35 protein-coding genes and 1 pseudogene (2 of these 36 only partly in view) are annotated in these 57,671 nt (G+C 51.6%); 25 read left to right on the top strand and 11 right to left on the bottom strand.

Going from position 1 to position 57,671, the window contains the following annotated elements; translation table 11 throughout:
• Positions 1 to 1,067: the 5' portion of a sigma 54-interacting transcriptional regulator gene (locus ACO0K9_RS03345; RefSeq protein WP_422981736.1), read on the bottom strand. Its footprint begins 742 nt before the window's first position; 1,067 of the gene's 1,809 nt are visible here — the first part of the coding sequence; its start codon is at positions 1,065 to 1,067; its stop codon lies beyond the left edge, outside the window.
• 289 nt (positions 1,068 to 1,356) lie between these two features.
• On the opposite strand from ACO0K9_RS03345, the gene ACO0K9_RS03340 reads away from it, so the two are divergent.
• The 12 genes from ACO0K9_RS03340 to ACO0K9_RS03285 all read left to right on the top strand — a co-directional run bounded on the left by ACO0K9_RS03340 (position 1,357) and on the right by ACO0K9_RS03285 (position 18,442).
• The gene (locus ACO0K9_RS03340; RefSeq protein WP_422981734.1) at positions 1,357 to 2,826 is read left to right on the top strand and encodes a benzaldehyde dehydrogenase; all 1,470 of its coding nucleotides are present in this window, start codon (positions 1,357 to 1,359) and stop codon (positions 2,824 to 2,826) included.
• Between the two features lie 59 nt (positions 2,827 to 2,885).
• Positions 2,886 to 3,653 (top strand): coniferyl-alcohol dehydrogenase, encoded by a 768-nt coding sequence (locus tag ACO0K9_RS03335; protein WP_422981732.1) that lies wholly within the window; start codon positions 2,886 to 2,888, stop codon positions 3,651 to 3,653.
• Between the two features lie 60 nt (positions 3,654 to 3,713).
• Positions 3,714 to 5,423, top strand: coding sequence for a DUF1302 domain-containing protein (locus ACO0K9_RS03330; protein WP_422981730.1), 1,710 nt, complete (start codon positions 3,714 to 3,716; stop codon positions 5,421 to 5,423).
• A gap of 13 nt (positions 5,424 to 5,436) precedes the next feature.
• A complete protein-coding gene (locus ACO0K9_RS03325; protein ID WP_422981728.1) occupies positions 5,437 to 6,795 on the top strand; it encodes a DUF1329 domain-containing protein in 1,359 nt (452 codons plus the stop codon).
• Positions 6,796 to 6,810: 15 nt separating this feature from the next.
• The gene (locus ACO0K9_RS03320) at positions 6,811 to 7,923 is read left to right on the top strand and encodes a WD40/YVTN/BNR-like repeat-containing protein (protein ID WP_422981726.1); all 1,113 of its coding nucleotides are present in this window, start codon (positions 6,811 to 6,813) and stop codon (positions 7,921 to 7,923) included.
• Between the two features lie 38 nt (positions 7,924 to 7,961).
• On the top strand, positions 7,962 to 10,403 hold the full coding sequence (locus tag ACO0K9_RS03315) for an efflux RND transporter permease subunit (RefSeq protein ID WP_422981724.1): 2,442 nt from the start codon (positions 7,962 to 7,964) through the stop codon (positions 10,401 to 10,403).
• Between the two features lie 44 nt (positions 10,404 to 10,447).
• Positions 10,448 to 11,545, top strand: a complete 1,098-nt coding sequence (locus ACO0K9_RS03310) for an ABC transporter substrate-binding protein (RefSeq protein WP_422981722.1) — start codon at positions 10,448 to 10,450, stop codon at positions 11,543 to 11,545.
• Positions 11,546 to 11,609: 64 nt separating this feature from the next.
• Positions 11,610 to 13,499, top strand: a complete 1,890-nt coding sequence (locus ACO0K9_RS03305; RefSeq protein ID WP_422981720.1) for a carboxylesterase/lipase family protein — start codon at positions 11,610 to 11,612, stop codon at positions 13,497 to 13,499.
• 180 nt (positions 13,500 to 13,679) lie between these two features.
• Complete coding sequence (locus ACO0K9_RS03300; RefSeq protein ID WP_422981718.1) at positions 13,680 to 14,513, top strand: p-hydroxycinnamoyl CoA hydratase/lyase; 834 nt, start codon at positions 13,680 to 13,682, stop codon at positions 14,511 to 14,513.
• Between the two features lie 37 nt (positions 14,514 to 14,550).
• A complete protein-coding gene (locus ACO0K9_RS03295) occupies positions 14,551 to 16,029 on the top strand; it encodes an aldehyde dehydrogenase (RefSeq protein WP_422981716.1) in 1,479 nt (492 codons plus the stop codon).
• A gap of 13 nt (positions 16,030 to 16,042) precedes the next feature.
• Positions 16,043 to 17,929, top strand: a complete 1,887-nt coding sequence (locus ACO0K9_RS03290; RefSeq protein WP_422981714.1) for a feruloyl-CoA synthase — start codon at positions 16,043 to 16,045, stop codon at positions 17,927 to 17,929.
• 39 nt (positions 17,930 to 17,968) lie between these two features.
• The gene (locus ACO0K9_RS03285; RefSeq protein ID WP_422981712.1) at positions 17,969 to 18,442 is read left to right on the top strand and encodes a hypothetical protein; all 474 of its coding nucleotides are present in this window, start codon (positions 17,969 to 17,971) and stop codon (positions 18,440 to 18,442) included.
• 3 nt (positions 18,443 to 18,445) lie between these two features.
• On the opposite strand, the gene ACO0K9_RS03280 is transcribed toward ACO0K9_RS03285, so the two are convergent.
• Positions 18,446 to 18,922, bottom strand: coding sequence for a MarR family winged helix-turn-helix transcriptional regulator (locus ACO0K9_RS03280; RefSeq protein WP_422981710.1), 477 nt, complete (start codon positions 18,920 to 18,922; stop codon positions 18,446 to 18,448).
• Between the two features lie 331 nt (positions 18,923 to 19,253).
• On the opposite strand from ACO0K9_RS03280, the gene mhpT reads away from it, so the two are divergent.
• Positions 19,254 to 20,486 carry a 3-(3-hydroxy-phenyl)propionate transporter MhpT gene (mhpT, locus tag ACO0K9_RS03275; protein WP_422981708.1) on the top strand — a complete coding sequence of 411 codons (1,233 nt, stop codon included), beginning with the start codon at positions 19,254 to 19,256 and terminating at the stop codon, positions 20,484 to 20,486.
• A 155-nt stretch (positions 20,487 to 20,641) separates the two neighbouring features.
• Here the strand turns inward: mhpT and ACO0K9_RS03270 are convergent, their stop codons facing one another.
• The 7 genes from ACO0K9_RS03270 to ACO0K9_RS03240 form a co-directional block, all read right to left on the bottom strand.
• Positions 20,642 to 24,424 carry an EAL domain-containing protein gene (locus ACO0K9_RS03270; protein WP_422981706.1) on the bottom strand — a complete coding sequence of 1,261 codons (3,783 nt, stop codon included), beginning with the start codon at positions 24,422 to 24,424 and terminating at the stop codon, positions 20,642 to 20,644.
• Between the two features lie 133 nt (positions 24,425 to 24,557).
• The gene (locus ACO0K9_RS03265; protein WP_422981704.1) at positions 24,558 to 27,080 is read right to left on the bottom strand and encodes an ATP-binding protein; all 2,523 of its coding nucleotides are present in this window, start codon (positions 27,078 to 27,080) and stop codon (positions 24,558 to 24,560) included.
• Positions 27,081 to 27,088: 8 nt separating this feature from the next.
• Entirely contained in the window at positions 27,089 to 28,132 is a 1,044-nt protein-coding gene (locus ACO0K9_RS03260; protein WP_422981702.1) for an ABC transporter substrate-binding protein, read from the bottom strand.
• A 180-nt stretch (positions 28,133 to 28,312) separates the two neighbouring features.
• Positions 28,313 to 29,128 carry an arginase family protein gene (locus ACO0K9_RS03255; RefSeq protein ID WP_422981700.1) on the bottom strand — a complete coding sequence of 272 codons (816 nt, stop codon included), beginning with the start codon at positions 29,126 to 29,128 and terminating at the stop codon, positions 28,313 to 28,315.
• Entirely contained in the window at positions 29,125 to 30,363 is a 1,239-nt protein-coding gene (locus tag ACO0K9_RS03250; RefSeq protein WP_422981698.1) for a hypothetical protein, read from the bottom strand. Before ACO0K9_RS03250 ends, ACO0K9_RS03255 begins: the two co-directional genes overlap by 4 nt.
• A complete protein-coding gene (locus tag ACO0K9_RS03245; protein ID WP_422981696.1) occupies positions 30,360 to 31,070 on the bottom strand; it encodes a 50S ribosomal protein L11 methyltransferase in 711 nt (236 codons plus the stop codon). Before ACO0K9_RS03245 ends, ACO0K9_RS03250 begins: the two co-directional genes overlap by 4 nt.
• A gap of 113 nt (positions 31,071 to 31,183) precedes the next feature.
• A complete protein-coding gene (locus ACO0K9_RS03240; protein WP_422981694.1) occupies positions 31,184 to 32,806 on the bottom strand; it encodes a response regulator in 1,623 nt (540 codons plus the stop codon).
• Positions 32,807 to 33,212: 406 nt separating this feature from the next.
• On the opposite strand from ACO0K9_RS03240, the gene ACO0K9_RS03235 reads away from it, so the two are divergent.
• From ACO0K9_RS03235 to ACO0K9_RS03180, 12 genes and pseudogenes are all read left to right on the top strand, one after another.
• On the top strand, positions 33,213 to 34,169 hold the full coding sequence (locus tag ACO0K9_RS03235) for a cytochrome-c peroxidase (RefSeq protein WP_422981692.1): 957 nt from the start codon (positions 33,213 to 33,215) through the stop codon (positions 34,167 to 34,169).
• Entirely contained in the window at positions 34,166 to 35,974 is a 1,809-nt protein-coding gene (locus ACO0K9_RS03230; protein ID WP_422981690.1) for a DAHL domain-containing protein, read from the top strand. Before ACO0K9_RS03235 ends, ACO0K9_RS03230 begins: the two co-directional genes overlap by 4 nt.
• Positions 35,971 to 38,706: an EAL domain-containing protein gene (locus ACO0K9_RS03225; protein ID WP_422981688.1), complete on the top strand. Its 2,736-nt coding sequence runs from the start codon at positions 35,971 to 35,973 to the stop codon at positions 38,704 to 38,706. Before ACO0K9_RS03230 ends, ACO0K9_RS03225 begins: the two co-directional genes overlap by 4 nt.
• Before the next feature lie 44 nt (positions 38,707 to 38,750).
• Positions 38,751 to 40,163 carry an ATP-binding protein gene (locus ACO0K9_RS03220; RefSeq protein ID WP_422981686.1) on the top strand — a complete coding sequence of 471 codons (1,413 nt, stop codon included), beginning with the start codon at positions 38,751 to 38,753 and terminating at the stop codon, positions 40,161 to 40,163.
• Positions 40,164 to 40,387: 224 nt separating this feature from the next.
• Complete coding sequence (locus ACO0K9_RS03215; protein WP_422981684.1) at positions 40,388 to 41,995, top strand: rhamnogalacturonidase; 1,608 nt, start codon at positions 40,388 to 40,390, stop codon at positions 41,993 to 41,995.
• A gap of 87 nt (positions 41,996 to 42,082) precedes the next feature.
• Positions 42,083 to 42,940: pseudogene (locus ACO0K9_RS03210) on the top strand (IS6 family transposase).
• Positions 42,941 to 43,249: 309 nt separating this feature from the next.
• On the top strand, positions 43,250 to 49,045 hold the full coding sequence (locus tag ACO0K9_RS03205) for a hypothetical protein (protein ID WP_422981682.1): 5,796 nt from the start codon (positions 43,250 to 43,252) through the stop codon (positions 49,043 to 49,045).
• A 2-nt stretch (positions 49,046 to 49,047) separates the two neighbouring features.
• Positions 49,048 to 51,042 carry a YncE family protein gene (locus tag ACO0K9_RS03200; RefSeq protein WP_422981680.1) on the top strand — a complete coding sequence of 665 codons (1,995 nt, stop codon included), beginning with the start codon at positions 49,048 to 49,050 and terminating at the stop codon, positions 51,040 to 51,042.
• Positions 51,039 to 52,127: an SCO family protein gene (locus tag ACO0K9_RS03195; protein ID WP_422981678.1), complete on the top strand. Its 1,089-nt coding sequence runs from the start codon at positions 51,039 to 51,041 to the stop codon at positions 52,125 to 52,127. Before ACO0K9_RS03200 ends, ACO0K9_RS03195 begins: the two co-directional genes overlap by 4 nt.
• Positions 52,117 to 53,661 (top strand): ABC transporter substrate-binding protein, encoded by a 1,545-nt coding sequence (locus ACO0K9_RS03190; protein ID WP_422981676.1) that lies wholly within the window; start codon positions 52,117 to 52,119, stop codon positions 53,659 to 53,661. The genes ACO0K9_RS03195 and ACO0K9_RS03190 overlap by 11 nt, the downstream gene beginning before the upstream one ends.
• A 613-nt stretch (positions 53,662 to 54,274) precedes the next feature.
• Positions 54,275 to 55,393: an FG-GAP repeat domain-containing protein gene (locus ACO0K9_RS03185; RefSeq protein ID WP_422981674.1), complete on the top strand. Its 1,119-nt coding sequence runs from the start codon at positions 54,275 to 54,277 to the stop codon at positions 55,391 to 55,393.
• A 465-nt stretch (positions 55,394 to 55,858) separates the two neighbouring features.
• Complete coding sequence (locus ACO0K9_RS03180; protein ID WP_422981672.1) at positions 55,859 to 57,001, top strand: hypothetical protein; 1,143 nt, start codon at positions 55,859 to 55,861, stop codon at positions 56,999 to 57,001.
• 9 nt (positions 57,002 to 57,010) lie between these two features.
• On the opposite strand, the gene ACO0K9_RS03175 is transcribed toward ACO0K9_RS03180, so the two are convergent.
• Positions 57,011 to 57,445 carry a hypothetical protein gene (locus ACO0K9_RS03175; protein WP_422981670.1) on the bottom strand — a complete coding sequence of 145 codons (435 nt, stop codon included), beginning with the start codon at positions 57,443 to 57,445 and terminating at the stop codon, positions 57,011 to 57,013.
• A 16-nt stretch (positions 57,446 to 57,461) separates the two neighbouring features.
• Positions 57,462 to 57,671: the final stretch of an EboA domain-containing protein gene (locus tag ACO0K9_RS03170; protein WP_422981668.1), read on the bottom strand. Its footprint extends 702 nt past the window's final position; only the last 210 of its 912 coding nucleotides appear in the window; its start codon lies off the right edge, out of view; the stop codon is at positions 57,462 to 57,464.

The following is a 57,671-nucleotide window of genomic DNA, read 5'->3' as shown; positions in this document are numbered from 1 at the left end:
GTGCCGCCCGAGGCACGCTCGAAGCGGCCTGGTCGTGACTGGCTGGCACCCGTGTAGGCACCACGTTCCACACCAAACAATTCAGATTCGATAAGTGTCTCGGGGATCGCTGCACAATTGACCGCCACAAACGGCTGTGCCTTACGGGCGCTGATCTGGTGCAGCATGTGGGCGAACAACTCTTTGCCGACGCCGGATTCGCCGGTGAATAGCACCGTGGCAACCGTCGGCGCGACGCGTTTAAGCATATGGCAAGCCGCGTTGAAGGCCGACGATACGCCTACCATTTCCTTCTCTCCGTAAGACCGTCCGTCATCGCCCGGCAGCACTGCGGCCTGCTGATGTTGCCCGGGGCCGCCGTAAGCAGTGGTGCTGACAAAGGATTCCGCATTCAGAAAACGCAAGTCTTCTTCGACGTTTTCCCATTCATCTGCGGGCTTGCCAATCAGGCGGCAATGCTTGTGACCCATGGACGTGCACTCGACCTCGCGGTAGATGATCAACCGTCCTATCATCGCGCTGGTGTAGCCCATGGCGTAGCCAGTCTGCATCCAGCACGCTGGCTCGGTACCAATGCCAAAATCGGCAGTGTGTACCTCGTCTTCACTGGAGTGATGCCACAGGAACTCACCGTGATAGGTGCCGCGTTCGACATCGAATTCAAAATGCAGCGGCTCGACTTTGACGGCTCCTTCCAATGAGTGCATGCGCGGTCCGGCGGCAAACAGCGTGCTGGCATCGGCATCCGGCCAGCGCTCGCGCAGCAACTGGGCGTCACGCGCACCGGCAGAATAACCTACCCGCGTCAGCAAACCGCGCGTGCGTTCCGATCCTATGCTCTCCAGCAGTTCGCGTCGCAGTGCGCCAAGGGACGTGGTATGCAACAACTGCATACGCTGGCCGTTGAGCCAGATGCGCCCGTCGCCGGGCGAAAAGTGCAGACTTTGCGTGAGATCTTCCAGCGTTGGCGCTGCGCCTGCATCAAGTTGCACGCTATCGCCGTGGTTCAGCATCTTGCCTGTGGCACGCGATACGTCAGACAGCGATACGCGATGGGGTTTGCTCATGTCTCCACTTTCATCGTCTTTTATCAAATCATACATCGGCAAATCTCCAGTTTGATCATTTCATCAATCGCCAGCGCGATATCTTTTTTGCTGCGGCGCGCCACATCAGGTCCATCAGCATCGCAGTAACACAGTGCAGCAAGCACTTGGTGCGTCGCAATAATGTCGCCACACAGGGAGCTGGCACATAACTTGTAATAGCTAAGACAAAAGCGGCAAGCAGACTTTCATGCAACAAACATGCAAGCAGACTGACTTTCCCACCATCCCTTAATTAACAGGAGACAACATGACTGACGCTAACGCATTTTTGCGCCCCGCGATCTGGCAAGACCGCATCTTCAATGGTGACTGGATCACTGCCAAGGGCGGCAACCACACTTTTACCGAACCCGCTACTGGCGAGCAACTTGGCCGCATCGGTCTGGCGAATGCCGACGATGTAGCACTGGCCGCTGCACAAGCACGCGCTGCGCAAACCGCGTGGGCCAGCAGCGACTACAAGGAACGTGCAGCCATCTTCCGCAAGGCGGCGGCGCTGATTACCGAACATCACGACGAGCTGGCCGTATGGATAGTGCGTGAGACCGGCGCAATTCGTCCCAAAGCCGACCTGGAACTGCGTGAAGCAGGTGCACATCTGCAGGAGGCTGCAGCAATGCTGACCCAGCCCAAGGGGCAACTACTGGCATCGGGCAGCGGACAAATGAGTATCGCGCGCCGTGTACCGCATGGCGTGGTCGGTGTGATCTCGCCTTTCAACTTTCCTCTTATCTTGTCGATCCGCTCGATCGCACCGGCACTCGCTACCGGCAATGCGGTAGTGCACAAACCAGACCTGCAAACGCCGGTCAGTGGTGGTGTGTTGATCGCCCGTATCTTCGAAGCGGCCGGTTTGCCGAAAGGCGTACTGCATGTGCTGCCTGGTGCCGCTGAAGCTGGCCAGGCCATGTGCAGCCATCCCGACATTGCCATGATCGCCTTCACCGGTTCGACTGCAGTGGGTCGCAGCATAGGCGAAGTAGCTGGCCGCAACCTGAAAAAGATGTCACTGGAACTGGGAGGTAAAAACTCGCTGATTATCCTCGACGATGCCGACCCCGACATTGCCGCCGCCAACGTGGCCTGGGGTGCTTACTTGCATCAGGGACAGATCTGCATGGCCTCTGGCCGCATCCTGCTCCAGCGCGGCATCGCCGACGCCGTCATAGAACGGGTGGTTACCAAGGCACATCATTTGCCGGTGGGCGATCCGATGAAGGGCCAGGTTGCACTGGGACCGTTGATCAATGCACGCCAGGTGCAGCGCCTGCATGGCATTGTCGAAGACAGCGTAGCCGCCGGTGCCACCCTGCTGGCTGGCGGCAGCTACGACCGGCAGTTCTACCAACCTACAGTATTGACCGGTGTCCGGCCCGGCATGCGTTGCTTCGAAGAAGAGCTGTTCGGTCCCGTCGCATCGATCACCGTATTCGACACCGACCAGGAAGCGATAGCCCTGGCTTCGGCCACCAGTGGCTGTCTGGCACTGGGCGTGATTACGCCGACTCTGGCACGCGGCATGTACATCGTGGATCGCGTGCCAGCCGGCCACGTCCACATCAATGACCAGACTGTGCTGGCCGAAGCGCACGCGCCATTCGGCGGCGGTGGCAGCTCTGGTAACGGTGGCCGCCACGGCGGGACTGTTGACTGGGACGAATTCACCCAATGGCAGTGGCTGACTATGAAAACCGAGGCGCCACGCTATCCATTCTGACTCAATCACACAACATCAGCGATCCAACATCAACAACACAATATCAACCAGGAGACCACATGAAATTACGTAACAAGACCATCGTCGTTACCGGTGCCGCCTCCGGCATCGGTGCCGAGGTAGCACGTCTGGCGCGCTTTGAAGGTGCCACCGTGATCGGCATGGACCGCAATGAACCGGGGCTGACACTGGACGGTTTCGTCGCCGTCGACATGGGGCAGCCAGCCAGCATAGATGCGGCTATCGCCAAACTGCCGCAACGTGTGGACGCGCTGTGCAACATCGCTGGCGTGCCCGGCACTGCTGACCCGGCGTTGCTGGCGCGTGTCAATTACCTGGGCCTGCGTCACTTGACCGAAGGTGTATTGCCACGCATGCCGGCTGGCGGCTCGATTGTCAACGTCGCCTCCATCCTGGGGGCGGAATGGCCAGAGCGCACTGCCCTGCACAAGGAACTGGCAGCCACAAATAGCTTCGCCACCGGCCTGGTCTGGCTGGAAACCCACCCGGTTCCGGCTGAAACCTGCTACCAGTACTTCAAGGAAGCCTTGATCGTCTGGACCTATGCGCAATCGCAGCCCTGGTTCCTGGAGCATTCTGTGCGCATGAACTGCGTGGCACCCGGCCCGGTTTTCACACCTATCCTGGGCGACTTCATATCCATGTTGGGCGAAGAACGCGTGCAGCGTGATGCCCACCGCATGAAGCGCCCGGCCTACGCAGACGAAGTGGCCGCTGCCATCAGTTTCCTGTGCAGTGACGACGCGCGCTGGATCAGCGGTGTCAACCTGCCTGTCGACGGAGGACTGGTCTCAACTTTTATCTGATGCATCCCATCCGTCCGGCTGCACGTCAGCGGCCACACAACTATAATGAGGAGACTGTACATGCAAGCGAATAAACGCCTGAGTCCAACCCTGTTGGCACTGGCTGTGGCAGCCGTACTACCGACCACCCACGCCTATGCCTACGAGTTCGAGACCGACAATCCTGATCTCAAGATCAGCTGGAACAATACCTTTAAATACAGCACCGCGTATCGCCTGAGGGATGCCGATACGCGCCTGCTGGCCGGCGGCTATCCATCAGCCGGCCCTGGCGATTTCACCGGCTATAACCTCGACGACGGTAACCAGAACTTCCGCAACAAGGGTATCGTCTCAAACCGCATCGACTGGCTGTCCGAGTTCGATGCCGGCACCCGCAACCTGGGTATGCGTATCAGCGCTGCAGCGTGGTACGACACCGTCTACAACCGTAGCAACGACAATGCTTCCTACGGAAGTAACGCCGCAACCTTGCTCGGCAACGCAGGCAACAGCTTTACTGATGGCACCCGTACGCTGCATGGCCGCAATGCGGAATTGCTGGATGCCTTCGTCTTCGCCAAGGGCACACTGGGCGAATTGCCAGGTACCGTGCGCGTTGGCCGCCACACACTGCAATATGGCGAGAGCCTGTTCTTCGGTGCCAACGGTATCGCCAATGCACAAGGACCGGTGGATCTGGTCAAACTGCTTAGCGTACCGGGCGCGCAGTTCAAGGAAATCCTGCGTCCGGTCAACCAGATATCCGGCCAACTGCAGGTGCTGCCCAATGTGTCGATTGGTGGCTACTACCAGTTGGAATGGCGTCCAACGCAGATTCCTGGTGTCGGCAGCTATCTGAGCTCCTACGATGCGGCAGGTGCAGGTAGCAGTGCTTTCCTGGTGGCCCCGACCAACAGTGGCGCGCCCGCCTTCTATACCATTGCAGATATGAAGGCGAAAAATTCTGGCCAGGGTGGCCTGCAGGTGAAGTTCACGCCTGCCGGCTCGGACGTTGAATATGGCCTGTACGCCGCACGCTACCATGACAAGACACCCTACTTCTACCTCCGGTTCTCACCCAGCTTCCCGCCTGGCGCACCATCCGCCGTGCAAGCGGTGTACGCGGAAGGCATCCGCACTTTCGGTGCCAGCGCCAGTACAGTGCTGCTGGGCGCAAACGTGGCAGCCGAAATCTCGGTACGCCGCAACACGCCATTGGTCAGTGATCCTACACCCAACTTTTTATCCAAAGCCGGCACCGGTATTTTTGCTGACAACAGCGGCAACCCGGCCTATGCGGTCGGTAACACGGCCCACGTCAACCTGTCGGCGATTTATGTAATGCCGACCACCGCGCTGTTCCAGGGTGCGTCACTGCTAGGCGAATTGGCATGGAACCGCGCCACCAGTGTTACCTGGCAGGGCTCGCTCGATCCCAACACCACACGCGACGCCACTTCGGCGCGCATGATCTTCGAACCATCGTATTACCAGGTGATCGATGGACTCGATCTGTCGGTCCCGATCGGACTCGGCTACAACATCGATGGTCGCTCGCGTGCCATATTTAACTTCAACGGCGGCAGCTCGCACGGCGGTGATTTTAATATCGGCATCAACGCCACCTATCGCCAGGACTGGAAAATCGGCATCAACTACGTGCGCTTCCTCGGCACGGCAGGCACCTTCCTGAAGAATAATCCGGCCACCAAGACACCGATACTGAGCTACGCCCAGTCGCTGGCAGACCGCGACTACCTCTCCTTCACTATCAAACGTGCATTCTAAGGAAAAAACCAAAATGAAGACGACTATCAAATTCGCTGCCGCCGCCCTGACCCTGGCTTTCTCCCTGCCAGATGCCGGCGCAGCCGTCACCGCCGATGAAGCGGCCAAACTGCACACCACCCTGACACCGCTGGGTGCAGAGAAAGCAGGTAACAAGGAAGGCAGCATCCCGGCCTGGGAAGGTGTTTACACCAAGGTGCAACCCGGCTTCAAGCCCGGCGACTTTCGCGTTGATCCCTTTGCCAGCGAGAAACCGGCGCTTGCCATTACCGGCAAGAATGTCGACCAGTACGCCGCCAAGCTGTCAGCTGCTACTGTGGCGCTGCTCAAAAAATATCCGACCTACCGGCTCGACGTTTTTCCGACCCACCGCACCGGAGGTGCGCCATCCTGGGTGTACGACAACACGTTCAAGAACGCCACCCGCGCCAAGTCGATTGACGGCGGTTTCGGTGTGGAAGGCGCGTACGGCGGTATTCCCTTCCCGATTCCGAAAACCGGCTACGAAGCAATCATGAACCACCGTTTGGCCTGGACCGGCGAAACGATACAGTTGCCGATCCGTACCATCATCGTCACGCCGGATGGCAAACGTGCCATGGCCACCGAAGCCGAACAGACGCTGATGCGCCCTTACTACTTCAAGGAAGGCAGTTTGGAAAAGTTCGATGGCATCACTCAGTACGGACGCCTGATCACCCGCGCGCCAGCGTCCAAGGCGGGCGAAGGCATCCTGGCCTATGACGGTATCGACGAAGCCCACCCTCGCGCCATCTGGCAATACCTGGTCGGTCAGCGCCGCGTACGCCGTGCACCATCGGTGTCCTACGATACGCCAGACTCGGTGACGTCGGGTATTGGCCTGTTCGACGAAGCGTTCATGCTGTTTGGACCTGTCGATCATCACGAACTGAAACTGATCGGCAAAAAGGAGATGTACATCCCCTATAACAATAACCGGGCCGGTGCCGCCAAGATCGCCGATCTGGTCGGTCCGCAGTTCCTGAATCCAGACCTGGTGCGCTGGGAATTGCACCGTGTATGGGAAGTGGAAGCAAATCTGATCCCTGGCAAACGTCACGTCGTGGCCAAGCGCCGCTACTACCTGGATGAGGATACCTGGCAGATCGTCATGATCGACGGCTATGACGCCCAAGGCCAGATCTGGCGCGGCAACTACACCTTGACGTTGTTGGCACCGGACCTGCCAGCCGTGCTGGGTAACATCATGTGGGGTACCTACAATGTGCAGACCGGTGCGTATCTGCTGAACGAAGCTTCGAACGATATGTCGTCCCAGGTTAAAGCCATCCCTCGTCTTCCGAGCAGCTATTTCGGACCGGAAGAGCTGGCCAACCAAGGCTCGCGCTAAGTGAAGGAGCGAACGATGGCCAGATTGAATCCCGGCGCACTGTCTGCGATGTTCGGCGCTTGTGCCACCCTGGTACTGGCGGCGACCGCTGTGGCGGAGGGCGTCACTGCCGCCGCAGTACCGGTCGCGCTGAGTCAGCCTGCCCTGGTCACCCCCAAGGCCCTGGGGGCAGCCATGCTGGCTGTGGCCAGCGCCGGCAAGCGACTGGTGGCTGCTGGTGAACGCGGCACCATCTTGTACTCGGACGATGCTGGCCGGAACTGGCAGCAAGCCAGGGTGCCGGTCAGTGTCAGCCTGACGGCACTGAAGTTTGTCGACGACAAACAGGGCTGGGCAGTCGGTCATCAGGGCGTGGTGCTGCACAGTGCTGACGGCGGCGTCACCTGGAGTAAACAGTTGGATGGTATCCGTGTGGCGGCGCTGGTGGCGCATGCCGCCGCTGCGATGACGGGTCCGGAACAGCAACGCGCCCAAGCCGATGCCCAGCATCTGGTGGACGATGGTCCGGACAAGCCCTTTCTCGATCTGTACTTCGACAGCGCCAGCAGTGGCTACGTGTTGGGTGCATATAACCTGATGCTCAGGACTACAGATGGCGGCGCGACGTGGCAGCCGTGGCAAAGCCATGTCGTCAATCCCAAGGGCTTGCATCTGTATGGCATGCACGGCACTGGTGGTGCACTGTATCTGGCTGGCGAACAGGGGCTGTTACTACGGTCTACCGACCAGGGTGCCAGTTTCGCCACGCTTGCCACACCTTACAAGGGTAGCTATTTCGGCCTGCTGGCTACTCGCAGCGGTGCGCTGCTGGCCTATGGCTTGCGCGGCAATGCCTGGTGGTCCGGCGATCAGGGTGTCAGTTGGAACAAGGTCGATACCGGTACCCAGGCCTCGCTGGCTGGTGGTGCCGAATTGGCCGACGGCACGCTGGTACTGGTCAGTCAGGGCGGCGATGTGCTGCTCAGTCGTGACCAGGGTCGCAGCTTCGTTGCGCAAACCGGTGGCGGCTTGCCTCCGGCTTTGCCGCTGGCGGCAGTAGCACAAGCCAATGATGGTGCACTGGTGGTGGCTGGCCTGCGCGGCCTGCGCCGCGTAGCGATGGCGACATCAGCGGTACGGCAGCAATAGCCGCGCCCCTTTTCTCATATGAATACCGTTGGAGCATCATGAATACAGACCAAGATTTGGAACAACAGCCTGTGGTACGGCGATTGCAGGATTTCGATACCAGCTCCGGTAATCTGGGCGAGCGTGCGCTGTTCAACTACCGGCCACTGGTGATATTGCTATGCCTGCTGGCGACTATCATGCTGGGCTACCAGGCGACGCGCATCAAGCTCAATGCCAGTTTTGAAAAGATGATTCCCAGCGCGCATCCTTATGTGCTTAACTACCTGGCCAATAAGTCCGACCTGAATGGCCTGGGCAATTCGGTGCGGATTGCGGTTGAAGCGAAGGACGGAACGATCTATGACCGCGCCTATCTCGACACCCTGCAGCGCCTGAACGATGAACTGTTCCTGTTGCCGGGCGTGGACCGTCCGTTCATGAAGTCCTTGTGGACGCCCAGCACGCGCTGGGCTTCGGTCACCGAGGATGGCCTGGACGGTGGCACCGTGATCCCGGATGGTTACGATGGTACGCCCGCCAGCCTGGCGCAGTTGCGTGCCAATGTCGCACGCTCCGGCGAGATCGGGCAGTTGGTAGCGGCCGATTTCAAGTCCAGCATCGTCTTCGTACCACTGCTGGAACTGAATCCGCAGACCGGTCAGTCGCTCGATTATGGCACGTTGTCTGAACGTCTGGAGCAGATCCGCACCAAGTACGAGAAGGAAGGCGTGCGTATACATATCACTGGTTTCGCCAAGATTGTCGGCGATCTGATTGAAGGCCTGCAGCAGGTGTTGTTGTTCTTCGTGCTAGCAATTGTCATCGCCGGTGGTGTGTTGTTCTGGTACACACGCTGCTGGCGCAGTACCACGCTGGTGGTGGTATGTTCGCTGGTGGCCGTGTTGTGGCAGTGCGGTTTGCTGGCCACACTGCATTACGAACTTGACCCCTACTCCATCCTGGTGCCTTTCCTGGTATTCGCCATTGGCATGAGCCACGGTGCACAGAAGATGAACGGTATCATGCAGGACGTTGGCCGTGGCACGCACCGCGTGGTGGCTGCGCGTTACACCTTCCGCCGCCTGTTCGCTGCTGGCCTGACGGCGTTGCTGTGCGATGCAGTCGGCTTCGCCGTGCTGGTCAGTATCCGCATCAAGGTGATTCAGGACCTGGCCATTATTGCCAGTATCGGAGTGGCAGTACTGATCTTCACCAACCTGGTGCTGCTGCCAGTACTGCTATCGTATACTGGTGTGAGTGCCAAGGCAGCCGTGCGCAGCCTGCAGGCCGACAACACCGCTCAACCACGGTTGTGGACTTTCCTTGACCGTTTCACCCAGCGCCGCTGGGCTACGGTCACGGTCATTGCCAGTCTGTTGCTGGGTGGGCTGGGCTATCTCTACAGCCTGAACCTGAAGGTAGGTGATCTTGATCCCGGCGCACCCGAACTGCGTGCCGGCTCGCGCTACAATCGCGACAATGGCTTCATGGTCAGCAATTATGCGGCCAGTTCCGACATCCTGGTGGTCATGATCAAGACGCCGCCCGACCAGTGCACGCAATACGGCACGCTGGCCAGTGTGGACGCGCTGGCCTGGCAACTGGAACAACTTCCAGGTGTTGACTCAAGCAACTCGATGGCAGCACTCAGCAAGCTGGCCACCATCGGCTACAACGAAGGTAATTTCAAATGGTACGACCTGATACCGAATGCCGGTGCACTGGGTGCAGTACAGACGCGCGCACCACGTGAGCTGTTCAACCAGAGTTGCTCCTTGTTGTCACTGTATGTCTACCTGAAGGATCACAAGGCCGCCACACTAACCCGTGTAGTGGATGCAGTTGAGGCCTTTGCCGCAGCGCATAACACGGCGGAGGTGCAGTTCCAGCTGGCCGCTGGCAGCGCTGGCATCGAAGCTGCTACCAACATCGTCGTCAAGCAGGCCATGCATGACATGCTGTTCTGGGTGTATGGCGCAGTGATCCTGCTGTGCTATGCCACTTTCCGCAACTGGCGTGCGGTGGTGGTGGCGATCTTGCCGCTGGTGCTGACCTCGATCCTGTGTGAAGTATTGATGGTGATACTGGGCATGGGTGTGAAAGTCGCGACCCTGCCGGTCATTGCACTTGGGGTGGGCATAGGCGTCGATTATGCGCTGTACGTGTTGAGCGTGATGTTAAGCCGTATGCGTGCCGGTGCCAACTTGTCCGAAGCTTACATGCATGCGCTGCAATTTACCGGACGGGTAGTGATACTGACCGGCGTGACGCTGGCGGTGGCGGTTGCTACCTGGCTGTTTTCGTCAATCAAATTCCAGGCTGACATGGGCATATTGCTGGCTTTCATGTTCTTGTGGAATATGGTGGGGGCGCTGGTATTGGTGCCGGCACTGGCGCATTTTCTGATGCCGCAGGCGGCGCAGCAAAAGCAGCAAGACCGGCTGCCAGCACCTGAAGCTACGCCAGACCATGTCCACTTGCGCGAGAACGTACTGTGAACGTGCAGAAGCGGCTCTTCGCATTCGGGCTCTTGGTTTGTCTTGTGAGCCTTTTCAGCCTTGCCAGCGGTGCCCATGCTGAAACTGTTGCCAACGATGGCATCGTGAATCTCGGTATGTCGCTGCCACTGAGTGGGCCGCAAGCCAGCAATGGTCTGGCGCTCAAGGGTGGCGTGGAATCCTATCTTCAATACGTCAACCAGAACGGTGGCATCTTTGGGCGCAGGATACAGTTGGTGGCACTTGATGATGGGGATGATGTGGCGCGTACCGTAGCGAACACCAAAAAACTCCTGGATGAATCCAGGGTATTGGCCCTGCTCGGCTACCATGGTACGGCAGCGGCAGAAGCAGTACTGCCGCTGCTGGCAGTTGCTGGCGTGCCCCTGATCGGTCCCACCAGTGGCGCTGAATCCCTGCATGAACCGTTCAACCGCCATGTGTTTAACCTGTCTGCGAGTTATAAGGAAGAAACGGAAGCCATCCTCAATCAACTCGATTTCCAAACCTTGATCGAGGTCGCTGTGCTGCATCAAAATGACCGCTTTGGCCAAACCGGCTTGAAAGATGCGGAAGCGGTGATGCTGAAGCTCTCGCTCAGAAAGAATTCGGTCGGAGTGGTAGCGACTAATTCGCGCGATGTGGCACAGGCAGTCAAGACCATCGCTGAAGGAAAGCCGCAAGCAGTACTCATGATTTGCTCACCCCTATCGGCGGCGGAATTCATCAGGCAGATGCACAAGGCCGGTCTGTTCCCACAATTTATTGCGGCATCGTATATGGATGTCGGCGCACTGTTCAAGGAGTTGGGCCCGGAGGCGCGTGGAATCGCTATTTCCCAGGTTGTTCCGTTTCCGTGGGGCAGCGATCTGCCATTGCTCAGACAGTACCAGATGCTGGCGAAGCAGCACTCTGCCCAGCCAATTTCAGTGTACGGCTTGCAGGGTTTCATGGCAGCCAAACTGGCGGTAGAGGCGATGCAAAAAGCCGGTAGAAACCTTTCACGGGAAAAGTTGCTCAGTACATTGGAAGCTGATTATGACCTGGGCGGTTACCGGCTTCGTTTCAGGCGCGACAATCACAGTGGTTCGAAGTATACCGAAATGACCGTGATTACACGCGACGGCAAGCTAAGTCGCTGAACGGCCAGGAACAATACCCGGATAGTCACGCATTACGATATTTATAATAAAACAAGGAGGCAACATGTTCTACTACTGGCCCATCATCTTGACTGTCATCGCCGTTACCGCCGTCACTGCGATCCTGTTTTCAAGGCGCAGCCGCGACACGTCGCTGCCACCACAGAAAACCACAGACCCTGCGTCAATACGTCATACCGCGCTCGGCACCGTCGTCGGATCTACCGACAAACACAACACCCATGCCTGGCTTGGCCTTCCGTATGCGCAGCCGCCAACTGGTGCCTTACGCTGGAAAGCGCCACGCCCACCGCAGCCGTGGCATGGCGTGCGCGCAGCGCTGGCCAGCGGTCAGCCATCCGTTCAACTGGGTGGTGTTACGCTGGAACTACCGCCTGAGCAATGGGGCAAGCTGGCAGGCGCAGAAGACTGCCTGACACTGAATATCTACGCACCCCAGATGCCGCCAGAAGACGTGCAGGCGAGCAGTTTGCCGGTGATGTTCTGGATACACGGCGGTGCCAACACTGCAGGTACGTCCGCCACCTACACTACTTTGCGCAACCTGGCGGGGCAGGATAACGTGATCATGGTTTCGGCCAATTACCGTCTCGGCATTCTCGGCTGGTTCAGCCTGGAAGAGTTAGAGCAAGATGATGATACTGCAGCCGACCGTTCCGGCAATTTCGGCACACTCGACCTGATCGCTGCGCTACAGTGGGTGCGGCAACACATCGCCAGTTTTGGTGGTGATCCGGAGAATGTCACCGTGTTTGGTGAATCAGCGGGTGGTCTGAATACCTATACGCTGCTGGCCAGTCCGCTGGCCAAGGGGCTGTTTCATCGGGCGATCCTGCAGTCACCGCTGATGGCTAGCTACAGCATGGCGCAGGCACGCAACTACACAGACAACCCACAACCTGGCCATGCTGTCAGTTCGCGCGAACTGCTATGCCACTGGTTGCAGCGCGATGGCCGCGCAGCCGACCGTTCCGCAGCGCAGGCATTGATCGCATCCATGCACCCCGCTGACATAGCCAGCTTTGTACGCGGCCTGACCCCCGAGGCGCTGCTGGCACCTATCACGCCGGGCGCACTTAGTTTCTATGATGCGCCCTGCGTGTTACAGGATGGCCATGTGCTGCCAGCGATGCCGCTGCTACAGGTGTTTGCAGACCGCAGTCTTTACAATGCGGTACCGGTCATCATTGGCACCAACCGCGATGAATACAGGCTGTTCATGTCCAATAATCCGGCCTACGTACGCATGTTGTTTGGCAGCATTCCGCTGATGCGCGACCGTAGCCGCTACTTGCGCCACGCTGCCTACATGTCTTCATTATGGCAGGTTTCAAGTGCACTGGAGCCGGCCAGCGCGATGGTGGCTTCCGGTAATCACGACGTCTGGGTCTACCGCTTCGATTGGGATGAACAGCCGGCTGTGCCGCTGATCCAGCCACGGCTATTGCTGGGTGCCGCCCATGTACTGGATGTGGCCTTCGTGTTCCGCGATCTGGACGGTGAATTTGATCCATTTCGCTCCTTCACGGCGGCCAATTTGCCAGGGCGCAAAGAAGTCTCAGGTGCCATGGCAGGTTACTGGACCCATTTCGCCCGTCACGGTCAGCCGGGCTGCGGCCCAGCCCTGTCCTTGCCGGAATGGCAGCGCTGGAGCACTGAAGCCAGTCAAGCGCGCCTGATGGTGTTTGACACCAGCGCCGATGGTGGCATCCGCATGGTGACGCACGATGCCAGCATGGCAAAACTCAAGACAACACTGGCGCAAGACCCGGCACTGCAGCACGATCCGCGTGAACGCGCCGAACTGTATGGCCGCATGTTCCTGTGGTCAATTTTCGGCGGACAAGAAGCACCGCATGCGCTGACCGCCTTTGCCCAGACGCACGGTTACGCTGGCAGCATCGACGATTTGCGCCCCAGTTATTGGCCATGATGATGTGCAGCAACCAGGCTGTCATGCGCAGTGATAACTGTCTTTTTTTATCGTAATTCAGCAGTTCAAAAAATAGCGCAAAAAAAGCTTGCATTACAGCACAGGCTGAATATATTATAAGCTACATATCAGGTTACCTGATATTAACCTAACATCAACCGAGCATAGAGTGAGAACAAGATGAGCCAATATGACAACCGTTGGAGTACAGTAAAAGTTGAAGTTACCGGCGGCATCGCCTGGGTGACGTTGAACCGGCCAGAAAAGCGCAATGCCATGAGCCCGACGCTGAATCGTGAAATGATTGACGTGCTTGAAACCCTGGAGCTGGATGCTGAAGCGCAGGTATTGGTGCTGACTGGTGCTGGCGACAGCTGGACCGCAGGCATGGACTTGAAAGAGTACTTCCGCGAAACGGATGGCCAGCCCGAGATCATGCAGGAGCGCATGCGCCGCGATTGTTCGCAATGGCAATGGAAGCTGTTGCGCATGTACAGTAAGCCAACTATCGCCATGGTCAACGGCTGGTGCTTTGGCGGTGCGTTTTCGCCATTGGTGGCCTGTGACCTGGCTATTGCTGCTGACGAAGCGGTGTTCGGCTTGTCCGAAATCAACTGGGGTATCCCGCCCGGCAATCTGGTCAGCAAGGCCGTGGCAGACACCATGGGCCACCGCGCTGCGCTACACTACATCATGACTGGCGATACTTTCACCGGCCAGCAGGCAGCTGAAATGGGTTTGGTGAACAAGAGCGTGCCACGTGCCGAACTGCGCGCCGCCGTGCTGGAACTGGCCGACAAGCTGTTGGCCAAGGCACCAGTGGTATTGCGCATCGCCAAGAACGGCTTCAAACGTTGCCGTGAGTTGAATTGGGACCAGAACGAAGATTACCTGTACGCCAAGGTTGATCAATCCAATTACCGCGACCCGGAAAAAGGTCGTGCCCAGGGTCTCAAACAGTTCCTGGACGATAAGACCATCAAGCCCGGTCTGCAAACTTACAAACGCGCATAAGACGCGTCCCACCGCCCAATAACACAGGAGATACGTCATGTCTGAAACCCGCGTTGAAACTCACTTTGAAGCCCGTTTGTTGATTGGAGGCCTGGACCAGGCCGCGTCCACAGGTGCCACTTATCAGCGCCTCAACCCCGCCACTGGCGACACTGCTTCGGTCGCTGCCGCCGCCACGCAGGCCGATGCCGATGCGGCTGTGGCAGCGGCGCTGGCTGCCTTTCCTGCCTGGTCCGCCACGGCACCGGGTGAACGCCGCCGTCTGCTGCTGAAAGCTGCCGACTGCCTGGAAGCACGTGCACCTGAATTCATCGCCGCTGGTGTGGCCGAAGCAGGTGGCGTACCGGGATGGTATGGTTTCAACGTGATGCTGGCAGCCGGCATGCTGCGCGAAGCGGCTTCCATGACTACCCAGATCGCTGGTGAAATCATTCCATCAGACGTACCTGGCCTGATGGCAATGGGCGTGCGTCAGGCCTGTGGCGTGGTGCTGGGTATTGCACCGTGGAATGCACCGGTGATTCTTGGCACCCGCGCCATTGCCACCCCGCTGGCTTGCGGTAACACAGTAGTGCTCAAATCATCTGAAATATGCCCTGCCCTGCACCGCCTGATCGGCAAAGTGTTCGAGGATGCCGGCTTTCCGACTGGGGTAGTCAACGTCATCAGCAATGCGCCGCAGGATGCCGCCAATATCGTGGCACACCTGATCGCCAATCCGGCCGTCAAGCGCGTCAACTTCACCGGTTCAACCAAGGTGGGGCGCATCATTGCGAAGCAAGCAGCGCACTATCTGAAACCAGTGGTTCTGGAACTGGGCGGCAAGAATCCGCTACTGGTGCTGGACGATGCCGACCTGGATGAGGCGGTACAGGCGGCAGCCTTTGGTGCTTTCTTCAACCAGGGCCAGATTTGCATGTCGACAGACCGCATCATCGTCGACAGCAAAGTGGCGAACCAGTTCGTCGAAAAACTGAAGGTAAAAACTGCAGGCCTGCGCGCCGGCAAACCGGGCCAGCAAGGCGCAGTATTGGGTGGCATGGTCGACAGCTCTGCCGCCAGCCGTGTAGCCGCCATGATCGATGACGCCCGCGCCAAGGGTGCCACGCTGGTCTGTGGTGGCACCGAAACCGATGGCAATGTGCTGCAACCGGCCATCATCGACCATATCACACCTGCCATGGCGGTTTATCAGGAGGAATCCTTCGGTCCCATCGTTGCCATTATCCGCGTCGACGGTGACGAGGCAGCGCTGGCTGAAGCCAACGCCGGCGAGTATGGCTTGTCGGCAGCGGTCTTCAGTCGCGATATCTCGCGTGCACTGGCGCTGGCGCGTCGCATCGAATCTGGCATTTGCCATATCAATAGCTCCACCGTGGCGGACGAAGCACAAATGCCCTTCGGTGGTGTCAAGGCCAGTGGTTACGGACGCTTTGGTGGCAAGGCCGGCGTCGCCGAATTCACTGACCTGCGCTGGATCACCATCCAGAGTGGTCATCGCCACTACCCGGTGTGATGGAGTTGACGCTATGACGCAACTCCCCTCCACTGCCGTCGGCACGCTGGATTTGTCGCGCTACCGCCCGGTGCGTGTTGGCAGCGCGCCGGTGCAGATAGCTGCTGACGCCCAAGGGCGCTGGCACCTGGCCTCGCTAGAAACACTGGGTGCCTATCCGGACCGCATCACCGATTGCCTGGTGCGCGGTGCCGAACAGCATCCGGGTCGCACACTGGTCGCGCAGCGCGGCCCTGATGGCGCATGGCTGCACATCAGCTACCGGGAAATGCTGGAGCAGGCGCGCGCCATCGGCCAGGCATTGCTGGATCGTGGCCTGTCTGTCGAGCGGCCGCTGATGATTTTGTCCGGTAACGACCTGCAGCATTTGCAGATGGCAATGGGGGCGCTGTACGCAGGCATACCCTACTGTCCGGTGTCGCCTGCCGCTTCCATCGTTACCACTGACTATACCAAGCTGTCACACTTCGTGCGCCACCTGACGCCGGGTATGATCTACGCCACCGACGGCAGTGCCTGTGCGGCTGCACTGGCAACGGCAGTGCCAGATGAATTGGAAAATGAAGTGGAGATCGTGATCGACCGAGGTGATGCCGGGCGCGCCAGTACGCAACTGGCCGATTTACTGGCAACGGTACCGGACACCGTAGATGCGGCCAACGCGGCCAGCGGCCCTGACACGATTGCCAAATTTCTGTTCACGTCTGGCTCCACCAAACTACCCAAGGCCGTGATCACCACTCAGCGCATGCTATGTGCCAACCAGCAAATGCTGTTGCAAAGCATGCCGAGTTTCGGTGAAAAGCCGCCAGTGCTGCTGGACTGGCTACCGTGGAGTCACACTTTCGGCGGTAGTCATAATGTCGGTATCGCACTATACAACGGTGGCAGCTATTACATTGACGATGGCAAGCCCACTGTACGTGATTTCGCTATTACAGTGAGCAACCTGAAAGAGATCGCACCGACGGTATTCTTCAACGTACCCAAGGGCTGGGAGCTACTTACCGCCGCACTGCAGGACGACCCGGCATTGTGTCAGCAATTCTTTTCGCAAATGGAACTGTTCTTCTTCGCCGGCGCCGGCCTGTCGCAAGCTGCGTGGGATGCGCTTGAACAGGTCAGCGAAAGCCAGTGTGGTCAACGGATACGCATCATGGCTGGCCTGGGCATGACGGAAACAGCGCCGTCCTGCACCTTCACTACCGGCCCGGTGATGATGGCAGGCTATGTCGGTTTGCCGGCACCAGCCTGCGAGGTCAAGCTGGTACAGGTAGACGGCAAGTACGAGGCACGTTTCCGGGGTCCGCACGTTATGCCAGGTTATTGGCGTGCGCCGGAAGCCACCGCCACTGCCTTCGACGAAGAAGGTTATTACTGCAGCGGCGACGCGGTACGCTTCGTCGATCCGGCACGACCTGAACTGGGATTGATGTTCGATGGCCGTATCGCCGAGGATTTCAAGCTCAGTAGCGGCACCTTCGTCAGTGTAGGTCCATTACGGGCACGGGTGATCAGTAGCGGCGCACCTTACATCCAGGACGTGGTGGTGGCCGGTCTCAATCGTGACAGCATAGGCTTGCTGGTATTCCCTCGCCTCGATCAATGCCAGCTATTGTCCGGGCTGGGAGCAGATGCAGACGCCACCACGATTCTGTCCAGCCTGCCTGTACGCCGCCATTTCCAGCAGTTGTTGGCGCAATTGAACAGCAAGGCGACCGGATCGGCATCCCGCATCGAACGCATGCTGTTGCTGGAGGAAGCACCATCCGTGGAAGCTGGTGAGCAAACCGACAAAGGCTCAATCAATCAGCGCGTGGTGCTGACGCGGCGCGCAGAGCTGGTCGAGGCGATGTATGCTGGCGTAGCGGGAACTGACGGGCTCCTGATTCTGGAGTAAAGCAACAAAGCAGTACCCATAGCACCGCAAGAGCAATGGTTGAGCGCAAAAACATCAGGTCACGGTGTTTTTGCGCTCAATTGTTGTGCTGAGTTGTGTTGTGACGCTGATTCCTCGTGGTGCGCTCGCCTCTTTGTTGATCAGTTGAAAACTGAATGGCTGATAGCGATGGCCGGTGGCATCCAGTCTCTTGAAGATCTAGCAGTACCTGACTATGTCAAGGACTCTTCAGCGTCCGCAAGCACTGATGAAACGCGTGGAAACATGCTTTCAAATGGAATAGATTCAATGTTGCATTGGGAAAAGCTGCGCCAGGTCTGTTGTAAAGCAGGCTGCAAGGTGCGCATGGCTATTGCATTTGAAAAAATGCGGACTGACCCAACTACGCTGAAAAATTCTTCGCTTAGTTGTAGTGGAGCCAGGATAAAACTTCCTATGGCCAACTATGGTCAAATAAAAATACACGACCTGCGTCTGTTTAGGGGACAGTGTAGTCAAACCAGTCTTGCCTAGGATTTATTTTCCTTCCATGTGCACAGGGTCTACCATCATGGACCCTAGCGAACGCAATAACTTCCGCAGTTGGCCATGTAGTGCATTGCGTTCGTCAATACCGAGTTCTGCAAGCATTGCAACTTCCAGCTTTGCAACAGCGATATCACAGTTTCTTAATAAACTTTGCCCTGATTCTGTCAAGCTGATCTGAATGATACGACCATGGCTGGCATCTGGTTGGCGTTCTATCCATCCCCGGCTTTCCATCGTCTTCACCATTTCATTGGCCGATTGGGGTGACACCATTGATCGTTCCGCCAACTGCGCATTGGATAATTGACTTTGTGCATTCAATACCGACAAGGCTGTGTATTGCGGCGCCGTCAGGCCCAACACGGCGAGGCTATCGCGCAGACGCCGGTTCAGCACATGGTCAATTCTTCCTATGAGATAGGCGATACCAACGGGCCTGGGATCAGATGATGGCGTAGTTGTCATTGATTTTTTCATAGTAAAAAAAATTTCAAATATTTCTTGTTATTTGTTTTGGAATGGCTATATTATAAGCCGTATATCAGGGTTCCTGATATTAACCTTCATGGGTACTAAGGCGCAAACATGCAAATTATGACACGCGCCGGAGTACAGTAAAAGTTGATGTGACAGATGATATTGCCTAGTTTGCACTACACAGTCCAAATCAGTGCAATGCAAAGCGCCAAACGCTCTATCCCGAAATAATTGATGGCAATGAAAAGCAATTTTAAAAACTAGCTGATAAGCATTCTCAAAATACAAAGCGCAAAAAGCGCTGACCAATGGAGACAAAATGATAGCCAACCCGAATTCCTGGCATGGAAGTGTCAGAACGATCGCTTTATGCTTCGCAGTTGCATTATTGGAAGGTCTCGATTTGCAGGTAACCGGCCTTGCCGCATCTGGAATCGCTGCTGAATTCAAGTTAAGCCCGGCACAAATGGGCTGGATGTTCAGTGCGGGCTTACTTGGTCTCTTGCCGGGTGGTTTTGTTGGGGGCAGATTGGCTGACAAAATTGGCCGTAAAATGATCTTGGTCATTTCCGTCATACTTTTCGGCGTGTTTTCTCTTGCTTCTGTCTATGCCTGGGATTATTCAAGTTTCCTGGTTGCCCGCTTGATGACAGGTCTGGGTTTGGGTGCTGCACTGCCGGTACTGATCTTGCTGTCTTCTGAAGCATTCGAAGAAAAACATCGTAGTACTGCTGTCAGCATGACTTATTGTGGCGTACCCTTGGGAGGTGCTTTCGCATCCCTGTTTGGTATGTTGAATCTGGGTTATGGCTGGCGCAGCCTATTCTATATTGGCGGCTTGTTACCAATTGCAGTCGCGGTGTTATTGATCCTTTGGTTGCCGGAATCCCGTGCATTTCAAAAAGATGCCCTTCATCGTAGACATGTTGGCGGCATCGGGCAAACCTCATTTAGTGACTTGTTCCGGTCTGAAATGTGGCGTTCAACGGTCATGCTATGGCTGGGATTCTTTTTCACCATTACCACCTTATACCTGTTATTGAACTGGCTGCCGTCTTTACTGATGCGCCAGGGTGTTGATCGTTCACACGCAAGTATTGTACAAATATTCTTCAATCTGGGTGGTGCAGCGGGTGCCTTGCTGACTGGTCGCCTGCTGGACCGTATCCGTCCTGGCGTCGTGGTCGTGCTGACGTATGTCGGAATGTTACTGTCACTTGCGGCCTTGGGCCTGTCTGACAGTTTTGCTGTGATGACTGTGGCTGGCGGCCTGGCTGGATATTGTGCACTGGGTGCGCAACTGGTTCAATATTCCCTGGCACCAAAACTATACTCCACCTATATCCGTGCAACTGGAGTAGGCACTGCCCTGACCATTGGACGCATGGGCGCAGTTGGTGGACCATTGATTGCAGGTGCAATTCTTGCCGCAGGCGCAGGTGTTGGTGGTGTAATGCTCGCTGCGTCACCAGGTCTGGTGATAGCCGCTGCAACTGCATTGATTTTGTATGAAAAAAAGACCGCAGAAAGTGAAGGTGCTATTCCTCGTTAAATTATTATCAGGACTTACGAAAAACCTCCCCAACCGTGTTGCAGCTCCTAGTCGTACTTAAAGTACCGTCTTCGTCGCTACGGTGCAGTTGGGGCGGTTTTGCGTAAGTCCTAAGTAATTTATTCTATGTCGATGACATAGAATAGGCATGTAAATCACAAGGTTTTAGCTAAACGTTTGCCATCGACCAGCATGGCCAGGAATTTTTTCGCCGGCACAGGAGGACTAAAATAATAGCCCTGAAGTTCATCACAATGGTGATCTAATAAAAATTGAAGCTGTTCTATGGTTTCAACTCCTTCTGCTACAACACGAAGCCCTAAACTGTGCGCCATTGCGATGATGGCTTTGGCAATGGCTGCATCTTCCGCAGAATTACAGACATCAGTAATAAAGGCCCTGTCAATTTTAATAAAATCAAATGGAAATCGTTTTAAATACGCCAATGACGAATATCCAGTACCAAAATCATCTAGCGATAATTTGGAACCCAAATCCTTCAATTCTTGCAAATTACTAATCGCATCAATGGGTTCGTCCATCACCACGGATTCTGTTAATTCAAATTCGATATATTCTTGAGACAAATCATATTTTGCGACTATGTCGCGTACCGTCTGTAATATTTTTCCTTTTTTAAACTGAACTGCCGACAAATTGATTGCTACTGGAACTATTTCAATTTTATCTTGCTGCCACCGTGCTTGCTGAGCACATACTGAATCGATAACCCACTCACCGATAGCGACAATTTGCCCAGTATCTTCTGCAAGAGGAATAAACTCTATAGGAGAAATTTGGCCACGCACAGGGTGATGCCATCGAATTAAAGCTTCAGCACTCACGATGCGACCAGTATGTAAATCAACACGCGGCTGGTAATATATTTCAAATTGTTCATTTTCCAATGCTTCCTTCAACGCGTCTTCCAGGGCGATGCGTTCAGCAATTGCCTCATTCATCTTTCTGGAATAGTAGAGATATTGTTCAGTCGATGCCTTTGCTTTTTTCAGGGCTACTTCAGCGTGTTTATACAGTGTTTCTGCATCCTCTCCATCCGCAGGATAAAGGGCAATACCTGCTCGAATAGAAAGCCGGATTTCGTGTTGTGATAATTTGAAAGTCTGGCCAAGTGGTTCCAGTATTTGCTGGGTTAATTGTGCGATGACGTCGGCATCTCGTTTCACTGCACCAAAAGCGATAGCAAATATATCTCCTCCGACACGTGCAAGACTGTATGGTTCTTTTAGTCCCGCACTTAAATGGTTAGCAACCAATTTAAGTATGGCATCGCCTGAATGTCGTCCGTGAACTTCATTAAATTGAGCAAAATGATCCAAGTTGATCATAATCACAGCGACCAGGTCATCCGTATTGAACGAGGCGTGCAACAATTGCGTTAACCGATCATGAAACAGCATGCTATTGGGCAGCCCGGTCAACGCATCGTAATAGGCAAGATAATTGAGTCGTTCTTCCTTTTCTATAAATTGCAAGCCAAATGACAAATCGCCAGCCAATTCATCAAATAGTTTTCTCGTGTCCTTTTGGGAAAAACACGCAATAGAATCTGCTACGACAACAATGACCCCCATGACCTGGTTATCAAGGGTCAAGGGTAATGCGACCAAGGATTTAAAACCGTTTTCCAGAAATTTTTTCTTCAAGACCGACGGTGTCAATTCTGTTTGGATATCGTCGTAAATGATCGGCCTATTTTCCCTGAAAGCAGTGTTAGCAGGACCACTATTCATGGTTGACTCTATCGCTTTCAAGAACTGATTTTTTTTGGACTCGCTCATGTCAACTACGGACCATGCACTCATATTGATGCCCTTTGTATCCGCATCAATGACGCCAGCCCAGGCAACACCAAACTCACCTTGGTTGACCAACACCCTGCAAGCCTCATGCAGTAATTCGTTTCTGTTGCGAATGCGGACGATGGCGGAATTGATCCCGCTCAAAACTGCGTAAATACGATTTAAGCGTGCAATGTTTTCTTGCTGTATTTTTTGTTCAGTCACGTTCTGAATGGTATTAAACCAACGCAGCGACTTATCCAAATAGCTTTTTGCGGGTAAAGGTTCCATGACTTGCCGCACATGAATTAACTCGCCGTCGCCACGCCTGATGCGATATTCGATATCCTGACGTTGTTTATCTTTAGCGGCGGTAACACAAGTGGCACGAAAGCGTTCACGATCAACTGGTTCAATGATGCTTAGCCAATCACGGGTATTAGTTGGCAAAGCCATGCTCGTCGTCCCGACTAGCTGGGGCAAAGTAACTGACCAGCTTTCAAATGAACCATCTGACTGACTGATAACATGTGATAGTTTCGCAATTAGCTGTGCTCTTTGTAGCCCAGCCTCACGTTCCAGCAATGAGGTTTGCAAGTTTTCCTGTTCTGTAATGTCTTCCGCAACACCCGCAATTCTATATATGCTCCCGGCGTCATTGCGAATCGGAAAACCACGCACATGTATCCACCTCACGACCCCATCCGTTCGGATTATTCTGTATCGATGATCGAAATTATGATCAGAAGTTTCAGGTCCAAGCAATTTCCAATGTTTCCCCGCCAGCTGGATGGCCGGTATATCGTCGGGATAGATGGATTCCCGCCAGGACTGCGGCTTGGCGTATAAACTCAGGCAACTGCGTCCCCAGATTTTTTCATACGCCGGACTAATGTATAGAACAATAATATTTACCGGATCGACCAGAAAAAAAGCTTCATCGATGTTCTCGGCTAATTGACGAAAGCGCGTTTCACTTTCATACAGTTGGTCAGCGATCCGTTTGCGTTCGGCAAGGTCAATTTCCAGACGGTTTGCGTGCTCTTGAACTACTTCAAACAAATCTAAATTTTCATACGCAATCGCCAATTGGGTGGCAACCGTCATCACCGTTTGTTCGTCAATTTCATTGAATTCGTTGGCATCAAATTTATCAACGAGATAAATCCAGCCGTAGCAACGCTTTGAACTGGTAATCGGCACACCAAGAAATGAATGGACTGGTGGATGATTTGCCGGCAATCCCAATTTCTCAGGATTGCCACCTGGATTTTCAAAACGCACCGGGTCTCTTTGCTTCAGTAGCTTTCCAATTACTCCCGTAGCAATGGGAAGTGAAAAGAAATATTCATTGAACCTGGGTTCCAGCCCCCTGACACAAGAATGTAATATTGTTTCATAACTCGAATTGACGATACCTGCGACAGCATATTTTGCAACACTGACATGGCGCGCCACACGACAGCCCGCTTCCAACAAGCGAATCGGATCCCTTTCGGAATTCAATTCAATACCCATATCGATCAGCGCCGTCAACCTCAGGCTTACTGCCTGCAAATCAGCAAGTGATTGCGACAATCTTTTATTTGTCTCTTTTACTTCATCGCTTTGGGGGAGCTGTGAATTCGTATCTTCTGCGATTTTGGAAATAAACTGACTGCTGCTTTCCAATTCGCGTAAATATCCGGTCAACTGATTATCGATAGACTCGAATCGGTTTCCTGCCTGGCTTACATTGATCGGCATCGCTGCCGTCTTGACAGACGTCGTTGTTCCCAGTGCATCACGCACGGTCTTCAAAATCAAGTCCGGTGGCGAAGGTTTTTGCAGCACCCATTTCACGCCACAAGAACGCGCCATAACGTCCGCTTCACGCGTGCTATAAGTTGACGTATAGAAAATGACCGGTATGCCAGCGATAGACGGCTCAGTACGAATGCGCAACACAAATTCGTAGCCGTTCATATGGGGCATCAGGATATCTGAAATAATCAAATCAGGATGTTCTTGCAAAGCTACTTTCAAGCCTTCCAATCCATCTGATGCCAATAACAATTTGTGATGCTGAAAATTGAGCAATGCAGCCAAAAATTGTCGATTTAACGCATGATCATCTACGATCAAGATAGTAGCCATTCATGATCCTTTCATGAACTACTAGAAAACGTCGAAGCAATCGATGATTGCAAGCAAATTAATTTAATAATACCTCCAATATTAGTTGGGTACATCAAGACTTCCTGTCATCAACATTTACTATGTGCACCTGTTACAATATTTTTCTTAACGCTTCTCGCAACTCAGATAATTTAGGTGGCTTACTGAGCACACAATTTACATGTGTCGGTTCGTCACCGTCGTCAACCAGCCGTTGCCCCCAGCCGGTTAACATAATAATGGGTGTCATGGGCGACATTTTTTTTATCGAGCTGGCGACTTTGCGGCCATCAACATAAGGCATTCCCAAATCAGTGATGACGACAGCGAACGATTCACCTCTTTCTTGCGCCTCACGAAATGTATCAATCCCCAGTTGACCACCGCTAGCGGCCACAACCGTGTGACCATCTATTTCCAAAATATCCCTTACAGATTTAAGGACCATGGGGTCGTCATCCACCACAAGCATACGCTTGTGGGTGGGAATAGCACGTGACGTTACAGCTTGCGATACTTCTTTAATTGCGGTAGGTACCAGGAAGCTCAAGCGCATCGTTGTTCCCTTATTGAGTTCAGTGTCAATCTCAATATCAGCACTATGCCTTTCTATCATTCCATACACCATTGCCAGCCCTAAACCGGTACCGCGTTCACCTTTGGTTGTAAAGAAAGGTTCCAGGCAGCGACGCCTGGTATCTTCACCCATGCCTACCCCGCTATCGCTAACCTCAATCAAGACCCGCATTACTTTCATATCTTCGGTTGATAAATGCGAGTGTTCTACCAGTCGTGTTCTCAGCGTTAACACACCACCATTCGGCATGGCATCTACCGCATTGAATATGATATTCGTCAGCGCTTCCCTGATTTCACCATTCACTCCCATAATATCTGGCAAGTCATTGATCAATTCTGTTCGCAATTCAATCACGATTCCACGCTGCTGCGGCATATCACTCCATCTGGCACGCGTCAGATCAATGACTTGTTGCACTAATTTATTTACCTCTACCGGCATTAAATTAAGTTGAGGTGGGCGCTGCCGGTAAAATTCCCTCATCCTGGCGACCGTGGCCGCGACGTCATCGATCGCTCTGGAGATAATTTCCAGGTAACCCCGTCCTTTTTCGCTAAGATTTTTTTCCGTTTCAAGTAAAGATTCGGTATACAGTGTCACGGGTGAAATCGCATTATTGATATCATGTGCAATACCACTCGCCATTTGCCCCAGTGCACGCAATCGTTCCTGCTGCATGACGGACTGCTGTGTTTGTCGCAGATCATCGTAGGCCTGCTGTAGGGATCCATATAATTGCGCTTGATTCGCGGCCAGGGCGACGTGTTCACTCAACTGCTGTAAAAATTCGCATTCACCACTGTTAAAACTGAATGCCTGATTTTTTGCAACAACGAGTACACCGAATACCACACTTTCCGCTCGTAGCGGGGCCATCACTAATGCGCACAAGCCCCCTTTTGCCAGACGCTGAGGGAAAGGGAAGGCAACATTGCTGATGTCCGCTTCGTAGACCAGATTCCCGTGCACGCAACGAGACAGGCCATTTTCGTCTATAGATATCTCACTGTTGACGGTCATGGCCAGTTCTTGCGCCAACATTTCACTGTGCAAGCCAACGCTGGCAACCTGGAGAATATTTTTTTGTTGGTCGTAGAGACAGATGCAACTGAAGTCGACGGGTAAATGATCTTCAAGACTACGAATAACCACTTGAAAGATACTACGTAAATCCTGACGTTCACCGATAGATCGTGTAATTTGATGCAAGAGATTTAAACGACTGAGTTGCGCCTGCGCTTTTTTTTCTACCTGTTGCCGCTCAATAATTTCAGTCTGCAATGAATCATTCATGTCTGCGAGTTTATTGCGAGAAACTGTTGTCAGTTTCAATTTTTCCGTCATGCCATCGAACGCACGCGCCAGGTCACCGATTTCATCCTGAGTTTGGATATTGAGTGAAAACTCCAAATCCCCTCCCCCAACAATAGCGGTACCTTGGCGCAATTTTTCGAGTGGCTTGGTAACGCTTCTCAGCGTCAGGTAGATAGTGAAGGTGACGACAAGTATTACCATACCTCCAAACAGGATTACTCTGTTAAAGGACTTTTGTTGCGCATCCAAAGCACCTGTCCTGCTTTGTTCGGACAGGTTTAAAGCATCAGATATCATACCCTGAGCCTTATTGGAAATTTGCCCCAGCAAGCGGGATTCGAGCTCTTTCAGCATTTCGCTCTTATTGCTGTCATGCTCCAGCTCTGAACGATTGGCAACTAATGAGGCAAATAATTTTTCAAGGTTTTCGTTGGCACGTATCAATCCTTTTATAACACTCTTTCCCTCCGGCTCAGTAAACTCCTCTATCGATAACAGACGTTTATTCAATGAAGTGTTCCTCATTTTCCACTGTGCGATGGTGCGCTCTTCGTGTAGTAAGGCATATTCCAGCGTCAAATATCTGAGCGAAGTAACTGCCTGCAAAAGCTCACTTGCAACTTCATTCTTCGCTATTTCACGACGCATCTGCAGGTTTGTCGACAACAAAACGACGACAATTGCGGCAACTACCGCAAGAGAAAATAGTTCAGCTAATTTCAGTCGAGTTGAAATTTTCACATTTTTTCTCAATGAACGATGGTGACTGTTGAGGGCTTCACCGCTTCCAGGCCATCAAGATAAATGTAATCAAGATAATTGGGAGTTGCTGTTTTATTCGTTAGCTTATTTTTGATAGCCCATCTTGCTTCATCTTCCAGCGCCAGAAGTAAGCCCTGGTCAAGAGCAAGGTCAAATCGATAGGATGGCCATGCCTCTTCCAGGTTCTTCATGTCAGTTTTTATCATGTCATCCACCAGTTTTCGAGCGGCTTCTGGCATATCATTGCAGAAACGTCCCCCCAGGGCCAGGGCCCGCAATGCTTTTTTAATTGTTTCTGGATGTTTGATTACATACTCTTTTGTACCCACGATAGCGTATAGGCTCTCATACACATCTTGCCCATAAAAAGCCACGCCGTTGCTACCTAGCTGGGTAAGAATATTGCCTAGAAAGGGCTCCCAGCCCGCTACTGCATCAACCTCCCCTCTTTCCAGTGCTTTGCCCAGCTCCTCTGGTTTGTAGTTGTGCTTGGTGACGTCGTCAGGATTCAATTTTTGCCTGTTAAGAAAAGCATCCAGCGTAAAATGCCCTGAAGTGCTTTGTGTCACCCCGATTTGCTTCCCTTTAAGACTAGCCGGTGTTGTTACCCCTCTATCCTTCCTACCGACGATACCGTGATCTTTCTCTGCCTTAAAGATGGTGGCAATCACTAATATGGGCCGGTTATCAAGCCCGGCAAACATAATAGGAATGTCGGCAACCGTTCCCAAATGGGCTTGTCCTTGCAGAACAGCTTCCATTGCAGCCTTGCCACTTGAATGCGACTGTATCCTGACCTGTAAGCCCTCATTGAGAAAATAACCGTTCTCTAAAGCAGTAATAATGGAGCAGGTTCCTACATATTCTGTATTGGTCGCTATCGTTATCTGTTCAAAAACTTTGGGGCGATCATTTGCTGGTGTGCGTATTATCAACATATAAGCCGCAAGCAAAATAATTACCACCAGGATACTGGCCGCAACATAGATATAAGTTTTTGGGATTTTTTTTGTATTCGTCGCATATCTCATTGCCATTCCTCTTCCACATTATCTAGACTCATGTAACAAACAAAAGAGTGCAGCGAATACAACAAAGGGCAGATTTACAAGAAATACCAGGTTTTAATTACCACAAGGAAAAATTGAAAAAGCGTGAAAACTTAGTCCTCAATCGCTTCTAATTGCTACCAAGACAAAGAAACTTGCATTTTATTCTAGTTCCTTTAGTAAACTTAGGCAAGCAATTGCAGTTTTATCATCCTTATCCATTTCCTCGTGCCAGGCAGAGACTGAAATGGCAACCAGCTTTCTGTTGCGCAATCCCCGAAAAAGTTGTGCAATGTCTGCATATCCGGGCCCGTGTTTCACATGATATTTAAGCGCAGGCATTTCCACTTCGGCATCAATGACATCGGTATCAAAATGCAGATAAATACTTTCATCAAGCGGCAGATGCTTGAAAATGTCTTCCAGCTTGCAGATCGTGATGCCTGAATTTTGAATGGCTTCACGTTCGCCAACATCCAAATCGCGGGCATCAGATAAAATAATTCTCTTTTCCGGATAAGATCGCACGCCGATGCTGTTAGTAAAAGCCGCAACGGAATCCCGGTCTTTTTTTCGTCGGTCACGCCTGCCTACTAGGAAAGCCAGTGGCATTCCACCAAGATATTTCGTTTGTGTCGTCTCCCAGGTGTGGAAATCTCCATGCGCATCCAACCAAAGAATACGATCCGGCTCTTTTCCTGCATGCTGTAGCCCGCTCAGTACGCCCAGAGTAGAAATACAATCCCCCGCAACACAAACAGGCCGTAAGCCGTGATTAAGGATATTCTCTACGGATTCGGACAGGCGTCGATAAATCGTCCCCATTCTGCGCAGCTTTTCATTGGCATCGCCAATATCCGTTTCAGAAAAATCAGGCACATCCAATATGTCCCACACATCGCCGGCTATGTTCCGGATACGACACAGGCCGTCGCGACGTTGCCCTGTTAAAAATGGGATGATGAGGCGGTGATTCATATCCACGTTTCCGGATCCATAGAATAATCAAGGGCTGCCATCATTGCGATGACTTTTGGATCTGCTCCCATATTTGTAAGCAAACTTTTTCGTTTTTCCCATCGCTTTAATTTGGGTGTTTCCGTGGCCATCATGGTTCGGAATTCTGGTAAAGATTGCATTTCGCTGAGACCAAGATAGTCAGTGATTTTTTTTATTACTTCGCCTGGTCGCAATAGAAATTCTTCGAAAGTTACGCGCTGCGTTTTTACTCCGCTGGCAAAAACTGCCTGGTGTGCCGACAGCCATTGATTGAGGCAAACGTCTTCTAAACGGGCTCTTGTAAATTCTTTCCAGTTTGGGGGCAAGTCAAATTTCCACCATTTTTGTCCAAATTCGACAACGTTTGAATACGCTTCGATAGCAAGTTGTATACCAATTTGGCTACAGTCCAGCGAGAAAAACCCTATCGGTGACAACCAGCCATCCATCAAGCCATTCACAGACTGGGCATACCCCCTTGTCAAATGAATGTAATTTATTTCCGCATTCGGGAAAAGCTGCTCATACATGCCAACACGATAGACATCCGGAGGAGATTTGAAGAGCAAGGTTTTTTCCCGCGCATCCTGTTCGGCAAACTGTCGCCGATACAGTCCTGGCAGTACAAATGGCGGCTCTTCCAATTTGGTCTTTTCATTAAAAAAAACTGCGCCCACTGTATTCTTTCGACCATCGTAATATGCCATTCTCCATGGCATGTGTCGAAATACTTTAGTCAGTATGACCTCTTGCAGGGCCAGTTCTTCGCTGATGCCGCCAGTCTTGATTTCATTTAATGCCTCATCCAGAGCGGCCATTAAATCAAGATGCGCGACAGGTTCTGAAAATACACCTGGAAATTGCAATAACAGGCGTTTTTCCCATTTCTTTTTTAAAAAGCCAATATCTGGCATCTCCTTTGCAGCCACGGTCAAGTCGTCAAGAATATTGTCAGCCAATTTATCCAAATTTGAAAAACTGCTTATGGCATCACTATCTGAATTGCAACCAAAGCCGTTATTGGTAAGAGTCAAGAAAGGTGTAATTTCTCCGTCAAGAGTAGCAATCTCAGGGTGGGATGCGAGCACACTTTTCAACAACGTAGAACCAGACCTGGGCGACGTTAAAATAACCGCGACCTTATCGACCTGCAAATTAAGTCTTGAGTGCGCTATGTTACGCATCTCGTTGACTGCGCAAATAGTCTTTATCATGTAGATTTACTGGCAGCAATCCTTCTCATGACAAAAGCAAAAAATTTTTTCGTTTCTTCCTTATCTGCCACAACACTGCCTATTGCACGAACAGAAAAACCGGCTGCTTTTGCCAACACTTTCATTTCTTTGACAGCACCAAAATTGGATTGAGAAAAATAAATTCGCCCATTGGGTTTCAGGTAGCTACCGACCTCTTCAAAAAAACGTGCGTTCGTTTTGAAATCGGTGTCCCACTGGGATTGCGCTACGACATCATGTGCAAATTTGTTTCTGAAAGGAAGATTCGCTGTAATAACATCAAATTGAACTCCTTGTATCTTTTGGAAAAGATTTGAGCTCTTGACTTTCATTATCTTGTCAAATCCATGCAATTTCGCATTATGCTTCGCACTCTTGATAGCTGACGGATTGATGTCTACCGCCAACACCTTAGCGGCGCCTTGATAACATGCGAAAATTGCTATGACGCCTGATCCCGTGCCGATATCGAGCACACTTTCTCCGGGTTTGATCCGAAAATTCTGGACCAGCGGTTGACTATCGATAAATGGCCAAAATGTACCCGGGTAGACTAGAAATTCCTTACCAAGATATTTAAACATTTTTCCTGCTGGAGGAATTGCCTTGAATGCTTTTTGCCGCCCTTTTTGCCAACGGTCTATGCGCGCAACACTGTCAATATTTACGTCAGAAAAATGCTCCATATTTTTCCCTCTTTCATAAAAGTGACTGCAAGACCAGGTAGCAGATTTTCGTGGCACCTGAATTCAAACCTCAAATACATACTATCTGGATGGATTCGTGAAAAAGCACCACTTCACTTCAGCTTCATGGCGGCGTCTATTGCTTCAGTAAATTTAGTAATATCTATGGGTTTGGTGATATATCGAAAGAAACCTGAAGCTATCCCCTTTTCTATATCGGAAGGCATCGCATTTGCCGTAAGCGCGATAACAGGAATATGTGCCGTCCTTGAATCCTCACTGAGAATTTGCCGGGCTTCAATTCCGTCTATGCCAGGCAAATTAATATCCATCAAAATAATTTGAGGTGAATGCAAGCGAGCCATTTCTATGCCTGAAAATCCATCGGATGCAGACAGGAAACTGAAATCGGGGCGAAAGCGCATGAGCTCTTTGACCAATCTGAGGTTCGTCGGATTATCTTCTATGTAAAGTAAAGTTTTTTGTCCTTTTTCCAGGGAGTCATTCGATGATTCACGCACCGCTGCTTCGATGGCACTACTCATCAAGGCTGGCGTCATAGGATCACTCATGGGCAGTTCTATCCAAAAGGTACTGCCAACCCCTATTTCACTAGAAATACCAATTTTTCCATGCATTGCGTCAGCCAGGTGCTTTACTAATGCCAGGCCAATTCCCGTACCTTCTTCGTCAAAAACTTCACGTCCCAGGCGATTGAATGGCTGAAAAATAGTGTCGAGTTGAGCTGCGGTGAGACCAATACCGGTATCCTGAACATAAATACGCAATTGTTTTCCATCCGTCTTTTCGCAACTTACTGTAACCACGCCATCTGGCCGGTTATATTTAATTGCATTTGACAACAGATTGATCAATATCTGTTTCAAGCGTATTCGGTCAGCAAAAACATGTAGCCCATGGGAGGATTTGAATTCAACACCAATCGAACGTTTTTTCGACAAAGGCTCGATCATCGTACTGCATTCAGAAAATACATCTTCAAGCGCAACGGGTTCAAGCGATAAGCTCATTGCACCTGATTCGACTTTCGCCAAATCAAGTATTTCGTTAATCAAAGTAAGCAAGTGAATTCCTGCTTCTTCTATATGCTGTGCAAATTCTCTTTTTTCATCCAGTGTTGTCGACAGCGTCTCAGACGTCAGTATTTGTGCGAAGCCAAGGATTGCGTTAAGTGGCGTACGCAACTCATGGCTCATGTTGGACAAGAAGGTAGATTTTGCCCGGTTCGCAATATCTGCTTGCGTTTTGGCCAATTCAAGGTCTTTGTTCAAGACGGCAAGTTCATCGACGTGGGCGTGTAACAGGAGTTCAAGATTGGCGTTTTCCATTCGCAATGTCCGTGCTTCCAGTGCCCTTGAAAGCACAGGAAGAAGTGCAGAAATTTTGAATGGTTTGATGATGTAATCAAATGCGCCAACTTTCATGGCTTCCACAGCAGATGCTATCGTCCCCTCCCCGGTCATGATAATGCATGCCAGGTCGGGGTCTATAAGGCGAGCCGCTTTCACCATTTCGATGCCGTCAAACTCTGGCATCATCAAATCAGTAAGCAGGAGGTCAAATGGTGTTTCCCGCATTTTAATCAATGCTTCCGAACCAGAAACAAAGCCGGTTGTGTCGCAATCGTGATCGCGTAATAAATCACACAGCGCACTCATGTGCAGCACTTCGTCATCGACGATTAATATTCGCGGATACGTATTAGGCGTTCTCATCCAAACTCCTGACGATACCTCATCACATTTTCTTGTGAATGAAAGCATATATAAAATTATATGCTTTCAATATAGCTGGACTTTTTTTAAAAACAACAAATATCAAAACAGAAATTTTCTTTTTCTATTTTAGATATCTATACGTCAATCATACCTGCATGTCCAGAAAAATTATTGCCGTAAAATTAATAAATTCCTGATTAAATCTGGTTTTTCAAAGTCACTCCGGTATTTTTGCGGATTACAACGAGGCTGTGTGCTGATCAGTTGTTTCCTAAGGTAATAGCGAAGTGCTAAGACATTCTTATTATAATTTAATAAATTGAATCACCTTTCTTGATTCATAGTATTATTAAATTGCCACCAAATGAACACCATGCATGGAAACCTGTGCAAAGGAAGATCGATGTCTTTCAGTTCTTTGAGATTTGCCATTTTATTAATTTCAGGGTTTTCAAATTCTGCTCTGCCAGCCGCACTGGATGAGCCAATTAAACCCATCCCTTTTTCGCTGAATCAAAATCCAGCCAGAGCAGAAATTGGCCGGCAACTATTTCGTGATCCTATCCTTTCTGGAAACAATAAAATATCCTGCGCAAGTTGCCACAATCTTGAAAAAGGTGGCGCAGATGGTCTGGCGCGCTCTGTCGGCCTGAACGGACAAAAGACCGAAGTCAACACACCTACCGTTTTCAACACAGCATTCAATTTCAAGCAATTTTGGAATGGGCGCGCAGATTCTTTAGAAGCGCAGATCAGTCACGTGATTCAAAACCCTGCTGAAATGGGGGCGAAATGGGAAGAGATCGTACTTAAAGTATCTAAAGATGCAAAGTATCAACAAGCTTTCATTGCATCCTATAAAGATGGAGTTACAAAAGCCAACATACAGGATGCAATTGCCACTTTTGAACGCACCTTGATCACACCCAATTCGCGTTTCGACAAATACCTTCGTGGCGACAATTCAGCCATTTCTGAGGCTGAAAAAATTGGTTACACCAAATTTAAACAGTATGGCTGTATAGCCTGCCATCAAGGTGTCAATGTTGGCGGGAACATGTTTCAAAAATTTGGCGTCATGGGTGACTACTTTAAACAGCGAGGGAATCCAACAGAAGCAGATCTTGGCCGTTATCTTGTCACAAAAGAAGAAGCAGACAAGTACGTCTTTAAAGTACCCGGTCTACGCAATGTTGCGCTGACCGCGCCTTACTTTCACGACGCATCTGCAAAAACACTCGAGGATGCGGTTGACGTTATGTTTAAGTATCAACTTGGACGTGTGGGTTCAAAAGAGGATAAGGAATCCATCGTCAAGTTTCTCAATACATTAACTGGTGAACTCCCCAATAAGCCATGAGAACCAAGCGTAATCCATTCACCTGGCTCTCAATGACAGTTCTGGGCGTGTTGCTTTCCTCAGCACTCTTTTTCTTATATATAAAAACAAAAAATTTCGACCCCGCTCTCTATTTCGAAAACATTGCCCTACTACGTCAAATTAAACAGCTTGACGCACATTGGGAATTGGATGTGATGAAGTCCAAAGTCGGCATCAATAAAACTTACGATCCATTAGTTGATCCGCTCTCAGACCTAGATAAATTGCAGCAACAACTGGATTTGATTGCAGAAAATAACAATCACCATACCAACCTGAAGTTGGAAAATGAAATTAAAATTTTTGAGAAAACCTTACAGAAAAAATCAATTCTGATTGAACGCTTCAAATCTCACAACGCTATCCTTAGAAACTCATTAGCGTTTCTTCCAACTGCTGCTGAAGATATTCAAAGCCTGCGTGCTCAAGCAAAATATGCTGCCAATTTTGAAAAAATTACCGGGAGTGTAAAAAAAATACTACTGGCCAGTCTAGTGTATGACCAGGCAGCGTCGGAGGAGAAAGCAAGCGACATCGAATCTGAGTTAGCTCAATTAATGAGCCTGGCAAAAAATCTCCCGTTAAATTTCACCGAAAGAGTAGACATATTTTCCGCTCACGTACGAACCCTCTTGCGAGAACACGGAATCGTCAATGAACTTTTAAAAGACATCTCCAACGAACCAACTGCTGCGAGCATAGATGCGATCAATAATTCTCTTAATATCGAACAACAACTAAATACGGAATTAAATCAGAAATATCGATATTATCTGTTGCTATTTGCCGCTGCACTGACAGGCTTATTTTTATATGCCGTCATTCGATTAATTCGCAGCAATGCGCTTATACAGCGTATCAATACTGAGCTGCAATATGCAAACGACCATTTGGAACAACGAGTTCAAGAACGCACCCATGAATTAAAAGCTGTGCAAGCTGAATTGATCACCACTGCCCGCCAGGCAGGGATGGCGGAAATTGCCACAAACGTACTGCATAACGTCGGTAATGTTTTAAACAGCGTCAATGTTTCAGCCGAATTAGTCAATAATCGAATTCGTGCATCTAAAATAGCGGGGCTAGGAAAAGCTGTTCAACTTATAGATGAGCATGCCGAAGATTTGGGAGATTTTTTCACCAAAAATCCAAAGGGTAAATTATTACCTGATTATCTTGGGAAATTATCTGTCGCGATGCTCGACGAACAACAAGCAATTATCAACGAACTTGCCCAGCTGGTTAACAGTATTGATCACATCAGAGATATCGTTACTACACAGCAGTCATATGCTGGCACATCAAGCGTGCTCGAATATTGTCAACTTGACGAACTTATTGAAGACGCATTGCGTATAAGTGTAAGTTCATTAGTACGTCACAACGTGAAGATCGTCAAAGAGCTTGACGCTGTCCCGTCTATGTTGCTGGACCGGCATAAAGTGCTGCAGATATTGATTAACCTTATTAGTAACGCAAAAAATGCAATGGCCGGTAAACAAGGTGACCATCATCAGATCACTTTGCGCATGCATCAAGCGCAAGAACAAACCATACAAGTACAGGTCATCGATAACGGCGAAGGCATTCCCCCAGAAAATATCACCCGTATCTTTGCACATGGATTCACCACCCGAAAAAATGGTCACGGCTTTGGGCTGCATAGTTGTGTTTTAGCGGCGAAATCGATGGGTGGAAGTTTAGCGGCAAGCAGCGACGGCGTAGGGAAAGGTGCAGTTTTCACATTCAAGTTTCCGATAAAATCAGGAAAAGAGAGCATATGAATTCACTGAAAAATAGACGCATTTTGCTCATAGACGACATGCCCCCAATTCATGAAGATTTCCGGAAAATTCTCGTAGGAGACTCACCAGTATCAGAACTTGATGATGTAGAAGCGATGTTGTTTGGGACAAAAGCGGACACCTCTTTTGTCGGATTTGAGCTGGATTCTGCGTATCAAGGGCAAGACGGTATGGAGATGGTGCAGAAATCACTGGATGCCAACTTACCCTATGCGATGGCGTTCATAGACATGCGCATGCCGCCTGGCTGGGATGGTGTCGAAACGACAGAACGTCTGTGGCAACTGGACCCAAGGTTGCAGATTGTCATTTGTACCGCGTATTCCGATTATTCCTGGGAAGAAGTATTAACTCGCCTGGATACACGCGACCGTTTATTAATTTTAAAAAAACCTTTTGACCTGATTGAAGTCCGCCAGTTGGCCAACACCCTCACCGCCAAATGGGTCAGCGGCCAACAAGCCGCATTGAAAATGGAGTACCTGGAACAAATTGTTCAAGAACGGACTAAAGAACTTACCAATGAAATGCTGGTGCGAAAAGAAGCACAAGCAAGCCTTGAGATCGCAAATCATAATCTGCAAGAGAGTGAAGAACAATATCGCTTACTCGTTGAATTGTCTCCAGATGCCATCTTGATTGAGCGCTCAGAGAGGGTTGTTTTTGCAAATAGAACTGCTTGTGACATGTTTCGCGTACAGCAAATTGATGACTTGTTAAATCGCTCTATAGCATCACTGTTCGTGTCGCCCCCGCCCTCTGCCACGGTACATCTCAGTACTTTGGAAAAAAATATTGATACTCAGCTTTTAGCCGAAGAATTAGTGCTGTGCCTTGACGGCGACGAGATCCATGTCCTGGTAACGCGTCTTGCCTACACTTATCAAGGAAAATCAGCGACGCAGTTGGTGATACGGGACGCGACCGAACACAAACGGGTACAAAAACAATTGCAATACCAGGCTAACTACGACGCATTAACTGGTTTGCCAAATCGTCATTTGTTAATGGACCGGCTCCATCAGGCACTATCACACGCACAAAGAAACGAAGGGCGTTTAGCGATATGTTTTCTCGACCTGGATCGCTTTAAATGGATCAACGACAATTTGGGACACGCTGCCGGCGATGAATTATTGAAGATAGTTGCACTGCGTATCGGTGCCTGTTTGCGCGAAACGGATACCATTGCTCGTCTAGGTGGGGATGAGTTTGTTTTGCTGCTATATAACCAAAATGGACAGGCGTACGATGTCGAGCTTGCCATTGGTCGCGTTGTAAAAAGCGTGGCCCAACCTTTGATCCTCGCTGGCCGGGCAGTCAACATAAGTTGCAGCATTGGTTGTAGTAATTTCCCGGAAGATGGTATAGATGGAAATGAATTGCTTAAGTTCGCTGACGCCGCCATGTACCGGGCAAAAAAAATGGGGCGCAACAATCTGCAAATTTACAACGAGAATTTGCATCGCCATCTGGATGAACGAAAAAAACTAGCCACCGACCTGCAACGCGCAATTGATGAACGCCAGTTATCGCTAGCGTATCAACCTCAAATCGATTTGCGCAATGGAAAAATAATTGGTGCTGAGGCGCTACTTCGATGGCAACATCCGGAATTGGGCAACATCTCCCCTTCCCTATTTTTACCACTGGCCGAAGAAACAGGTTTAATAGAATCACTAGGTGCATGGACCATAAGGACAGTCTGCGAACAATGCAAAGAATGGCGGGAAGCGGACCTTCCTACCCTATGCATAAGCATTAATCTGTCGGCAAAACAAGTAGAATGGCCCGATCTAAAACAATGCATTGCAGATTGTTTAGCCACGAATAATATAGAACCTTGCCATATTGAATTGGAGTTAGCTGAAAGTACGATCGTTCAAAATATTGAAAAAATTATTTTAATAATGAACGATCTTAAAAGCCTGGGAGTGCAATTGGCGATTGACGACTTTGGTACAGGTTATTCGAACTTGCGATCATTGGCCGCACTGCCAATTGACAAGATCAAGTTGGATGGATCTTTTATCAACGATGTAGTCAGTAGCCCAGACAATCTGGCAATCGCCAATACTATTATTGTGATGGCACATCAACTTGGATTGAAAACAGTTGCCGAAATGGTGGAAACGGCTGGTCAGGTTGCCTTGCTGACTTTAGGTGGTTGCGATCAGGCGCAAGGGTATTTCTTTAGTCCGGCATTGCAAGCTCCAGAATTGATGGCCTTTCTGCAGGCTGGTCCGCTTCTCGTTCCAGAACCCAGATCAAAAGATTGCTTCACCCGGACCCTGCTTGTACTGGATGACGATCCTGGTATGACGCGCGCAGTAGTACGGGGGTTAAGATTTGATGGCTACCGCGTACTATTGGCCAATCGCGCGGAGGAAGCTTTTGAATTACTTGCCTGTAATAATATTGGTGTGGTTTTATGCGATCAACGACTACAGGAAACCACTGGTGTAGAAATGCTAACAAAAATTAGACGTTTGTACCCTGGCACGGTTAGATTACTTTTTAGTGGTTATAAGGAATTTGACGCTATGACTGCAGCAATTAATCAAGGTGCCATCTATAAATTCTTAGGCAAACCTTTCAGTAATCATGAACTTCGAAAAATTTTGGCTGAGGCGTTTGAGGTATATGATCGTAACGTGTCCGAGACCCGACGACAATCAGAAGCATCCATTGCAAAAAGCAGATTGAATTAAGAACTTCCGAAAAATTCAAGAGATGAAAGTGTATAGTTAAATTTATGGACTATTTTTCAAATAGACGTATTTTGCTCATAGACGACATGCCTCAGATCCATGAGGATTTTCGGAAAATTCTCGTTGGGAATTCACCAGAATCGGAACTTGATGATGTAGAGGCGATGTTGTTTGGGACAAAAGCAGATACCTCTTTTGTCGGATTTGAGTTGGATTCAGCGTATCAAGGGCAAGACGGCATGGCGATGGTGCAGAAATCACTGGATGCCAACTTACCTTATGCGATGGCGTTCATAGACATGCGCATGCCGCCCGGCTGGGACGGCGTCGAAACGACAGAGCGCCTGTGGCAACTGGACCCAAGACTGCAGATTGTCATTTGTACCGCGTATTCCGATTATTCCTGGGAAGAAGTATTAACTCGCCTGGATACACGCGACCGTTTATTAATTTTAAAAAAACCTTTTGACCTGATTGAAGTCCGCCAGTTGGCCAACACCCTCACCGCCAAATGGGTCAGCGGCCAACAAGCCGCATTGAAAATGGAGCACCTGGAACAAATTGTTCTAGAACGAAACAGTGAAGTATTGCAGGCAAATAGATTGCTGGAGAATGAAATCAATGAGCGGAAATTATTGGAAAGCCAACTGATACAATCAGAAAAACTGGCCTCTATTGGTCAACTCGCTGCCGGGGTTGCACATGAAATCAATAACCCTATCGGCTTCATATTTTCAAATTTCAGCACTCTGGAAACGTATCTTGAACGGCTATTCAAAATGCTGACTGCCTATGAAAATGCCGAGAGCCACATAACTTCGCCATCACTTGTTACAGAAATAAAAAATTTACGCGAACGCATTGAATTACAGTATTTAAAAGAGGATATTCCCTATCTTATCAACGAATCCAAGGATGGAATAACGCGTGTCAGTAAAATTATTCAAGACCTGAAGGATTTTTCTCGAACAGATACAGCCCAGCAATGGGAATGGGCTGACCTCCATCGAGGTATAGAATCCACGCTAAATATAATAGCTAGCGAAATCAAGTACTCTGCAGATGTAATTAAAGAGTATGGCGCTATCCCTGAAGTGGAATGCATGCCATCTCAAATCAATCAGGTAATCATGAATCTTGTGGTCAATGCGGTGCACGCATCTGTATCGAGCCGGGGTCAAATTACTATCCGGACAGGAACCGGGAATGAGCAGGTCTGGATAGAAATAGAAGACAAAGGCAGCGGTATTCCAGAAGATGTTTTGCCTCGAATTTTTGACCCCTTCTTTACCACTAAACCTATCGGTAAAGGTACAGGATTGGGCCTGTCTTTGTCTTATGGAATCATACAGAAACACAATGGCCACATTGACGTAAGTACGGCGATAGGTCGGGGAACAAAATTCCGTATAATTTTACCAATCAAACATATTGACAATCAGTGCCTTGACGCTTGATGGTTTTGACAGGACTAGCTTTATGAGGCTCCTTGATACTGAATAATCACCGTGCATGTATCCAGGCTAACAGCACCGGGGATCTGCTTCCCCCGTTTTCGCCTCCTCGTAAACGCTCAATGAAATGAGCAGCGCCGGAATCAGAAACTCTCCATAATTTGCCGGGAACATCGCGAACGATTCCCCCCTATTCTTAAAATTTAAAATTCAAATTGAGGCTCTTCATGACCACTGCCCTTGCCACTCGCCGGCATTTTCTTGTCAGCACGATTGCGTTTGCAGGTGTCTTGCCCGCTTTGTCTGTGACTGGTGCGCTGGCTGCGCCTGTAATTCCATCTGTGAATTTATTCGATGTGAAACGCTTTGGTGCAAAAGGGAACGGGTCGGTCGTGGATACCCCGGCGATCAATGCTGCCATTGTGGCGGCATCGAAAGCCGGCGGCGGTACTATCTATTTCCCACCGGGTCGCTATCTGTCCGCCTCCATCCGGCTGAAGAGCAATATCACTCTATACCTCGAAGCGGGAGCAGTGATCGAGGCGGCAGACTGGAAAGTTGCGCCTTATGATGTGCCTGAGCCGAATGAAGCTGGCGGTAAATTTCAGGACGGTGGTCATAGCCATTGGCAAAACAGCCTGATCTGGGGTGTAGACCTGGACAATGTGGCTATCCTGGGTAGTGGGCTGATCCATGGCAAGGGTTTATATAGTGGTCACAACAGGGCTACCGGTGGATACCAGGACAGTACCGACCAACCGGGTGTCGGCAACAAGGCGATCGGGCTACGTGAATGCCGTAATGTCATCTTGCGGGATTTCTCAATTTTGCATGGAGGTCATTTCGGTATCCTGGCAACTGGCTGCAGCAATATGCTGATAGACAATCTCAAGATAGATAGCAATCGTGATGGCATGGACATTGATGCCTGCAATAATGTGCGCATCAGTCGCTGTAGCCTGAATACGCCCTGGGACGATGCGATTGTGTTGAAGGCCTCGTATGGACTGGGTCGCCTGCAAGCCTGCGAAAACATTACGATTTCTGATTGCATGGTGTCAGGTAATTTCGATGAGGGAAGCATGCTTGATGGCAGTTTCAAACGCAGCGTGCCTGACTATAAATCCGGCAAATACGGACGCATCAAACTGGGCACGGAATCAAACGGGGACTTCAAAAACATCACTATTACCAACTGCATTTTTGATGAATGCCGGGGGCTGGCGATTGAAAGCGTGGATGGCTCACACATAGAAGACATCACGATTTCTAACATCACCATGCGCAATGTAGCGAACGACCCGATCTTCATTCGTCTGGGCGCACGCTTGCGCGCTCCAGGCAAACCAGTTGTCGGTACCATCAAGCGCATCAACATCAGCAATATCGTCGTATCGGGCGCGCATGGTGATTATGCGAGTACCATTACGGGTCTTCCCGGTCATGCTGTCGAGGATATCCAGATCAGCAATGTGCAGATTGAAACGCAGGGCGGTGGCGATGCGGCGTGGAGTGCGCTGGTACCGCCGGAAAACGCCAAAAATTATCCAGAGCCCGGCATGTTCGGCAAGCCGCCGGCGTATGCCTTCTTTTTGCGCCACGTGAAGTCCGTCGACATGCATCACGTCAAGGTCGGCTATACCAGCCCTGAAGGCCGCACTGCCATTGTTCTTGATGATGTCAGTGATGCCTATTTCAGTGCGCTCAATCTGCAGCGTGGTCAGGGCGATGCTGCGCTGTTCGATCTGCGCGGCGTCACTGATTTCTCTGCCAAGGATATTCGTGGCATGGCTGACCGCGTGCTGCCGCAGCAGGTGACGGCGCTGAAGTTGTAATGAATGGGTAGGGAGGGATTTTTCGGCATGATGCTTTTACGGGTTCTGTTGCGGTAAGGCGAAAGTCGGAGTGCTAGAATGGCATTCATGAAATCACTGTCGATCCAATTGGAAGAATCCGTTCTTCGTAGAGTACTCAAGCGCTTGCATTATCCGCTTGATGTGATGTTGTTGTGTGTACGTTGGTATGCGACGTATGCGCTGAGTCTGCGCAATCTAGAGGAGATGATGGCCGAGCGCGGTGTGGAAGTTGATCACACCACGGTGCATCGGTGGGCGTTGAGGATCTTGCCGGTCTAGGTCAAGGTGCTTCGCCATCGCAAGCGGCCGGTTGGCCGCAGTTGGCGAATGGATGAGACTCTTAAGCAAACATTCTAAGTCATTGATTTTCAATGAGTAAAAATCTCGTGTTTGCTTCGGCACGATTTTCGGCAGCAAGCCGATTACTACGCTTACATCCAAGTCGGCAAGCAGTGGAAATATCTGTATCGAGCAGTAGACAGACTTGGTCACACCGTGGACTTTCTGCTCACGGCCAAACGCGATCACGCTGTGGCACGACGCTTCTTCGAACGGGCAATAGGGGTGCACGATGTGCCAGAGAAAATCACGATTGACAAGAGCGGCGCCAACACGGTGGCGGTGCATAGTATGGTCGCCGACAGCGGCGTTGACATCATGTTGCGCCAATCGAAATACTTGAAAAATCTTGTAGAACAAGGCCATAAAGCTATAAAGCTATAAAGCCATAAAGCCATAAAGCCATAAAGCCATAAAGCCATAAAGCGAATAACCCGTCCCATGCTCGGCTTTAAAAACTTCCACTGCGCCGCCAAAATCATCGCTGGCATTGAGACGATGCACATGATCAAGAAGGGGCAACTGCAATGCTCCAACGGGGAAGTTGCGTCCGCTACCCAACAATTCTATAGCTTGGCCTTTTGATTTCTGGGCAGATTGCTCGACTCAACTCAACGTCAAATCCTTATTGCAACACAACCCCTTTTTATGGTTGCCTATGTGAAACGTCAACAGACCCCATTATTTTTATCAAAATATATTTACTTTTATTTAATTAAAACTTAGTATAATATTCATATTATCTAATTTACCATTTTCTGGTTTGCACGGAATAGGTAAAACAAGCGGTGTGATTTGGGGTTTCCATTCATCAAATTTAGTGGGGGGGTTTCTTCCATGAATTATCGCCTTCGTTCTTCTGCCAAATCTGTGCTGTCCCTCATAACGTGTGTCATGGCGATTGTACTGAGTCACAGCTCCAGTGCAAACAATCTGGCATCGAATGCGGCCAGTGCCAAAACGATTTTCGTCGATGTAGTCGCGCTTGATCAGCCTTGGTGGTTCAACCGCCTTGGCGCGTCGCAACCCAACGGCAAAATGTTCGCACTCAGACGCGATGTGGTATCCACTGGTACGGGCGCTTGCGCAGCACCGGTACTGTGCGCTGGGCAGGTTGCATTGCGCGCCGATAAGCGTCCGCGCCCAATTGTTTTGCGGGTGGCGGTTGGCCAAACGCTAGAAATCAAGTTTACCAATCTTCTCACCTCATCGGGGGGCGTTGGCACAACGTCGGCTGGTGTGCATATCGCGGGCCTTGAATTGGATGCGAATGGCGTTGCAACTGCATTTGCACCTGGCAATCCCCCACAGTCTGGGCCGGGCATCAATAATGACGCCACTTGGGTTGGCAAAAATGCCAATGCCTACGCTGCCCCCAACCAGCAGATGAGCTACCGCTATATCGCAAAGGAAGAAGGTACTTACATGCTGTACAGCGCTGCGGGTGACTGGAACGGCCAGTTGGCAGCGGGTTTGTTCGGCGCGGTGGTGGTTGAGCCGCCTAATTCCGAGTGGTATCGCAGTCAAGTGACCAACGCCGATATGCTGCTGGCTTCAACCCAGACTTTGCCTGACGGACGCCCACTGATTAACTACAACGCCATCTTTTCATCTGGTAACCCGCGTGCCGGGCAGCCCATTTTGAAGATGACGCAGCCCATTGACGATGGTCGCGACGAGCTGATCTACACCGACCTCGGTGCGATTGTCACTGGCCCTGGCGGGGGCGAATTCCCGTTTACCGAAAAGGGGCCAGACTTTTACGCAAATCCTACCTACCCCGGACGGCGTCAACCGTTCCGCGAATTTGCCGTGATGTATCACGAAGTTTTCAGTACCGCTCAGCAGGCGTTTCCACAGTTTAATAGTGGTCCGCTCAGCAGTGTTCTCGGTGCAGGCAGTGATTCTTTCGCCATCAACTATGGCGCAGCGGGTATTGGTGCCGAGGTGCTGGCTAGTCGGTTGGGGGTCGGCCCTATGGGCGGCAAACAGTCGGTTGACTTGAAGTTTGAAGAGTTTTTCCTGAGTTCTTGGTCTAATGGTGATCCTGCGATGGTGGTCAATGTGCCTGCCAACGCTGTCACGCCCTTTACCGCTGGTGGCGCTGCAGTGCCCCCCCCCACCGGGACGCCAATAAGTTCACCTGTTTCGCCAGTTCCCGCAAGCATGCGTGCCACCAAGGCCTACTATCCTGATGATCCCTCCAACGTCTATCACAGCTATATGCGCGATCATGTGACCATGCGTCTGCTGCATACCGGGCAGGGTATTACCCATGTCCACCACTTGCATGCACACCAGTGGTTACGTTCGCCCAACAGCGATGATTCGCATTACCTCGATAGTCAATTGATTGCGCCCGGCTCGACCTATTCACTTGAAATGGCTTTTAATGGTAGTGGCAACCTGAACGAAACGGCTGGTGATTCGATTTTCCATTGCCATTTCTACCCCCATTTTGCCGGTGGTATGTGGGCGTTGTGGCGGGTACATGACGTTTTTGAAGCGGGTACCAGGCTTGATGCCAATGGCATACCAACCCCCGGCTGGAACCGCGCTTTGCCTGACGCTGAAATCACCGCTGGCACACCGATACCAGCCATCGTCCCACTGCCGACGCTGGCCATGGCCCCTGCGCCTGCCTTGGTGCAGTTGATCGACAAGGGCACACGGGTCGAAGTTAGCGCGAAAGGCCAGACCGTTAGCGGCGAGCCGATTTATGACAATCCGGGATATCCATTCTTTGTCCCTGGTGTGTCAGGCCACCGTGCGCCCCATCCACCGATCGACTTCGCATGGGAAGAGCTCAACGGCAAGCCCAAACTTGATGCCTCAGGCAATAAAATTTACCTTGACGGCGGCTTGCCGCGTCATCAGGTGGTGGACGGCACCATCGTGCACGAGTTGCATACGCGCTGGGATTTCAGCAAGGATTTCATCGCCTACGACAAAATGGGCGCGCCCATCGCTGGCGGCCTGGTTGCTTTCGCACTGCCAGAAGAAGGCACGGCGGTCGAAAAAGCGGCGATGGCAGCGCATTCGACGCGCACCCGTGCGTCGGTGCAGCCCAACGGCGCGCCCGGTAATTTCACCCTCAACGGCTTGCCACCCGTGCCCGGTGCACCATTTGCTAATCCCGGTGTCAATAGCAATGGCAATGGCCTGAGTTTGGGCAATACCCGGCGCTATCAGGCAGCGGCTATCCAGACCGATGCAGTACTGACAAAACAAGGCTGGCATTATCCGCAACAGCGCATGCTGACCTTATGGCAGGATGTCGCCCCGACCTTGAAAGGTGAGCGCGCGCCTCAACCGCTGTTTTTCCGCGCCAACAGCAACGAGACAGTCGAATTTTGGCACACCAATTTAGTGCCTGACTACTATGATCTCGATGATTTTCAAGTGCGTACGCCGACTGACATCATCGGCCAGCATATTCACCTCGTGAAGTTCGATGTGCTCGCCTCCGACGGTGCAGGTAATGGCTGGAACTACGAAGACGGCACCTTCAGTCCCGATGAAGTACGTGGCCGCATCGATGCGCTGAACTTGCAGGGTGGTATTTTTAACTTCGATGCCAAAACCCAGTTCAAGGGAACCATACAGACTAAGCTCACCGCGAAACCCGCGCCCGCGGTTTTCGGTCAGGCACCGCTTGGTCAAAATTGGGTGGGCGCACAGACCACGATACAACGCTGGCAGACCGATCCCATCGAAAACAACCAAGGTGACGACCGCACCCTGCGCACCGTGTTCACACATGATCATTTTGGCCCATCGACCCACCAACAGGTCGGCCTGTACGGTGGCCTGTTGGTCGAACCGCAAGGCTCCAGGTGGTTTGATCCAATTTCGGGCGGTTTGCTCTATGACAAAGCGCAACGTAGCGATGGAGGTCCAACCAGTTGGCAGGCCAACATTGTGACTGCCAATTCGGCCGACAGCTATCGCGAATTTGCCCTGGAGTTTGCCGACTTCCAGCTCGCCTACACGGCAGGCAGCCCGTCCGTGCGTAGTGTGCCCACGGCACCACTGTTCACCACGGTGTTCAGTCCAGTACCCGTGGTCGGCCCGGTTACCCCTGCGATCAGCACCTATTTTGCAAATAACGGCGTGACCCTCGCAGCCAATGCGAAAATTATTGCCAAGGGTTCTGATCTCCTCATCGAGAGCGAGAAAGTCATCGGCGTGCCTGACAACTACTTGTTAAAACCCGCGCCAGCGCCCGCTGTTACTGGCACCTATCAGGTAGTGCCACAAAATAGCCCGGTCGGCTGGTCGTCACCTCGGTTCGCCATCAACGCGACTGGTACCGATCCAGTCAACCAATCTAGTGGCGCGCCGTTTCCGACGCTCATCAGTACCCCTGCAGCGCCGGGCACGTTTTCGCTGAACTACCGTGCCGAACCCATTCCAGCACGGGTGTGGAATCCAACTACTGGCCAGGTAGCTTCAACCAATCACGAAGGCGACCTGTCGTTTGCGTATACATCAATCATCCGTGCCGATAAATCACTCAACGTGCAGCCACTCCCAGGCGCACCAATTGATATAAAGAATCCTGCTGGCTTCAAGTTCCCCGCCAATATTGCGCCAACCATGAATGGCAGCGGTGCACCGGCAGACTATGCGAAAGTGCAGCCCACCGACCCCTTTACACCGATACTTCGCGCCTATGCGGGCGACAAGGTGCAGGTACGGACACTGGTGGGCGCGCATCATAACCCGCATTTCTTTTCCATCGATGGGGTAAAGTGGCTCTACGAACCCGACTCTGCCAACACGGGGTTCCGCAACAACCAACCCATGGGTATCTCTGAACACTACGAGATGTTGTTCCAGTTGCCCTTGGCGACCGCAGCGACCAAGATGCCTTTTGCAGATCACCTGTATAACGCTAGCGCAGGCACTGATGGCATCACCAATGGCTTGTGGGGATTCATGCGCTCCTATAAGCAAAAAGTGGATCAGTTGGTGCCGTTGCCCAACAACCTCCCGCCCGCCACACCCATGGTTGCCACTATCGAGCCACCACCAGGTGCCAAGGTGCGTAGTTTTACAGTCGTCGCGACTACTGCAAAGCAGGCACTTGTAGGCGGCACGCTGGTGTACAACAACCGTGGTCAAGTTATAAAGAATGGCATAAAGCCAGTCCCTGGATCAGCGAATAACATTCAAAATCCGAATGCGTTGATCTACTTCCGTGCGGAAGACCTTACCTCGCCCGACGCCAAGGGGAAACTCAAACCCGGTGTGCCGATCGAACCGCTGATCCTACGTGCCGCTGCGGGCGAATGGATTAAGCTAACCCTCATCAACGCGTTCAAGCCCAGCGAATTGCCTGCTGTTTTTAAATCTAACACGGAAGCATTGGCACCTTACGGCAACAGTCAGTTCTTCGTGATTCCCGCGCAATCGCTACCCTCGCCAGCCACAGTGACGACAAACCTGATCAGCGAATTCAAGGCTGCCGGTTACACGCTGTTATCCACGGCGACGATCACCAATACCACGCAGCAAGGTTTCACCACTTGGAGCATCACACCACCTGTTGGAGCTAGCGGTGCTGGCAATATGAACTACGCGCTCACGCTCAATGGCGACAAAATCCTGGTCAGCCCCACGATCATGATGAACACATCGCCGCAGGTCGGCCTCAACCCACAAGTTGTTGGCTATGACATCACGCGTGGTAATGGCTTGAATGTCGGCTTTAATTCAACTGTCACCGTTGCGCCAGGCCAGACTGCGGCCCCCGTCTATTGGTATGCCGGAACGCTGGAATTTGAAAACGGCAAGCTCAAGGAGACGCCCGTTGAACTTGGCGCCATCAACCTCAATCCATCTGATCCGCTGTTGCAGCATACTCAAGGCTTGGTTGGTGCATTGGTCATTGAACCAGAAGGTGCGACTTGGAAGGAAGACAGCAATATGCGCGCTGCGGCAACGGTGGCCTATGGTAAAAAAACCTTCCGTGATTTTGTGATGGTTGCACAAGATGATTTGAATCTGCAGACCGGTACTTCAGGGGGGGAGGCTACGCACGCCATCAACTATGGTACTGAGCCAATGGCGTATCGTTTTCCGGCTAGCTTAAGTCTAGCAACCAATGTCAAAGCCGCCACCTCGAACTGGCAAGTTGGCAATGTCGATCCACAAACGCCGATTTACACCGCCCCACCCGGTAGTGAAGTACGCTTTCGCATGCTCCATCCAGCCAGTGGCTCCGGTGCGGATGGTGAAACGCTGACCATCGACGGTCACGTTTTCCAGGAAGAACCGTACTCCAACGACAGCCGCACAATAGCGTACAACCCGCTCTCGCAATGGTTTGGCGCGCGCGGCGGGCACGGTGCCAGGAATCGCTTTGAAGCCGTGATCGCTAGTGCAGGAGGCGAAAAGAAGGTGAAGGGGGATTACCTCTATCGGTCATTGATTACCTTCGGTGGTGGGGATTTTGTCGCAGGCCAATGGGGTATCTTCCGTGTCCAAGACGACAAGGGATCGCGGGCGACGATCTTGCCTGTCCAGGCTGACGGCAGCAACCTGCTCAAGAGCGCCACTGATGTCGAAGAACAGGCTGTAAGCAAACAAGCCGTTGTTGAAGAATCGGCCATCGTGAAGCGTTTTAAAAATCGTAATAAAACACATAAACAGCGCTTGGCAGACTTGTCTGAGGCAGTGAAATAGTGATGCCTAGCTCACGCATTGCGGTTTTTTGTTGCGGCTCTTTGCTGGCAAGCGCATTGCTTGCCAGTCAGCCCCAGGCTGCGGACAGTGCGACGGCCCTCAATACCACGGTGCGAGACGGTGTGGCAGTCGCTTTTTCCCTGCTGCCGGTGAATCCGGCGACGGGGGCGGTTGGCACAGCAACGGCCAGGGAGGCAGCGCGGGTGCGCTTCACCATCACCGACACCACCAGCGGCAAACCACTGACACGGCTACACCCGGCGGCATGGTTGAGCCGACGCGGAATTGAAAACCAAAACCAAACTGGTGATTTTCGTCCACACTCGCTAACGGAAAAGGTTCAAGAATTATTAGGTGGCTCGATTTTCTCCAAGGCCGACGCCGACTTCAACTCGTTTCAAGTCCTCACACTCAACGATGATGCCAGCATCACCGTGGTTGACCCGCTGTTTGGCTTTGGCGGCACGAAACTGCTAGCCCTGATTCCGCTGCCAGGCATCGGTACTGACTGGGTGTTCAATGCCAGTAGCACATTGCTTTACGTCACCACGGCTGCCACAGATAAGCTTGCCGTCATCGATACCGCTAGCTGGACAGTATCGACCACCCTCACCCCTTGCGCTAAACCGAGCCGACTGGTACTGCAGCCGGACGCTCATTATGTGTGGGTTGACTGTGCGGCGGCAGATGACGCGCGAGCCGGTGTCGCCGTCATGGCAGCTGACCGGCCTGAAGTCGTCACGCGTATCGTCACCGGGAACGGTCAGCACCACATCGCGTTTTCTGCCGATAGCCGTTGGGCCTTTGTTGCCAATGAGCAGGACCAAACACTCTCGGTAATTGACGTACACAGCCTGAAAAAAGTGCGCGACCTCAAACTTGCCGACCGTCCCACCGGCATTGCCTATTCTGCGCTGAGCGATTCGGTGTATGTGTGGAGTCAAACCAGGGATAGCATCACGGTGGTCGATGCCAGCACACAGAAAGTCGCAGCACACGTACCGGCCGTGGCAGGAATGGCGCAAATTCGCTTTGCGCCGGGCGACCGTTATGGCCTGATCACTGCCCCGAACCAGAATCTATTGTTGATTCTTGACGCGGTAAGCAACCGCATTATTCAGCGCGCCAGTATCGATCAAGCGCCAGAGCAAGTCGCCTTTTCCAGCGATATGGCGTTCGTGCGACGGCGCGGCAGCGCCAGCGTGGGTATGATTCCGCTCAAAGAAATCGGTCGCGAGGGCCTGGCCTTACCGCTTGCCGAGTTCGTCGGTGGCGAACACGCTTTCGGCCCCCGCTCCAATCTGGCTGACAGCATTGTTCCAGCCCCTGGCGAAACCGCTGTTGTCGTCACTAATCCCAAAGATAAATCGCTCTACTATTACATGGAAGGCATGGCTGCACCGATGGGCACCTTCGATAACTATGGCCGCGAACCGCGCGCCGTTCTGGTGCTTGACCGCAGCCTGCGTGAAGTGCTTCCTGGCGTATACGAAACCACCGCTGCGCTTCCCGCTGCGGGGGTGTATGACACCATTTTTTTCCTGTCCTCTCCAAGGATCATCCACGCTTTCGGTACTAACATTGTCGAGAGTCCGGTACCAAATAAGGTACTGACTGGCCCGACAACGACATTGGTGGCATTGCCGAACCAGACCATCGTTCCGGGGCAAATCGCACGGTTGACTTTTCGCTTCGGTTCAAGCTCAAGCTCAAGTTCAAGCTCAAGCTCAAGTCCAAATTCTAGCTCACCCAATGCAGCCCTGCCCGTCGTGCCGCCTGATCTTACTTTGCGTGCAGTGCTGGCCCCCGGAACCTGGCACCAGCGCCATAACATGACCCTCTTGCCCGACGGCTCGGTGACGTTCGAGTTTACCCCGCCCAGCCCAGGCTTGTATTACTTTTACGCCGAATCGGCGGCGCTGGGGAAAGCACTCAATAGCGCGCCCTGCCTGGTGCTCCAATCGGTCGAAAAAAACCTCGAAAAGCCACCATTATGACCCGTTTGCGATCTTTGTCAGGAATGCTTTTTTTGATGATTTTAATCGCCTTTGGTACGGGATTGGTCTGGGCTCCGACGGTCGCGGCTGCGACATCAGACCCGCTTCCCGACATTGAAGTGCAGGATCAATCCGGGCGGACGTTGCATTTTTACCGCGATCTTGTAAAGGGAAATGTGGTTGCCGTGAATTTTATTTTCACCGGCTGCAGTGCGGTTTGTCCGCTACTTGGGGCTAGTTCGGCGGCACTCAGTCGTGAATTAGAAAAAAATCGCGACCCGCATCAACGTGTAATCTCGATCAGCATCGACCCTGGCACCGACACGCCCAAACACCTACGTGAATGGAAGAGCCATTTCGGCGCTGCCCCCGATTGGACACTGGTCACCGGGAAAGAACGCGACATCAACACCTTGTTGCGGGCGCTGCAGGTCTATTCAGCCGATAAAAACCTCCACAGCGGGAATTTTCTGCTGGGAAATCCTGATACGAATACGTGGCGGCGCATCGAAAGCAGCACCGCACCTAGCGTTTTGGCTCAAACCATGCGGGAACTCGCCAGTGCGAAAGCGGCAAACATCTCAGCAACGCCGCCAAGCGCCGCCGCCAGCTATTTCCCCGACTTACAGCTGCTTGACCAAAATGGCAATGCACGTCGTTTCTACAGCGATTTGGTCAAAGGCCGTGTCGTCGTGATTAGCACTTTTTTTTCGGAATGCAGCGCGACCTGCCCGATGACCTTCGCACAACTCGCTCGCATTCAAGCACAATTGGGTGATCGGCTAGGCCAAGACGTTTTTTTCTTGTCCATTACCGTTGATCCGCTGACTGACACACCGAAAAAACTAAAGGATTACGCCAGACAGCTGGGTGCCAAGCCCGGTTGGCTGTTTCTGAGTGGTGATCATGCCAACGTTAATCGAGTACTCGAAAAGCTAGGTCAATTTGTCAAGTCACGTGATGCACATTCCAATCTTCTCCTCATCGGCAATGAAAAAACCGGGCTGTGGAAGAAGGCCAACGGCTTGGCTTCGGCTAACGAACTACTGCCCATCGTCGCCAGTGTCATGAACGATGGCCACTAAGCTGGCGGCCAGTCACAACCCTGCAACACGATTTCGATGGCAAAGCGGTATTTCGTCCATTTTTTTCACTTGCCTGATCGCATTCATATCAATCGACGCAGTATGTGCGCAAGCATCGGAAGCACAACTGTCGAGCGAGTTGGCGCGCGGCCAGAGCATCTATCATCAAGGGCGGCATCAGGATGGGCGGCCCCTCACAGCGCTTAGTGGCGACAGCAGTGCCCCGCTACCAAATGCTTTCGTGGCCTGCGTCAACTGCCACGGCTATCAGGCGCGGGGCAAAACTGAAGGCGGCATCACATCGGGTGACATCCGTTGGGGTGTACTTTCTAAACCCTACGACCTTGTTCGGCCCGACGGTCGCCATCGCGCCCCTTATAACGCGACAAGTTTCTTCATTGCGCTTACCACAGGCAAGGACCCGAGCGGCCAGGCGCTCAATTCAAGCATGCCGCGTTTCGATTTGTCCGCAATGGAAACAAGGGATTTGCTGGCTTATCTAAAAAACCTGACTCCTGCGGATGAAGGTGTGGGCGACGATATCATCCGTATTGGAATCGCGTTGCCAACCGATCCCAAACTCGCCAGGCGGGCGCAATCAGATCAGAAATTGTTGAATGCCTGGGTCGAGAACGTCAACCGCAAAGGGGGCGTTTTTCGACGCCGCCTCGTTTTAGTCATGAATGTCGCCACGCCCCGACCAGGTACGCCACCAGTACTGGCGGTTCTGGCTAGTGATACCAATACTGCATCGACTCCCCCGACAATGCCAGTAGTGGCTGTGCTTGCTGATTCATTAGCCCCATATAGTCGCTACCACTTTTCCCTCTATCCAGGCAGCCTGGAGAGGATTAGGACGTTGGCCAGCTATGCCACACCGCTCAAGCGTTCGGCGGCGTTGCCGCTTGCCATTGTTTATCCTGAGCGAGCAACATCTAGCGCGTTGCTGGATGGCGCAATCACCGCTATACAGCCGCTCACTAAAGTCAGGCCAACGCCGATCTTAGCAACTGGGGTTGATGAAGTGGTAGCAAATTTGCGCGCCGAGGGTATCGAAAGCGTACTACTTCTGGGTAACGAGATGTATTTTCAAGATTTTATCGCCAGTGCAAGTCGCCAACAATGGCAGCCATTACTACTTTGGGAAGAGATGCCAGAACATCTGCCGGGAAATGCTAACCAAATGCGTGCCGTCACGACCACACCGGCATTGGCGGCCGATATCAGCACCGAGGCACGCGCTGTGTATGCCCGCTGTGTCGGTCACGCTGGCAGCAACGCGCATGAGCAAGTGCGGCAGCTTGGTTTGCTGGCGGCCGCCCAGCTTTTGCTTGTCGCGCTGGAAAATACTGGACGCACCTTAGACCGAGAGCGCTTGGTGGATACGCTGGAAGAAATGCACGAATTTCGTAGCGGGTTCGCACCACGCGGCGGTTTTGGTGTAAAACGTCACCGCGCAGCTTCTGGTCTGTATGTGATACCGCTGCCGGGGTCGCCATTTCAAGCAGCACCGACTTGGATGGGGCTTGATTGAACCTGTGATCGTTCGTGCTAAATACCTTCTTGGAATCGGGGTGTAGGTTGCAGTGCGGCAAGCCACGCAGCGGCGGTCTGTAACAAAAATGAAAAGCGCAAAATTACGTGTAAACCAGTGCAAGGTTTTGCGCGCCCTTACAGCAAGAATTAAGGCTGTAATCGGCAATCGGGTCGAACTAACCGGATTGCGCTAATGCGCTGGTACGCGAAGGCAAGATGCATCGTTGGCCGTACATTGTGCCTCCCTGCTCTTTTTAGCGATATAGATCACTGCTTGTGACTGCATGATCTGATGCAAGGTTTCAACGCGACTCTTCCCCTTTCCCTTTTCCGTACTCTGGCCCTGACCCAGGTCAGGTAACAACACCAGAAACTCTTCCTCACCATAGCGCTCCACGGTAACGAATGTAAAACCAGGTAAATCAAATTTTCATTTACCAGTGAAGCGATTAGATTACTCAATGGGTTGAAATTCAAATACGCTCAATGAATTAATTGACAACAATATGCCTTCTTTTACTTACTCAAAAAGACGCTTGCTAAGCTACGCTTTCGCTTGTTTTTTTCTCAGCGCATGCGGGGGTAGTACAACATCGGACAACGCAACCACTGTGAGTACATCGGCCATCAATACAACGACTGCCACCACCACTACAACAACAGCAAACACCACTACAGGAACCACCTCTTCGGGTTCGTCATCGAGCTGCAGCTACAGCCAGTTATCAATACTTACTGTAGGTGCCAATCCGCGTGCTATCGCCAGCGGCGACTTTAACAAGGATGGCGTTCTGGATCTGGTCACGGCCAATCTGGATGCTGGTACGATCAGCGTATTGATCGGTAAGGGAAGCGGTAATTTCGCTGATGCCGTCACTTATCACGTAGGCAGCAATCCCTATCAAGTGGTAGTCGCTGATTTTAATGGTGACGGTTATCCCGATATCGCTACTGCCAATTTTGGTGGCAGTGAAATCAGCGTTTTACTGAATATGGGTGATGGTACTTTTGCCACTGCCGTCAGTTATTCCACTGGAAGCAAGCCACGCGCCCTGGTTGTAGCCGATCTGAATGGCGACAAGATCGCAGATATTGCTGTAGCAAATTCCACCGCGAGTTCTATCAGTGCTTTGCTGGGAAATGGAAATGGCACATTTAAAACTCAAATCAGTGCTTCAGCCGGTTCGGTGCCACATGGCATAGTCGCTGCTGATTTTAATGGTGATGGACACATGGACCTGGCCATTGTCAACAACGCCAGCACTGGTAAGGTCACATTACTGCTTGGCACAGGCAATGGCAGCTTTAGCAGTGGTAGCACGCTGAGTGTTGGCACCAGCCCTTTTGGCATTGCAACAGGTGATTTTAATGGTGATGGACTGGCAGACCTGGTTGTTGCGAATCAGGGTGACAACAGCATCAGCGTTTTTATGGGTAAAGGCGACGGCAATTTTGGTACGGTACAAACCTACGCAAGTTCAGGTCCGGCCGTTGCGGTCACTGTTGCGAAGCTGCGCGGCAGCATTACAGACATTCTTGTTCCCACATTCACTGGCAATACCGTGGATATCTTTACTGGTACCGGTACGGGTACATTTACCCGTAGTATCAGTCTCAACAGCAGCGGTGCGTATGCAGTTACCACCGGGGATATCAACAATGACGGTACACTTGATATTATCGTAGCAGGTAGTGCCGGAGTGAGCTTATTTAAAGCTACTTGCTTTTAATGTGTCACAGACTAGTTTGCCCATCTACCTCCTTAGGATGAATCGGGTCTTGCCAGGCACCCAGCACCGTAAATGCACCGTGGTAGACATCTACTCCAAGTACTTGCCCACAGTGGCTATCATGTTGCTGACTGGGACGAAAGCTGATTTTTCCAAAATCCGGAATGGAAAAATCCCTCATATTTTTCAGTTGCTGCAAGAGTTCGGCACGGTCAAGCCGACGCCCACAGCGTTTGAGCGCGTCAACCGATACCAGGCCGGATGCATAGAAGAAATTTTGATAACGCCTAAGATGATGTTGTGTTTTTGACCCATCTCAAATCATGCATAGCCGACCTTGATCCCTGATCCGGAAAAGCCAGCGTCCATTTGTGGCTTTATTTGCCCGTCGGCATATAGAAAGTAGGTGGAACTTCGTCACATTTTTGGCACCAAACAATAGTACATTGACCATATTTGTCTTTTATGAAACACTGGGACGGTATTCAGAATGTGGAACAATCCCTGCTCTCAACTCAGTCCCTGTCCATGCCAAAGCCGCCTTCTATCGTCGTAGCGCAACAGCCTTTACGCACAACCTGCGCATCCAGCATCATCTTGCGCGGATTGAATAATCCACGCGGCATCAAGATCAAACCGGACGGCAATTTATTGTTGGTAGAGGCTGGCACTGGTGATGCAGAGCAGGTTTTTTCTGGTCGCCTGTTGCAGTTCAAACGAGATGCTGCAGGTGGGTATGGGCAAGCGGAAATCGTGGCTGCCGGTTTTCGATCCATGAATATGCAGGCACGCATGTGTCGGGATGAAATTTTTGGCTTGGCTGACGTAGCCTATGGTGACGGCCGCTGGTTGCTGAGTCAGACGGATTATGTATCCGGTTCACGCATCATGGATTTATCAACTTTACCGCCCCAAACCCTATTCCACAGTCGTGGCAATTTGAATGCCTTGTGCTATCACCCGCAAAGACAAAGCTGGCTGACGGTGAAACCGGATACCAACCAGGCCATAGAATTTATCGAGGGCAAAGCAGAAACGGTAATCGGTGTCTTGCCAGATTTGTCTGGCGGTCAGCATGCGGTGCCGGTGACGGTGATCCTGGATCAAAGCTGGCAACAGAGCAGTGGCAGTCAAGCTGTCCTGATCTCCCTGTTCTCTGGCGAGTTGCAGGGTGATGTCGAGAAGACCGGCATATATTTTGAAAAAGGCGTCAGCAAGATAGTCAGGCTGGATCTGGATACTGGCGAAATCAGTACTGTGATAGCGGGCTTGACACTGGCAACGGGCATGGCTTTTACCGATCAGGGGCAATTACTGGTGCTGGAATTATGCGAAGATTTTTTGCAGCCCATGCCCGTTGCTGAAGTACCGCAAAAACCATGGCATGGTGGTTTCAAACGTTATTCAGGGCGCTTGCTGTGTGTTGATCTGGCCCGGCAAACCGTGCATTGCCTGGCAGAGCATCTGGATACGCCATCGAATTTATGCGTAGTGGGCAATAGCGTATTCATCAGCGAAGGCATGGGCCTGCCCGGTCGCCCCATTGCCAATCCACATGGGGAAACCGTGGCACTGGAAGGCTATGTGCGCAAATTAATATTGCCCTAGAAATGCCAATCAGGCCGCTTGCAGGCGTGCTGTCAGTTCAGCCAACTTGTCCGGGAATGGTGCCTGTGCTACCCACTCTGCCGGATCCCCTTCTTTTTGCCAGGCAAAACCTACCACAGCCATAACATCGCCCGCCTTGCTAAGCAAGGGAATGGCAATCGCAGCCTGCGCGCCAACCGCCTTGGCACCTGGGCGTATGTTGCCGCTTTTATCGTCCTGCAGATTGCAGGTTTGTACCGCTGTCTTACTTAGCTGCGCGGCACCAGCCATGCCTTTGCCATGGCTGACGTGGGCAACGATGGCGAGTACCGGTTCGGGTATGCGCAGGGCTGCGCTCAGGTACAGGTCTTCGCCACGCTGTATATGGATGGTGCCTGCAGCGGCATCCAACCTGGCGATACTGTCTTCCAGCCATTGCTGGTGTTCGGCGTTTTTTTCGTACATGGTGTGCTCCTGTTGATCAATGATTTGTCTCGTCCAGCAATTGTTGCCAACTGATATGTGCTGCGCGTGTTATCAGTTGCTGTTGTTCGCAGATGACGCGCAGGCTGTTGTCATGCTCTGGCAAGCTCTTGGCGATTGCCAGTCGTTCGATATCCCTGCCCTGCTCCAGCACGCGCAGTACGTCGGATTTGCCTGCGATGTCTGTATAAGCTGCATACGGTGTCAC

This window comes from Undibacterium sp. Ji50W, assembly GCF_049340445.1.
In the GTDB taxonomy this organism is placed as follows: Bacteria; Pseudomonadota; Gammaproteobacteria; order Burkholderiales; family Burkholderiaceae_D; genus Undibacterium.
The sequence above is the reverse complement of the archived record's forward strand: the minus strand, read 5'-3'. Positions and strand labels throughout refer to the sequence as shown.

What these genes read in the sequence shown, in the direction of transcription:
- ACO0K9_RS03205 (WP_422981682.1), top strand. Translation starts at nt 43,250, where the DNA reads ATGGCGATTGTACTGAGTCACAGCTCCAGTGCAAACAATCTGGCATCG.
- ACO0K9_RS03295 (WP_422981716.1), top strand. Translation starts at nt 14,551, where the DNA reads ATGTCTGAAACCCGCGTTGAAACTCACTTTGAAGCCCGTTTGTTGATT.
- ACO0K9_RS03260 (WP_422981702.1), bottom strand. Translation starts at nt 28,132, where the DNA reads ATGAGATATGCGACGAATACAAAAAAAATCCCAAAAACTTATATCTAT.
- ACO0K9_RS03245 (WP_422981696.1), bottom strand. Translation starts at nt 31,070, where the DNA reads ATGGAGCATTTTTCTGACGTAAATATTGACAGTGTTGCGCGCATAGAC.
- ACO0K9_RS03300 (WP_422981718.1), top strand. Translation starts at nt 13,680, where the DNA reads ATGAGCCAATATGACAACCGTTGGAGTACAGTAAAAGTTGAAGTTACC.
- ACO0K9_RS03180 (WP_422981672.1), top strand. Translation starts at nt 55,859, where the DNA reads ATGAAACACTGGGACGGTATTCAGAATGTGGAACAATCCCTGCTCTCA.
- ACO0K9_RS03200 (WP_422981680.1), top strand. Translation starts at nt 49,048, where the DNA reads ATGCCTAGCTCACGCATTGCGGTTTTTTGTTGCGGCTCTTTGCTGGCA.
- ACO0K9_RS03175 (WP_422981670.1), bottom strand. Translation starts at nt 57,445, where the DNA reads ATGTACGAAAAAAACGCCGAACACCAGCAATGGCTGGAAGACAGTATC.
- ACO0K9_RS03220 (WP_422981686.1), top strand. Translation starts at nt 38,751, where the DNA reads ATGGACTATTTTTCAAATAGACGTATTTTGCTCATAGACGACATGCCT.
- ACO0K9_RS03195 (WP_422981678.1), top strand. Translation starts at nt 51,039, where the DNA reads ATGACCCGTTTGCGATCTTTGTCAGGAATGCTTTTTTTGATGATTTTA.
- ACO0K9_RS03330 (WP_422981730.1), top strand. Translation starts at nt 3,714, where the DNA reads ATGCAAGCGAATAAACGCCTGAGTCCAACCCTGTTGGCACTGGCTGTG.
- ACO0K9_RS03215 (WP_422981684.1), top strand. Translation starts at nt 40,388, where the DNA reads ATGACCACTGCCCTTGCCACTCGCCGGCATTTTCTTGTCAGCACGATT.
- ACO0K9_RS03225 (WP_422981688.1), top strand. Translation starts at nt 35,971, where the DNA reads ATGAATTCACTGAAAAATAGACGCATTTTGCTCATAGACGACATGCCC.
- ACO0K9_RS03230 (WP_422981690.1), top strand. Translation starts at nt 34,166, where the DNA reads ATGAGAACCAAGCGTAATCCATTCACCTGGCTCTCAATGACAGTTCTG.
- ACO0K9_RS03190 (WP_422981676.1), top strand. Translation starts at nt 52,117, where the DNA reads ATGGCCACTAAGCTGGCGGCCAGTCACAACCCTGCAACACGATTTCGA.
- ACO0K9_RS03270 (WP_422981706.1), bottom strand. Translation starts at nt 24,424, where the DNA reads ATGGCTACTATCTTGATCGTAGATGATCATGCGTTAAATCGACAATTT.
- ACO0K9_RS03325 (WP_422981728.1), top strand. Translation starts at nt 5,437, where the DNA reads ATGAAGACGACTATCAAATTCGCTGCCGCCGCCCTGACCCTGGCTTTC.
- ACO0K9_RS03235 (WP_422981692.1), top strand. Translation starts at nt 33,213, where the DNA reads ATGTCTTTCAGTTCTTTGAGATTTGCCATTTTATTAATTTCAGGGTTT.
- ACO0K9_RS03320 (WP_422981726.1), top strand. Translation starts at nt 6,811, where the DNA reads ATGGCCAGATTGAATCCCGGCGCACTGTCTGCGATGTTCGGCGCTTGT.
- ACO0K9_RS03240 (WP_422981694.1), bottom strand. Translation starts at nt 32,806, where the DNA reads ATGAGAACGCCTAATACGTATCCGCGAATATTAATCGTCGATGACGAA.
- ACO0K9_RS03305 (WP_422981720.1), top strand. Translation starts at nt 11,610, where the DNA reads ATGTTCTACTACTGGCCCATCATCTTGACTGTCATCGCCGTTACCGCC.
- ACO0K9_RS03255 (WP_422981700.1), bottom strand. Translation starts at nt 29,128, where the DNA reads ATGAATCACCGCCTCATCATCCCATTTTTAACAGGGCAACGTCGCGAC.
- ACO0K9_RS03335 (WP_422981732.1), top strand. Translation starts at nt 2,886, where the DNA reads ATGAAATTACGTAACAAGACCATCGTCGTTACCGGTGCCGCCTCCGGC.
- ACO0K9_RS03280 (WP_422981710.1), bottom strand. Translation starts at nt 18,922, where the DNA reads ATGACAACTACGCCATCATCTGATCCCAGGCCCGTTGGTATCGCCTAT.
- mhpT (WP_422981708.1), top strand. Translation starts at nt 19,254, where the DNA reads ATGATAGCCAACCCGAATTCCTGGCATGGAAGTGTCAGAACGATCGCT.
- ACO0K9_RS03340 (WP_422981734.1), top strand. Translation starts at nt 1,357, where the DNA reads ATGACTGACGCTAACGCATTTTTGCGCCCCGCGATCTGGCAAGACCGC.
- ACO0K9_RS03315 (WP_422981724.1), top strand. Translation starts at nt 7,962, where the DNA reads ATGAATACAGACCAAGATTTGGAACAACAGCCTGTGGTACGGCGATTG.
- ACO0K9_RS03250 (WP_422981698.1), bottom strand. Translation starts at nt 30,363, where the DNA reads ATGATAAAGACTATTTGCGCAGTCAACGAGATGCGTAACATAGCGCAC.
- ACO0K9_RS03290 (WP_422981714.1), top strand. Translation starts at nt 16,043, where the DNA reads ATGACGCAACTCCCCTCCACTGCCGTCGGCACGCTGGATTTGTCGCGC.